This window comes from Ruegeria sp. CH5 (assembly GCF_056537025.1).
This window is the reverse complement of the sequence record NZ_JBQFQT010000001.1, coordinates 397214-452857: the sequence shown is the minus strand read 5'-3', so window position 1 is coordinate 452857 and position 55644 is coordinate 397214. Positions and strand designations below refer to the sequence as shown.

Below are 55644 nucleotides of genomic sequence, written 5' to 3'. Positions count from 1 at the left end.
GCCCCTGATGAACATGATCACCTTCACCGCCCGCTCGCGCGAGGAGATCATCCGCCTGCACAGCAAGATCGCCGACGCGCTGGAGGCGCAGGACGCCGAGACCGTCGACGCCGCGCTGGTCGAACTGGAAACCTACACCCGCCGCCTGGCCCATGATGTGGCCGAACGTCGGCGGAAACCGGCCTGAAGACACTCTGAATTCTTCTTGACGCATCACATCAACGGAAAGGACACTCGAGCAGGCAGACCATCATCCGGCGGGAAGACCGGCACTCTCAATAAAATTGATTTTCAATGACTTACGGGAGGACGTTATGAACAAAAGACCGGATCCAACATTCTATCCATCCGCCAAGATGGCCATGGAGGCCCCGCCCGAAACCTTGGCCTTCACGCTGATGCTCAGCCCCGATTTTTCGCAGCCCGATGGCTTGGCGGTAGTGAATGTCGACCCAACTTCGGGCGATTACGGAAAGATCGTTCACAAGGTGATGATGCCCAACAAGGGCGACGAGTTTCACCATTTCGGATGGAACGCCTGCTCCTCGGCCCTGTCTCCGCTGACCGGCCACGCTTTTCTTGAGCGCCGGTACCTGATCATCCCCGGTATCCGTTCCAGCCGGATCTACGTGATTGACGTGAAAGAGCCGCTGAAGGCCAAAATCCACAAGATCATCGAGCCCGAAGAAGTCTTTGCAAAGACGGGGTATTCCCGCCCCCACACGATCCATTGCGGACCCGAAGGTATCTATGTCAGCACCTTGGGCGGTGGCGGACCGGATGGCACCGATGGACCTCCGGGCATCTTCATCATGGATTGCGAGACCTTCGACATCATCGGGCGTTACGAGATCGAGCGCGGCGTGCAGGACAAGCACTATGATTTCTGGTGGAACCTGCCGCGGGACTACATGGTCAGTTCCGAATGGGGTCTGCCCCCGCAATTCGAAAACGGGATCGTAGCCGAAGATCTTCTGTCGAACAAATATGGCCACCGGATCCATTTCTGGAACCTGCGCGACCGCACCAACATCCAGACCATCGACTTGGGCGAGAACCACCAGATGGCGCTGGAAATCCGGCCGGCGCATGACCCGGTCAAGCAATACGGGTTCTGCGGCGTGGTGGTCGACACCACCAACCTTCAGGGTGCGATCTTTACCTGGTGGCGCAACAAGGATGGCAGTTTCGAGGCCAAAAAGACCATCATGATCGACCCGCAACCCGCTGATCCGGATGATCTTCCCGATCTGCTCAAAGGGTTCTCGGCGGTGCCTCCTCTGGTCACCGACATCGACCTGAGTCTGGACGACAAATACCTGTACGTCGCGTGTTGGGGCACCGGTGAAATGCACCAATACGATGTTTCGGACCCGATGAAGCCCAAGCTGGCCGGCAAGGTCGAGATCGGCGGAATCGTCAAGAAAACCAAGCATCCCAACGGCAAGGACTTTGGTTATGGCCCGCAGATGGTCGAGATCAGCCGTGACGGCAAACGCGTCTACTGGACCAATTCGCTTTATTCCACGTGGGATGACCAATTCTATCCCGGCGATCGCGGCGCTGCGATGGTCAAGGCGGATGTGGGCGAAAAAGGCGGCCTGACACTGGACAAGGATTTCTGGGTGGATTTCCCGAAAGGGTATCGCAGCCACCAGATCCGGCTTGAGGGAGGAGACTGCTCCACCGACAGTTTCTGCTACCCTTCGGTCTGAATTGGACGCCTTGATGACATCGACGGCCGGCCTCTGGCTGGCCGTTGTTCTGAGCGGCGCTTATCACGGGTTGAACCCCGGTATGGGCTGGCCGTTGGCCGTGTCGGCCGCATTGATGGAGCAACGCCAATCCGCCCTCTGGCGCGCGTTGGCAGCGCTGGCGGGCGGGCATTTCGTGGCGATGCTGGGTGTGTTGCTGCCCTTTGCGCTGATGACCATCCTTGTAGACTATCAGCGCGAAATCCGGATCGGAGCGGCCCTGATCGTGATCGCTATGGGCCTCTACATCGCGATCACCCGGCGCCACCCACGGTTTCTGGCGCGCGTACCGCCCAGTCGGTTGGCGCTGTGGTCGTTTCTGGTGGCGTTGGCGCATGGTGCGGCGCTGATGCTGGTCCCGATCTATCTGGGCCTGTGCGGGCTGGACGAGCTGGATACCGGCCACAGAGCCGTGTCAGAGATCATGGGCACCAATGGCCTGCTGGTTCTGGCTGTGGCCGCGGTCCATACGGGCGCTATGATGCTGGGCGGCGGTGCGCTGGCCTTCGCGGTCTATCGCTGGCTGGGCCTGCAGTTTCTGTCTCGCAGCTGGTTCAACCTGGAAATGGTCTGGGCGCTCAGCCTGATCCTTGTGGGGGTGCTCGGCCTCTGGGCCGCAATCTGAGGTCTTCCCCCTGCCCCGAAACAGATTAGGTTCGACGGGCAGGCATTTGAAAAGCGAGGCCCCCATGACCGGAACACTCAACATCATCGCAGCCCTTCTGACCATCGGCTTTGGCCTGTTCGGCTTTCTGGCTCCGGCCTGGACGGCGGCCTCGCTGGACCTTGCGCCCACCAACAGCACGATGGGCCTCAGCGAGATGCGGGCCTCGGTCGGCGGGCTGTTTGTCGTGACCGGCATAGCTGTATTGTGGCTGAACCACCCGATGGCCTACGCGATGTTGGGCGTGGTCTATGGCGGCGCGGCGCTGGGTCGGTTCGTGTCCGTACTGCTGGACAATCCACCGTTGGCCAAAGCGTTGACCTTCGGCGGAATCGAGCTGGTGCTGGCGATCTGGCTGATCGCAGCCAACCTCTTCAAGCCCGCGTGAAAGGTTGGAAAAATCGCCATGATCCCGCGCTTTGAGGGTTTGCATCCGCAAATATCCTCACCTATATAAATCCTGTCCTTCGGGACTATGGACATAAACGCGCTCGTAATAAGCGGATCGGACCCGGGGGCGGTACCCGGCGGCTCCACCACATATCCTTCATTTGGGGATCATGGGGCCGAAACAGGATCGACGAACGTCTAAAGGGGTTAGCTTTGTCCCGGCTGTCTGCCACCGTTACCGGCGAAAACAGTACAATTGCAAATGACAATCGTGCTCCGGTTGCAGTTGCTGCGTAAGCAGTAACCAGACCGAAACTTAAGTCCTTGCGCCTAGCCGCGTAAGGCGGGGTTCGCAGGTACCTGGCAACAGAAACCTGCATTTCCCTGGATTTTGTCTGAGTTTTTGCGCCGAATTTGGCCGCTATTCAGAAACTGTTCACTCCTGTCATTCAAAGTAGCGGAAGACAGACAGGAGAGTTGGGATGACTCATTCAGAGATACTCAGAGCCTGGTATTCCGAGGTCTGGGAAAAAGGCAATATTGACGCGATCGACCAGTATTTTGCCCCGGAAACGATGGCCGAAGGGCTGATACCCGAAATGCAGGTCGGGGCGGACGACTTTCGCGACCTGGTCATGGCCTTTCGGCACGTTCTGGGCGAAATACAGGTGGACTTGCCCAAAATTATCGAAAACGGCGATTGGGCGTCGGCCGTTCTGCATGTGCGGACCTCGCGGGCGGACAACGGCGCGCCCTTGGAGGTCACAGGCCAAGTTATGGCGCGCTTCAAAGGTGACAAGATGGTCGAAGCCTACAACCAGTTCGACTTCGTTTCCCTGTTCGAACAACTCGGCCAGTTCCCGCAGGATACCTTGCCCGTTTGCATGACAGGGCAACGGCTGGACTGGGCCTGAACCGGTTCTTGACCGCGCGTGCTGACCCCGAGTAGCAAGAGCACACGGGGTCAGCATGTGAACGCCCTGCCCGGCGGCAGCCCGGGTTCGCATGTCTCCAAATCAAAGGGGCACATGCCATGGCTGCGCAGTTTCCAATGATCGCTGGTGGTCGGATCAGCACCTATGCTCCGAATATCGGATGGAGCCGCCCGAGGACCGCCGAAACCGGCGCATGCAGGGCGGAGCCCCGTTAGTGAACCCCCCACTGTCAGAACTGGTCCGGGTGTTCGGCCGAATTGGCCTCCTCTCATTTGGTGGCCCAGCGGCACAGATCTCATTGATGCACCAGGAATTGGTCGAACGGCGGCCATGGTTGGATGAGCAGAGCTTTCTGCGCGCGCTGTCGTTGTGCATGTTGCTGCCCGGCCCCGAAGCCATGCAACTGGCCACCTATGCCGGTTGGCGGCTGCGGGGCGTGCCGGGCGGGCTGATTGCCGGCGGCCTGTTCGTTCTGCCCGGAGCGCTGGTGATAGCCGTGCTGGTCGGCCTGTATGCTGCCTACGGAGACCTTCCCCTGGTCCAGGCTGCATTTCTCGGGATCAAGGCCACGGTTATCGTGATCGTTCTCCAGGCGGTACTCAATCTTTCTCGCAAGACTCTATCTGGGACAGAGCCCGGGATTCTTGCGATACTGGCGTTCTTGGCGATCTTCGCTCTGAACCTACCTTTCCCCCTGATCATTCTGGCCGCGGCTGTCTGGGGCTTTTCACGTAAGCCTTCAGAGCAGCCTTCAGTTTCGCAGAATGTCGATACCGCGTTGGCTCGGCCCGTGCGGACCGCAGCGCTCTGGCTGTTTCTGTGGTTGGCTCCGCTGGTGTTGTTGACCCTTTCCGGCCAGACGTTGCTAAGCGATCTGGGCTGGTTCTTTGCTCGATTGGCCGTAGTCACTTTCGGCGGGGCCTATGCGGTGCTGGCCTACATGACCCAGACGGTCGTCGAGAACTATCAATGGATCTCTACCGATCAGATGATCGATGCGCTGGGACTGGCAGAAACCACCCCCGGCCCATTGATACTGGTCACGCAATTCGTCGCCATGCTCGCCGGGCAGTTGGCCGGCGGGATGTCCCTTGCGCTGGCAGCCGGGGTCGTTGCGCTGTGGGCGACCTTCGTTCCGTGCTTCCTGTGGATATTCGTTGCCGCACCTTACCTGGACGTCATAGCGCAAAGACCGAGACTGTCGGGAGCATTGCGCGCAATTACCGCGGCGGTCGTCGGTGTGATTCTCAACCTGTCGGTGTGGTTCGGACTGCATGTCCTGTTTGGAACCATCGGAGAAGTCGTGTTTGGTCCGATCTCACTGCCCATTCCGGTTTTTTCGACCTTGGACATCGCAGCCGTTGGATTGACATGCCTTGCCGGAGTCTTGATTTTCATAAGAAAAACCGGTCTGGCAACGACGCTGGGCATCATGATAGGAGCAGGCGCAATCCTGCATCTGGTTTGAACAATCAGACGCAACCCGCTCTTTCGTTTCCGATCAAATCCCTTATGCTTGGGATAACCACTTTCGAGGATGACACATGTCGCAAGGCATTGACTACGGCAACTTGATGCACACCGCTATGCGCGGGCTGATCAAGACTGTTCTGAAGCGCGTTTCCGAAACCGGATTGCCCGGCGCGCACCATTTCTTCATCACGTTCGATACCCGTGAGCCCGGCGTCGAAATCGCTGACTGGCTTCGCGAACGCTACCCTGATGAGATGACGATCGTGGTGCAGCACTGGTTCGAAAATCTCGAGGTTGGCGAGGACGGATTTGCCATCACGCTCAATTTCGGTGACGCTCCGGAGCCGTTGTATATCCCCTATTCGGCCATCCAGACCTTTGTCGATCCGTCGGTCGAATTCGGGCTGCGCTTCGAAAGCTCGGACGAAGAAGATGAGGACCCGGTGGAAATCGATGCCGAGTCGATCGAGGTCGAACCCGAAGACGAACCGCATCATGATGCGGATATCGTATCGCTGGACAGCTTCCGCAAGTAATTCGCATCCATTGGACAAGGCTTCGCTTTTTTGGCGGAGCCTATTGTTTTTTCAGGAATGTTTCGACCGAGCGCGACTTCTGTCCATCTCTAAACCGAGAAAAGGATAGGTTCAGCCCGCCCTCGGCCAGCGTCCGGTCATACTGCTGCAATTCGTACCCACCATCCTCATCTATGAACAGCGAGAAGACGGTCAGCGTTTCCCCTTCGATCCGCCCCCAGACAAAAGGCTCGCCCTTCATTGGGTCCAACGGAACCTCATGACCGAAGACATTCCGCTTCATGGCTGCGGAATAGATGTTGTTCCTATCAGAAGGTCGGAACTCGACCGAAAAGCTTTGTTCTTTCACCCGACCGTCGGCTTTGTAGGTGGTAGTCTTCCATTTGACCACGAACCCTTCGCCGGTCTCTGCAATCGAAACGCTCATGTCGCGCGGGGTCGACGACCCGTCCGCATCCACCACGTCGGCAGATCCGACATAGTCGCCGACAAACGGACCGATGTCCTGCGCCCATCCTGGAGACGCCAACAAAAGCCCAATCGCCAGTACCGACAGCCATCGGGCCATTAGCGCGAAAGATGAGGTCCGGTCTGAGCGATTCATGGTTCTTTCTCCGCGGTTGCCTTCTTTATCTTAGCTCAGCCGGGAACGGGCACAATGGTACGGCCCTGGGACCGACCAAGAAAAGTGACGCACACCGCATGGCTATACCTTTTTTGCCCTTCGGACTAAGGTGCGCGCAACTGGCCGATTGAACCATAGCTTAGCTGCGGTTAAACGGCATGCGACTGCATACCAGACGGAGTGACAGATGTCTCAGACCCGCACCGAATCCGACAGTTTTGGCCCGCTCGAGGTTCCTGCCGACAAGTATTGGGGGGCGCAGACGCAGCGCTCGATCATGAACTTCCCCATCGGATGGGAGAAGCAGCCCGTCGCCATCGTGCGCGCGCTGGGCGTGGTCAAGAAGGCCTGCGCCATGCAGAACAAGGCCACCGGCAAGCTGGATGCACGTATCGCCGACGCGATCATCCAGGCCGCCGGCGAGGTGATCGAGGGCAAGTTTGACGACAATTTCCCTCTGGTCGTCTGGCAGACCGGATCGGGCACCCAGTCGAACATGAACGCCAACGAGGTCATCGCGAACCGCGCGATCGAGATCCTGGGCGGCGTGATCGGCTCGAAGGATCCGGTGCACCCGAACGATCACTGCAACATGGGGCAATCGTCGAACGACACCTTCCCCACCGCAATGCATATCGCCACCGCGATGAGCGTGCGTGACGTGCTGCTGCCGGGGCTGGAAAAGCTGGCCGCCGGGCTCAAGCAAAAGTCGGCGGAATTCAAGGACATCATCAAGATCGGCCGCACCCACACGCAGGACGCGACCCCGCTGACCCTGGGCCAGGAATTCAGCGGCTATGCCCACCAGATCCGCCAGGGCATCGCCCGCGTGAGCGCCGCCATGCCCGGCATCTACGAGCTGGCACAGGGCGGCACCGCCGTCGGTACCGGGCTGAACACCCAGAAAGGCTGGGCAGAGGCCGTAGCCGCCAACATGGCCGAAATCACCGGCCTGCCCTTCGTCACCGCGCCCAACAAATTCGAGTCGCTGGCCGCTCATGACGCCATGGTGTTCCTCTCGGGCGCCTTGGCCACCGTCGCGGGCAGCTGCTACAAGATCGCCAACGACATACGCTTCCTCGGCTCGGGGCCGCGTTCGGGTCTGGGTGAACTGATCCTGCCGGAGAACGAGCCCGGATCGTCGATCATGCCAGGCAAGGTCAACCCGACCCAGGCCGAGGCGCTGACTCAGGTCGCCGCCCACGTCATGGGCAACGACGCTGCGATCAAATTCGCCGGCAGCCAAGGCCATTTCGAGCTGAACGTCTACAACCCGATGATGGCCTACAACCTGCTGCAGTCGATCCAGCTGCTGGGAGACGCGACCGACAGCTTTACCGAGCGTATGCTGCTGGGCACCAAGGCCAACGAGGCGCGCATCGACAAGCTGATGAAGGAATCGCTGATGCTGGTTACTGCCCTGGCCCCCACCATCGGCTATGACAACGCCACCACGGTCGCCAAGACTGCGCACAAGAACGGCACCACGCTGAAAGAAGAGGCCATCAAGCTGGGCTTCGTCGACGAGGCGACCTTTGATGCCGTCGTGCGCCCCGAGCAGATGATCGGGCCCAAGGACTGATGGGCAAGCCGGTCAATCTGAACCGGTATCGCAAGGAAAAGGCGCGGGCCGAGAAAAAGGCCCGCGCCGACCGGAACGCGGCGGCGTTCGGGCGTAGCAAAGCGGACAAACAGCTGGACCAGGCCCGCTCGGACAAAACCCGCCGCGATCTGGACAATCACGAGCTGGACGAATGAGCGGTCCGCCTGTCAAACGCTCGCTGACGCTCAAGGGGCACCGCACTTCGGTTTCGCTCGAGGATGAGTTCTGGCACGCGTTCCGAGACATCGCCAAGGCAAAAGGGTTGCCGATCAATGTTTTGGCCTCGGAAATTGATGTCGCGCGCGACCCTGAGACTGGATTAGCGTCGGCCATTCGCGTCTTTGTTCTGAACTGGTACCGGTCACCCGATCGCAACCCTTGATCTGATATCCGTCTGCGCCTAGGCTGGCGGCGAACAAAAGGGGTACATTCGATGCGCGAACTCGTGACCGGGCCGGATGGCCAACCGCGCTGCGGCTGGTGTCAGGCCGCGCCGGAGTTTTTTGACTATCACGACAATGAATGGGGTTATCCGGTAGGTGACGACCAGCGCCTGTTCGAGAAACTGTGCCTTGAAAGCTTCCAATCCGGCCTCAGCTGGCGCACCATTCTGGCCAAAAGGGAGAATTTCCGCAAAGCCTTTTCAGGTTTTGATTTCAAAGTGATGGCCGATTTTTCTGATGCGGACGTTGAACGACTGCTGCAAGATGCCGGTATCATCCGCCATCGCGGCAAGATCGAGGCGGTGATCAACAACGCTCGCCGCGCGCAGGAGCTGGTGGCCGAAACCGGTTCGCTGGCGGCCTATGTCTGGCGGTTCGAGCCCGAGACCCCTCCTGCGCCGCAGACGGCCTCGACTTCGCCCGAGTCGGTTGCCATGTCCAAGGATCTGAAAAAGCGCGGATGGAAATTTGTCGGCCCCACCACGGTTTTTGCCTTCATGCAGGCGATGGGGCTGGTGAATGACCACGCCACCGGCTGCGCCATGCGCGAAAAAGCGGCGCAGATGCGCCGCTTTTTCATCAAACCGGTCTAACCTCAGACCGAGGCGCGGTAGATCTTGTCGATATTGCTGCCAAGGGCCGCGTTGAACTCGGCATCCGACTGCTGTTTCGACAGCCCCTCGGTCAGCGCGCGCGAGAAAGAGGCGATCATCTTGCCGTTCTGCGCCAGCAGGTCACAGGCCTCGTCGGTCGAATAGCCGCCCGACAGCGCCACAACCCGCAGAACACGCGGATGATCGGCGGCCTCGTCATACAGATTGGCCTTGCTGGGCAGGGTAAGCTTCAGCATGACGTCCTGCCCCTCGCCCAACTCGTCGAGATTCTTGAGGATTTCGGCCTTCAGGATCTCTTCGGCCTCGGCCTTGGTGTCCGACTTGATGTTCACCTCGGGCTCGATTATCGGGACCATGCCGGCGGCGATCACCTCACGGGCCACGTCGAATTGCTGTTTCACCACGGCGGCAATGCCCTCGGCATTGGCCTCGTGGATGACCGAGCGTTCCTTGGTCCCGAACACACCTTCGGCCTTGGCCAACGTCTCGGCCAGACCCGGGATGGGCTTCATCAGCTGCACGCCGTTTGCGGTGTCTTCCAGCCCCTTGTCGATCTTGAGGAACGGCACGATGCCTTTGACCGACCACAGGTAATCGGCCACCTTGCGACCGTCGATTTCCTCGCTCAGCGTGCGTTCGAACAGGATCGCGCCGATCACCTTGTCGCGGGTAAAGTCGTTGGCCAAGATGATCCGGGCGCGCATCTTCTGGATCTCGGCAAACATCTCCTCGTCCGACCCATAGTCGGACGGCTGCACGCCATACAGCGCCAGCGCCTTGGGCGTCGAGCCACCGCTCTGATCGAGAGCCGCGATGAAGCCCGCACCGTTGATCATCTGTTCGCGCTGTTCAGCCTTGGACATAACACTTTCCCGTTCAGTAATGATTCCGCTTTTCCAACCGCATACAGCATGGCGCGGGGCGATGATAGTTTGTTAGCGCTCAACCACGCGCAGCCAGATTCCATCGCGCGAGCGGACCGTCAGATGTGCCACCGGGACCGGGGCGCGGCCTTCGACAGGTTCGAACCGGTACCGACGCAGCAGGGTCGACAGGATCAACGGTCCCTCGACCATCGCAAACCCCGCCCCGGTGCAGACGCGCGGCCCGGCCGAAAACGGGATGAAGGCCGCGCGCTGACAGGCTTGGCCGTTTTCAGTCGCCCAGCGGGCCGGGTCAAAGCTGTCGGGGTCCTCCCACAGCCGTTCATGTCGATGCAGGTGCCATGGGCTGAGCACGATCTGCGCGCTCTTGGGCACGTCGCGGTCGCGGAAGCGTTCGGGGCATGTGGCCTCGCGCACCATCATCGGGACCGGGGGATAGAGGCGCAGCGCCTCGCGGAACACATCGCGGCTGATGCGCAGTCTGGACATGCTGGCAAAACTGATTTCATCCTGCGCGCGAGCCTCCTCGGCCACGCGGTCCTGCCAGTCGGGATAGGCGGCCATCAGGTACATCGTCCACGCCAGGGCTGAGGCGCTGGTCTCGTGCCCGGCCAGAAAGAAGATGGCGACCTGGTCGATCATCTCATCGGTGTTGAAACACCGCCCGGTCAGTGGGTCGGGCGTGGTCATGATCTTGGTGGCCAGATCGTCGGGCGCGGTGCCGGCGGCGATCTGCGCGGCCCGCTCGCGGGTGAGGCGGGCGATCAAGGCGCGGATTTCGGCCGCTGCACGGCGGGTCTTGCGCGGGTGGAACCGAGGCACCCAGCCTGGCAACGGCACGAAAGCCGCCAGGTTCAGCAGCGGTTGCTGCCGCTGATAGGCGCGGAACTTCTCGAACACCTGCGCGGCGATTTCGTGCTCGATCGGCACCGAGAACAAGGTGCGAAAGATCACGTCGGCGGCGGCATGGCTGGTGACCTCCTCAATCTCGACCGGCACGCCTGTCCTGTCGCGCAGGCGATCGGCACAAGCCTCGGCCGAGGCCAGCATCGCGGGAAAGGTCTGTTTCAGCCGTCCGCCCTCGAAGGCCGGGTCGATGATGCGGCGCTGGCGCTCCCAGGTTGCGCCGTTGGTCAGGAATACCGATTGGCCCAGCAGGGGCCGCAGGCCTTCGCTGATCCGGCCGGATTTTGGGAAATCCTCGGGGCGGCGTTTCAGAACCCGGTCGATCAGCTCGGGCTGGTTGATCAGGTAGGACCGGAAGAACGGGGTGCGGAACTCGGCCATCCAGGCGCGGTACAGGCGTTGCGGCTGGGCCGACAGGATATCACGCCGGAACAGGCGCAGGTATTGCCACAGCGATACCTTGTCGGGTCTGGCGGGTGGCTTGGGCGGGGTCATGCGCGCACCGTCCGGTGTTTGGACACCGCCCGCTCGATCCGCGATTTCGACGGCGCCCGCCCGGCGAACCGAGCGCCCAGTGTCAGCGGGCCGGCCGTGATGCGGAAATAGTCATAGTCGCTAGGCCGGTCGAACGCGCACAGATACTGGAAATGCAGACGGAAGAACCGCCAGCGCAGCGCGGCCCAGCGTTCAGGCGACAGGGTTTGCGTGAAAGCGGCCGACAGGACCAGAGGCCAGCGTTTGCCCGGCCCGGCAACGCCACTGACCGCCACCGGATCACATAGGGCAAAGGCGCAGCCATCCCCGGGAGCCGAGACGTCGACCCATGTCAACCGCCCGGTCTGCGACAGCAACTGCAGGTCGGCCCGCAACCGGTCGGCCCGCGGCAGGAATGACACCATCGGCACCACCTGCCCCAATGTCAGGAACGACAGGACCGGGCCATCCGGCTGCACCTCGCCCCGCCGCAGCAGGTCGGCCAGAACCGAAACCCCCAGATGGGCGCCGGAACTGTGGCCCACCACCAGAACCTCATCGACGGGCGACCGTAGCGCTGCCGCAATAGTGGCACGGAATTCGTCCAGCCGGGCCTGCAGCTCGGGCGGTGTTTTCCCCCGCTGTCGCGCAGAATAGGCATAGTCGTGCATCAGGTAATAGGCGAACAGGCGGTTGTCGATCTTGCGGAACCAGCGCAAGACCCACCATCCCGCCAACATGCCAATAGCCAGGCCGAGATACATCCGCGCCGCAAAATATGGACCGAACAGCGCGGGGCCCTCTACAGCCTCAGCCAACCAATGCATCGCGGACGCGGACAACATTGCCACACCGTAAAAGACCAATCCGGCCAACGCCAACTGCCCCAGCAGCATCGCCACCGGATAGAGTGCGGCGATCACCGGCCCCTTGCGCAGGCGCATCAGCCACCAAAGCGTGCCGGTCGAGATGTAGATCGAGGCCGTGCACAGCAGTTGCCAGTAGGTCGCCGGGATCGAGCTGTCCATGCTGTCGCGCACGATGTCGGACCAGACTAGAACCTCGACATCCGTATCTACTTCGGCCCCGTCCTGCTCCGACCGGACGTGCCAGCCATAGGGGCCATCGCCCGTCTTGGCCGAGACCTCCAACCGATACCCGGAAATCGCTGACTGCGCGCGCCCCTCTTTCCGATAGAGTTCGCGATAGCGGCGGGGATGGATCGGATCATAGCCGGGGATATAGAACACCCGGCGTCGTTGTACCCCAGATTGCGGAACCTGACTGCTCATGCCTTTGCCCTTGTTGCGGGCAGGTTAGCGCAGCGATGTGGCCAAGGTAAGGCCCGATCATCGCGACCGGGCGCCGCGTCAGCCCAGAGTGGCCAATGCCGGGAACGTCTCAAGCAGCCACCAGCTGAACTCGGTGAACAGACCCGTCACCAGCATGATGCCGACGACCAGCAACAAGCCACCCATGACTTTTTCGATCGTTCCCATATGCGGTTTCAGCTTGTTCATCACCGCCATTGAACGGTTCAGGAACATCGCAGCCAGCAGGAACGGTATGCCCAGACCCGCCGCGTAGACGCCCAGCAACAGCGTGCCCCGCGCCACCGAGGCCTCGGACGCGGCCAGCGACAGAATCGCGCCAAGCTGGGGGCCGATGCAAGGGGTCCAGCCGAATGCGAAAGCCAACCCCAGGATGTAAGCCCCGAAGACCGAGCCGCCGGAGTCCCCGGTTTCGAGCCGCGCTTCGCGGTCCAGGATCGGAATTCGGAACACGTTCAGGAAATGCAGGCCGAACACGATCACCACCAGACCCGAGGCCTTGGCGAACAGTTCCTGGTTCTGCAGCACGAATGCGCCGAAGGCCGAGGCCGTGAAGCCCAGCAGCAGGAACACCGTCGACAGTCCAAGAACGAAGAACAGCGCTGACAGAGTCGCCTTGCGTCTAGCCTGCGCCTGATCTTGCATCTCGTGGATGGTCACGCCGCTCATATAGGCCAGATAGGGCGGCACGATCGGCAACACGCAGGGCGACAGAAAGCTGATCAACCCGCCGACCAGCGCGATGAACATGGCGGGCAGCAGCCCCGCGTCGATGATATCGATTCCGAACATGCCACTGCACATAGGATATCCGGTGGGGCGCGTCACGGGGCTATTCGGTCACATCCTCGTGGTTGCTGGCTGGACAGCTGTGCGCCATGCAAATATCTGAGAGCCATGACACAAGAAGCCGAAACCCTGGATGCATTGGGCCTGCTGTGCCCCCTGCCCGTCCTGAAAGCCCGCAAACGGCTCAAGGCCATGCCTGCGGGCTCCCTACTCCGGGTCCTTGCCGACGATCCGGCCGCAATCGTCGATGTACCTCATTTCTGCTCGGAGTCCGGGCACGAGCTGATCGGGATGGAAGAAGCTGCGGATCACCACGTCTATCTCATTCGGAAAAACGGCGGGGCCTGAAAGAAAAAAGGCGGACAATACTGTCCGCCTTTGTTGTCTTATTGGCCCAGAGACCACCAACCGCGCCGCTTGGGCTTGGCCGGGGACGGCTCGGGTTCTTCCGCTACCGTCTCAAGCACCGGCTCTGCTGTGTCCTCGGCTTTTTCTTCTGTTGCCGCTTCCGGCGCTTCCGCCACGGGCTCGGCATCGGGCGTTTCGACTTCTGCCGCTACCTCGGGTTCACTCGCTTCAACCGGCTCCTCAGCATGCGCTTCGGGGGCATTGTCTGCAGCAGCGGAAGCCTCATCGGCAGGCGCTTCTTTCGCCACCTCGGGTTCCGGCGCGGACGCCTCTTCGACTTCGACCGTTTTCTTGCGGCGCGGTGCCCGACGTTTTTTGGGCTTGGCCGGTTTTTCCTCGGCCTGCTCCGCTTCACCCTCGGTCACGTTTTCAGCACCAGCTTCTGCGGTCTCAGCCGGAGCGGATTCAGACTCTGCGGTCTTTTCCGTCCCGGACTCCTCGGGTTGCGCCTCGGTGGTCGCCTTGTCTTCCGCAGCTTCGTCAGAACTGGTTGCCTCGGCCTGCTCGCCGTTACCGCCGTTCTTCTTGCGGCGACGCCGGCGGCGCTTGCGCTTCGGCTTAGCTTCCTCTTCCGCCTGTTCCGGCTCGACGGCGCTGTCTTCAACCTCGTCCTCGGAATCCACCAGATCCATCAGCGATGCCGTCGCGGACACCACCGGCGCAGACGCTTCGGGAACGATCCGGCTGGCCGTCTTGAACTTTTCCATCGAGAAGTCAGGGCTGACCAGATGAATGTCGCCTTCGATCCGAACCGACAGGCCATAGCGGGCTTCGATCTGCGCGATATGCTCGCGCTTCTGGTTCATCAGGAAGTTCGCAATGCTGACCGGACACCGCACCAGCACCTCGCGCGAGCGGCGGCGTGTGCCTTCCTCTTCAATCTGACGCAGGATCGACAGAGCCATGTTGTCGTCCGAGCGGATCAGACCGGTGCCATGGCAGGACGGGCAAGGCTGTGTGGTTGCCTCAAGCATTCCTGGGCGCAGGCGCTGGCGGCTCATCTCCAGCAGGCCAAAGCCCGAGATCCGTCCGACCTGAATACGGGCCCGATCGGTCTTCAGCTTGTCCTTCAGGCGCTTTTCGACCGCCAGGTTGTTCTTGCGCTCGTCCATGTCGATGAAGTCGATGACGATCAGACCGGCCAGGTCGCGCAGGCGCAGCTGGCGTGCAACTTCCTCGGCGGCCTCAAGGTTGGTCTTCAGCGCAGTTTCCTCGATCGAACCTTCCTTGGTGGCACGGCCCGAGTTCACGTCGATGGCAACCAACGCCTCGGTCACGCCGATCACGATATACCCGCCCGATTTCAGCTGGACCGTCGGGTTGAACATCCCCGCCAGATAGCTTTCCACCTGATAGCGCGCGAACAGCGGCAGTTGGTCCTCGTACCGCTTCACGTTCTTGGCGTGCGACGGCATGATCATCTTCATAAAGTCTTTGGCGATGCGGTAGCCACCTTCGCCTTCGACCAGAACCTCGTCGATGTCCCGATTGTAAAGATCACGGATCGACCGTTTGATCAGGTCGCCTTCCTCGTAGATCTTTGCAGGAGCGATCGATTTGAGCGTCAGTTCGCGGATCTGCTCCCACAGGCGCTGCAGGTATTCGTAGTCGCGCTTGATCTCGGACTTGGTACGCTTGGCGCCGGCTGTACGGATGATCAGACCGGCGCCCGTAGGCACGTCGATCTCGGATGCGATTTCCTTGAGCTTCTTGCGGTCCGCGGCGTTGGTGATCTTGCGGCTGATGCCGCCCCCGCGTGCGGTGTTCGGCATCAACACACAATACCGGCCGGCCAGCGACAGGTAAGTGGTCAGCGCGGCACCCTTGTTGCCACGTTCTTCCTTGACGACCTGCACCAACAGAACCTGGCGCACTTTGATGACTTCCTGAATCTTGTAGCGGCGCGGGCGTGGTTTGCGCGGAGGACGGATATCCTCGCTGTCATCATCATCCGCAACCGACTCGATCGTGTCATCCTTGGCAGCCGCATCCGGCTTGGCCTCATCAGCTTCGGCGTCAGCGTCGTCCGCTGCATCCGCGTACGGCTCGTCTGTTTCGACCGGTTCAGCGGGTGCGGCGTCAGCTTCGACTTCGGCCTTTTCGTCCGCCGGTTCGTCACTCGCGTCTTCACTCGGCTCTTCGACCGGAGTTTCAGCGACCGTCTCCATCGGAGACGTGCCTTCGGGCACATCCTGATCAGCGGCCTCTTCCTCAAGCAGGTCGATGGTTTCCATGCCCGTCGGTTCGGCGGATACGTCCAGCGTTTCGACCGGATCGTCCGTCTTGACCTCTGCCGCCTTCGAGCGCGACCGCGAGCGGCGCTTCTTGGGCTTGGATTCTTCGGCCTCGTCCCGCGCCTTCATTGCCTCAGCGTAGGCGCGCTCTTCCTCCATCAGGGCTTCGCGGTCCGCGACCGGAATCTGGTAGTAGTCCGGATGGATTTCCGAGAACGCAAGGAAGCCATGCCGGTTCCCGCCGTAGTCAACAAAGGCCGCCTGCAGCGAAGGTTCGACGCGCGTTACTTTTGCCAGGTAGATGTTGCCAGCAAGCTGGCGTTTGTTTTCGGATTCAAAATCGAACTCCTCGACCTTGTTTCCGTCCACCACCACGACGCGGGTCTCCTCCGCGTGGGTGGCATCGATAAGCATTTTCTTTGCCATGTGTCCTTGGTGCACCGCGCCAAACGCGTTGTCCTAACCTGTCCAGGCGGACAGGCGCATCTGGGGTGGTGTCTTGTCTGGGCGATTACGGACGGCGCGCGGCAGGGATCGGCGCTGTGGCCCCCTGCCCGTATACTCAATCGTAGCGCGCGCGTCATCGCGGTTCTTCTCCGACAGGCGCGAACACGCCGCTGCCTGCCCATTATTCCTTTCGCCCGAAGTTCGGGCTCAGGTACTCTACTGCCCCGTAACGGGGCACAATCGGTCTGCTTGGCCGGGCGGGAAAGGTCACCACCTGCAGCAAAGCAGCGAAACTCAATGATTCGGGGCATTCAGGCACAAAAATGCGCCCGACCCGTCCCGGTACAATAAAAGCAGTCCTGTGGAAAACACAATGGGCAAACTGCAAAGGAGCCCGATCTACGGACAGGTCGGGCTTCCTCCGGCTTCAAATTTCCCGGGTGTACTTTGGCCAAAAGGCCAAAAAGGGACTGGCCTCTCGCCTACAGATAGTCCGCCCGTTGCAACCCGTACTTGGCCATTTTTTCATTCAAAGTCCGGCGCGGCAGGCAAAGTTCCTCCATCACCGAGGCGATGGACCCCTTGTGGCGCCGCATGGTGTTGTCGATCAGCATCCGTTCGAACGCCTCAACGTATTCCTTCAGCGGCTTGCCCTCGGTGGTCATCACCGGCTGCATCTCTTCGTGATCGGACATCAACAGCGACGCGATGGTGCCCGAGCCGCGCCGCGACTGCAGAACCGCGCGTTCGGCGATGTTGATCAACTGGCGCACATTGCCCGGCCATGGGGCCTGCAGCAGCTGCGCGGCCTCCTGGGCGCTGACTTGCGGTGCCTCACAGCCATATTCCTCGGCAAACTGCTCGCTCAGCCGGGTGAACAGGGTCAGGATATCCTCGCCCCGCTGCCGCAGCGGCGGCATGGTGATGCGCAGCGCTGCCAGACGATAGAACAGATCGGGCCGCAGCACGTCCTCGCTGGTCTTGCCCGCTTCCTGCAGGTTTGAGATCGCAACGATCCGGGTCTCGGCCGGCGTTCCCTGCTCGTTCATCACGCTCAGCAACCGCGCCTGCAGCGTGTCGCTCAGCGCCTCGATATCCTCCAGCACCAGAGTGCCGCCGCGGGCTTCCTCGATAGCGGGCAGTTGCGTGTCCTCGGGCATCATGGGGCCGAACAGCCGTTTGGCCAGCGCCTCCTCTTCCAGCGCGGCACAAGAGACCAGAACGAATTTCTTGCCCGCCCGGCTGCCGACTGCATGCAGCGCGTGCGCCACCAAGGTCTTGCCGGTGCCGGTTTCGCCGTCGATCAGCACATGCCCGTCGGCCTGGCCCAGGTCGAGAATATCTTCACGCAGGCGCTCCATCACCGGGCTGGCGCCGATCAGCTTGTTCATGATCTGCGTGCCGCCCGACAGCTCGCGCCGCAGGGCGCGGTTGTCCAGCGTCAGACGCCGAGCGTTGCTGGCGCGTTTGGCCAGTTCCGACATCCGATCGGGGTTGAACGGCTTTTCCAGAAAGTCGAACGCCCCCACCCGCATCGCTTCGACCGCCATTGGCACGTCGCCGTGACCGGTAATCATGATCACCGGCAAGGTGCTGTCGGCACCCATCAGCTTTTTCAAAAGCTGAATACCATCCATGCCGGGCATCTTGATGTCCGAGATCACGATCCCCGGGTAATCCGGCCCCAGAACCTTGAGCGCATCCTCGGCGCTGGCAAAGGTTTCGGTGTCATAGCCGGACAGCGCCAACCATTGGCTGATCGACTGGCGCATGTCCTGTTCATCATCCACGATGGCAATTTTCATGGCCTGTGCCATAGGTACGTCCTCGTTATTCTGCGGCCTCAAGGCCGTCATGTCCCAAAATGGGCAGTTGCATCTCGAATACCGCGCCGCCGTTCTGGCCGTTGCGCGCAGTCAGCCGTCCGCCATGGTCGTTCACGATCCCGGACGAGATGGCAAGACCCAAGCCGACCCCATCTCCGGGCCGCTTGGTGGTGTAGAACGGCTCGAACAGGTTCTCGATATCCTCGATCCCGTGGCCATTGTCGCGCACCGCCAGTACGGCGGTCTCGCCTGCGGCCAGAATGATCTCGACCTCCGGCTCTGCAACAGATTTGGTGGCGTCGAGCGCGTTTCGCAACAGGTTGACCATAACCTGTTCGATCCTCATCCGATCTCCCATCACGATCACCGGCTCTTCGGGCAGGATCTGGGTGATCTTGACCTGCCTCTGGCGCAGCTGCGGTTCCATCATCGACAGGGATGAGGCCAACGCCTCCCCAAGATTTACGGGCGAAAACGCGTCCGCGCCCTTTCGGGCATAAGACTTGAGCTGCCGCGTGATCGCGCCCATCCGCTCGATCAGACCGTCGATCCGACCAAAGCTGGCCAGCGCCTCTTCGGGGCGGTTTCGGCGCAGCAGTAGCCGCGCGCCCGCCAGATAGGTCTTCATCGCCGCCAGCGGCTGGTTCAACTCGTGACTTACGGCCGCCGACATCTCGCCCAGGGCTGCCAGCTTCGAGCTTTGGGCCAGCGTCTGTTCCGCCACTTCCAGCGTTTTTTCAACCCGTTCGCGTTCGGCGATTTCGCGCTGCAACCTTGCGTTCAATGCGCGAAGCTCCGCCGACTCGCGTTGGAACAGCGCCATGCGGAACGTGGCCCTGCGGCTCAGTGCATAGAACGTCAGCGCAAGAAGAATCGCAAACCCCATGATCTCGAGCGCCAGCACGCTGTTCACCTTTTCGCGGATCGAGGAATAGGTCGTGAACGAAGTCATCTTCCAACCGCGGAACGGGATGCGGGTCTCCATGCGCATCACGGCCTCGCCCGCGACATAGGCATCCGGCGGCAAGGCCGTCCAATCGGTAGTCGCCCGAATTGCGCGCTGGATGGCACCCTGCGGATGCTGCCGTAACAAAGCCTCAGTCTCGTTCAGGCCGCGCCACTGGGGTTCGGTCGACAGAATGATCGTTCCGGTGCTGTCGGTCACCATGACCGCGTCCGAGATCCCGGCCCAGGCGTTCTCGAACTTGCGCAGATCAACCTCGACCACGATCACGCCCAGAATTTCCGACCCGGCCTCAATCCTGCGGGAATAGAGAAAGCCATAACTTCCGGTCTCGCGCGCAATCTCGGAAAAGATCGTCGCGTTCGACCTGACGGCATTCACGAAATACGGGTCACTTCGGTGGGACTCGCCCAGTCGATTACGGTCCGTTGCCGCAACGACCCGACCATCTCGATCCAGCAGCATCAGCGACGCAGCCCCGATTTCTTCAACAAAGGACAGAAGCCGCTGCGTGGAAAGGGAAAAATCGGCTGACTGCAATGCCGAAATCAAAGTCGGGTCACGGGCCAGCAATTGTGGAACGATCGCATTTCGACGCAATTCGCTCAGCAGGTTGCCGGAATAGAGAGCCAGACGCAGTTCAGCCCTGTTGCGAGTCGATTCCGTGAACCGATTGGTCAGCAGGCTGTTGGTGACCCAGACCGTCGCCGCAGCAGCAACCAGCAACACGAACACGGCGAGCCGCAGGCGCCACCCCAAAGGGGCACCGCGGCCAAATAGATTTGTCCAGCCAGATTGCGCGTCGGAACTCATGCACCGAAGCTACGCTTCCGCGCCCACGACCTCAAGTCACGCAGGTGTCAGCACACCCGACAATGCGCGGAAGAGCGCCACTCCGTCGGTACCGCCATGGGCCTCGTCCGCCGCCCGCTCGGGGTGGGGCATCATGCCCAGCACGCGCCGGTTGTGCGACAGGATCCCGGCAATATCCCCGCGCGAGCCATTGGGGTTGTCGGTATAGCTGAAGGCGATCCGATCTTCGTCACGCAGGCGGGCAATGGTTTCGTCATCAGCGAAGTAGTTGCCATCGTGATGCGCGATCGGTATCTGAATCACGTCACCGGCGTTGTAGCCCTGAGTAAAGGCGCTGTCGCTGGTCGCAACCTTCAGCCCAACTGTTCGACAGATGTATTTCAAGCCGGCATTGCGGAGCAGCGCGCCCGGCAGGATGCCGGTCTCGGTCAGGATCTGGAACCCGTTGCAGATGCCGATGGCATAGCCGCCCCGTTCGGTGTGCTCGACCACCGCCTTGCAGATCGGAGACTGCGCGGCGATCGCACCGCAGCGCAGGTAATCGCCGTAAGAAAACCCGCCCGGCACGCCCACGATGTCCACGCCCTGCGGCAGTTGGGCATCCTTGTGCCAGACCATGTCGACCTGAAATCCGGCCTGCTCAAAGGCGACGGCAAGATCCCGGTCACAATTGGACCCCGGAAAAACGACAACCGCTGCGCGCATGGGAAACCCTCCTTGGGGATGACGGTCAGAGAATTCAGACCAGTTCGATCTCGTAACGCTCGATGACCGTGTTGGCCAACAGCTTCTCGCACATTTCGGCCACATCGGCCTTGGTCGCGCCATCGGCCAGTTCCAGGTCAATCACCTTGCCCTGCCGGACGCCCTGCACCTTGTCGAACCCCAGTGCGCCCAATGCGTGGCGCACAGCCTCGCCTTGAGGGTCCAGAACCCCGTTCTTGAGCATTACGTGCACCCGTGCCTTCATCGTCGCAACTCCACCTGTGGCCCGCCGCGCCGGGGCCTGTTCCGTTGCGCGGGGGATAGCGCGACTGACCGCGCAGAACAAGCCTTTGTGATGCGGTCGAATGACCGCAGGCGCTTCATCTTGAGGAATTCAATTGCCTGGGCTGCCCGTCAGCCCGGGATAATGTGCATCAACCGCGTTGAAGATGCCGGTCAGAACCATTTCGACGGCCACGGCAACCAGCAGGATCGCCATGATCCGGGTCAGCACATTGATCATCGTCTCACCCACAAGACGCGAGATGCTGTCAGCAAACAACAGGCCGAGCCCGACGATGAAACAGGCGATCAGGATCGCCGAGCCAAGGGTCACAAGTTCGGCCCCATCCGACAGTTGATGCGAGAACACGATCGTCACGGCAATCGTGCCCGGGCCAATCGTCAACGGGATCGCCAGCGGAACAACGGCAAAGTTCAACTTGCGCGCGTGACCATCGACCACGGCCGCCTGATCGCCTGGCGCCCGGTCTTGCGCGTTCAGCATCGACATGCCGATCCCAAAGATAATCAGCCCGCCGGCCACGCGGAACGATGGAACGTCGATCCCGAAGACAGCCAACACCTCTTCGCCGATTGCAACTGAGATCAGCGCGATCACCGTCACCGAGGCCATCACGATCATGGCTACCCTGCGCCGTTCGGCAGGTGTGCAGTCGCGCGTCATGCTCAGGAAGATCGGGATGTTGTAGAGCGGGTTGAATATGGCCAGCACGGCCGCCAGAAATTTCAGGAAAACCGCTTGATCGAACAACGCGCTCATTCAGTGTGCCACCTTGGTTAGCGGACCGGGTTGGTCGGTCAACCCGAAGATGCGTGACGGGGGCCTGACCTGTCAAACCCGCAATGAAAAATGCGCCGCTCCGAATAGGAACAGCGCATCCTTGTTAGGCCCTGCCAGTCGGCGCGATCAGTTGATCAGGGTGGGCTTGCTCACGTTGCTTTTCGGCAGAACGCCCAGGCGGCGGGCGACCTCGGAATAGGCATCGGTCAAGCTGCCCAGATCGCGACGGAATACGTCCTTGTCCAGTTTCTGACCGGTCTCGATATCCCACAGTCGGCAGCTGTCCGGGCTGATCTCATCAGCGATGATCAGGCGCTGGAAGTCACCTTCGTAGACGCGCCCGATCTCGATCTTGAAGTCGACCAGACGAATACCCACGGCCAGCATCACGCCGCTCATGAAGTCGTTCACCCGCAGCGCCAGGCTGAGGACGTCGTCCATATCCTGCTGGCTGGCCCAGCCAAAGGCGGCGATGTGCTCTTCGGTCACAAGCGGATCACCCAGCGAGTCGTCCTTGTAGCAGTATTCCACGATCGGACGCGGCAGCTGCGTACCCTCAGCGATGCCCAGCCGTTTCGATAGCGACCCGGCGGCATAGTTGCGGACGATCACCTCCAGCGGGATGATCTCGCAGCTGCGGACCAGCTGTTCGCGCATGTTCAGGCGGCGGATGAAATGGGTCGGCACGCCGATCTGGTTCAGACCGGTCATGAAGAATTCGCTCAGGCGGTTGTTCAGAACACCCTTGCCGTCGATCACGTCTTTCTTTTCCGCGTTGAACGCGGTGGCGTCATCTTTGAAATACTGCACGATCGTGCCCGGTTCCGGGCCTTCGTACAGGATCTTGGCCTTGCCTTCGTAAATCTTCTTGCGACGCGCCATGTGCGACCTTTCCAGGCTGAGGCGAGGGAATGAGTCCCATCGCGTTGGCGCTCTCATAGTGCAAGCCCCCCTTTCCCGCAAGTTCATGCATCCGAGAGGCTTTGACGCAGCGCAAATACCTTGCACCCGGCAGCGCGTATGGTCATATCATCAGGAAACACACTTTTACTTGAAGAGGCCCAACACCCATGACCACGTTCGACGAACGCGAAAACGCCTTTGAAGCAAAATTCGCCCATGACGAAGAAATGCAGTTCAAGGCGCAAGCCCGTTGCAACAAGCTGCTGGGCCTGTGGGCTGCGGAAAAAATGGGCAAAAGCGGCGACGAGGCCGCCGAGTATGCAAAATCCGTCGTAATCGCCGATTTCGAAGAGGCCGGCCACGAGGACGTGGTGCGCAAGGTCGCCGCCGATCTGGGCGATCTGTCCAGCCCCGAGGAAATCCGCGCCAAGATGGTGGAACTGCTGCCCGAGGCCAAAGCCCAGGTGATGAGCGAAGCCAACTGAGGCATGCCGCCCACCTCATGATCTTCATGAGTATTATGAATTTGATTTGACGTCCCGGTCATGCGACACGGGGCGTCTAAATTTTTGGCCTTTGGGGCCACAACTCCGGACATCTCCAATGACCAACGCGCTGACCAGATTGCTGGAAACGAAGGACGCCATTCTTGCCGATGGCGCCACCGGAACGAACCTGTTCAACATGGGGCTGCAATCGGGCGACGCGCCCGAGCTGTGGAACACCGACCAGCCCGACAAGATCCGCGCCCTGTATCAGGGGTCGGTGGATGCAGGCAGCGACCTGTTCCTGACCAATACGTTCGGCGGAACGGCAGCACGTCTGAAGCTGCACGACGCCCACACCCGCGTGGCCGAGTTGAACCGCATCGGCGCCGAACTGGCGCGCGAGGTCGCGGATGCCGCCGGACGCCCGGTGGTGGTTGCGGGCTCGGTCGGTCCGACCGGTGAAATCCTGGAACCTGTAGGCAGCCTGACCCATGCCGAGGCGGTCGAGATGTTCCACGAACAGGCCGAGGCGCTGAAAGCCGGCGGCGTCGACGTGCTGTGGGTAGAAACGATCAGCGCGCCGGAGGAATTCCGCGCCGCGGCCGAGGCTTTTGCGCTGGCCGACATGCCTTGGTGCGGTACCATGAGTTTTGACACCGCCGGGCGCACCATGATGGGCGTGACCTCGGCCGATCTGGCGCAACTGGTCGAAACCCTGCCCAATCCGCCGATCGCCTTTGGCGCCAACTGCGGCACCGGCGCGTCTGACATCCTGCGCACGGTTCTGGGTTTTGTGGCTCAGGGAACCGAACGCCCCCTGATCTCCAAGGGCAATGCGGGCATTCCGAAATATGTCGATGGCCACATCCACTATGACGGCACGCCCGAACTGATGGGCCGTTACGCAGCCATGGCGCGGGATTCAGGTGCGACCATCATCGGTGGTTGCTGCGGAACGATGCCAGCGCACCTGCGTGAGATGCGCAAGGCACTGGACACTGAACCCCGTGGCGCCCGTCCGTCGCTCGAGCAAATTACTGCAGTCCTTGGGCCTTTCTCGTCGGCCAGTGACGGAACCGGGGACGAGGCGATGCCCGAACGGCGCGCGCGTCGCCGCCGCCGGGCCTGATGGTCAGCGCCCCTCGAACCGGGGGGCGCGTTTTTCCAGAAATGCCACCACGCCTTCGGCGAAGTCACGGGTGCGCCCACATTCTCCTTGCAGGTGCGCCTCGGTCGCCAGTTGTTGCGGCAAGGTGTTTTCGTAGGTGCCTCTCATCGCCTTTTTGATCGCGGCAAAGCCCGCAGTCGGCCCTTTGGCCAGGTAATCGGCGCGCTTGCGCCAATGCGCGGCGAATTCATCGTCGGCAACCGCCTCGTAGATCATGCCCCATTGGTCGGCCTGACGCGCAGAAATCTTGTCGGCGAACAGCGCCGCACCCATGGCTTTGGCCAACCCCATCTGGCGCGGCATGAACCACGTCCCGCCGGCGTCCGGCAAAAGACCGATCCGGGCAAAGGCCTGCAGGAAATAGGCGCTTTCGGTCGCAATGACCACATCGGCACACAGGGCCAGGTTGGCCCCTGCCCCCGCCGCGGGACCGTTCACGGCCGCGATCGTCGGCACCGGACAATCATGAACGGCTTCCAGCATCGGTTCATATTCGTCGCGCAGCGCGCGTTCCAGATCGATCTTGCCGGTGCTGGACGCATCGCCCAGATCCTGGCCGGAGCAAAACGCCGGACCCGCGCCCGTCAGAACGATTGCACGCGCGTCATGAGCGGCTTTTTTCATCGCATGGGTAATCTCGGCGCGCATTTTCGTCGTAAGCGCGTTCATCTTGTCCGGCCGGTTCAGCGTGACCACAGCCAAACCGTCCGTGATGTCCAAAAGCACCGTTTCGTATTCCATGAAGTCCTCACATGCGCAGAATTTCCCGAACCCTGACGCAAATGCCGCGCAAGGGAAAGGTAAACCGCACGTCAGTCTTCAAGAATTCGGCGCAGGCGCTCTTTCTCGTCGTCACTCAATCCGTCCACGGCGGAGGTCTCCTCAACCCGCGCACGACCGCGCAAGAAGTTCCACCCCAGACCGGCCGCTATCAACAGCATGGCCGGCCCTGCCAGCCACAACAGCAGGTTCGCCCCCGTGGTCGTGGGTTTGAGTAGCACGTATTCTCCGTAGCGGTCGACAATATAGGCAACCGCTTCTTCATCGGTGTCGCCCGCGACCAGCCGTTCGCGCAGCAAAATGCGCAGGTCACGGGCTAGTTCCGCGTTGCTTTCGTCGATGCTTTCGTTTCGACATACCAGACAACGCAGGCCCGTACTGATGTCTCGCGCTCGGGCTTCGAGCGCCGGATCGTCCAGGACTTCATCCGGCTGGACCGCCATCAGCGGCGATGCCAGCAACAACAACAAAACGATCAGACGTTTCATTCGGCAGGTACCCCGCCTGCCGGGGCCTTGCGCGCGCCTGCGGCCACCCGGAAGCGGCGGTCAGACAAGCTGAACAATCCGCCCAGAGCCATCAGAATGCAGCCTCCCCAAATCCAATTCGCAAGAGGTTTGATGTAGGTGCGCATGACCCAGCCGCCATCGTCCTGCTGATCCCCGATGACCACGTAGACATCACGCAGAAAACGGTAGTCAATCGCGGCTTCGGTCGTGGGCATGGCGGCCACCGGATAGGTACGTTTTTCCGGGTTCAGCGTAGCTATCTCTCTACCATCTTTTTGAACCTGCACGTCGGCCATGGTGGAGAAATAGTTCGGCCCCTCAACCTCGCGCACACCGTCCAAAGTGAACGAGAAACCGCCCACGTCGAAGGTCTCGCCGATACGTGCAACACGGATGTCCTCGACCTCCCAGGCGGTCAGGCCGGCAATCGCAAAGATCGTGACCCCCAAACCGGTATGGGCGATCGCTTTGCCCCAATCCGCACCCGGCAGGCGCATCAGACGCCGGAAACCGCCGGTGCGGCCTGTGCGGCTCCACAGATCGACCGCGGCGCCGAAGGTGATCCATGCGCCAAGGAACAAACCAACCGGGCCAAGCGCGCTGCGGCCCGTCTGCAACACCCAAACCAGTACGGCCAGCGAAACGGCCAGCACAAACGCATAGCGCAACTGCCATGCGACGCGGCCCAGCCTGCCGCGCTTCCACGGCAGCATCGAGCCCAGAGGCAATGCGATGCCCAGCACTACCATGAACGGCGTAAAGGCCGCGTTGAAGAACGGTGCCCCGACCGAAAGCTTTCGGTCGAACATCATTTCGGCCACCATCGGCCACAGGGTCCCGAAGAACACGACAAAACTGCTGACAGCCAGCAGGATATTGTTCAGCACCAATGCGCTTTCACGGCTGACCATTCCGAACAGCCCCTTGGCCTCCATCGCCTGGGCCCTAGCGGCGAACAGGATCAACGCGCCGCCAATGAACGCCACCAGAATGAACAGGATGAACACACCGCGCTCAGGGTCGTTTGCAAATGCGTGAACCGACGTCAGAAGGCCCGAGCGCACGATGAAGGTTCCGATCAGCGAGAATCCAAAAGCGATGATCGCCAACAGAATGGTCCAGCTTTTCAAGGCTTCGCGCTTTTCGACCACAATGGCCGAGTGCAATAGGGCGGCGGCCAGAAGCCACGGCATGAAAGACGCGTTTTCCACCGGATCCCAGAACCAGAATCCGCCCCAACCCAATTCGTAATAGGCCCACCACGACCCCAACGCGATGCCGATGGTCAGGAAAATCCAGGCTGCGAGGGTCCACGGTCGAACCCACCGACCCCACGCCGCGTCCACCCGCCCCTCGATCAGGGCTGCGACGGCAAAACTAAATGCCATGCTCAGACCCACATATCCGAGGTACAGAAACGGCGGATGGAAAGCCAAACCGGGGTCCTGCAGCAAGGGGTTGAGATCGCGGCCGTCAAACGGCGCCACGGGAAGCCGGTCAAACGGGTTCGACGTAAAAAGGATGAAGGCGTAGAACGCCACCCCGATTGCGGCCTGCATCGCGAGGACACGGGCCTTGAGCGTGGGTGGCAAACCCTGGCCGAAAAGCGCAGCCGTTGCGCCAAAAAGCGCCACGATCAGTACCCACAACAGCATCGAACCTTCGTGGTTTCCCCAGGTTCCGCTGATCTTATACAGCATCGGCTTCAGGGAGTGGCTGTTTTCCACCACGATCCGCAGCGAGAAATCCGAGGTCGCAAAGGCCCACACCAGCGCAGTGAAGGCAAATCCTGTCAGCAGACACTGCGCAATAGCCGCGGGCTCGGAGAACAGCATCCATGACGGCCAGCGTTTTGCGGCGCCGATCAATGGCACGACTGTCTGAACTATGGCCACCATGAAGGCCAGGATAAGGGCGAAATGTCCAAGCTCGGTAATCATGGGCACGGGTATAATCCCGCGCCCGGGCAAGCGCCAATCACTTTCGCCGCAAACAGGCGCACATAGTGTCGCGGGTCAAGCGCGCTGCAGACGCCGCCAGTCCTCCAGCGCCGGGTTATGATCGGGGATGATCACCTGAGCCGTCAGTTCCGCATCCGGCCCCGGATCGGCGGCTCCCGGACTTTCCGCTCGCATCTCGTGTAAAGCACGCAAGTTGGCCATGACCTGTGGCGCCCGCATCATCGTGACTGAGATATCACGCTGAAGGTCCTGAACCTTCGCTTGGTGCCGCGCTCCGAAATAGAACGACACGATGACGCCCAGTAGCCACCACAGCGGCTCGGGCACCAGCGCAATTCCCTGCATCCGCGCCGCAAACCACAGTGGATCGACCATCGCGGCCACGAACAAACCCAATGTCCCCAGCGCCAATGCAGGTCTTGGCAACCGATTCAAACCGTCCATGAAACGGTCAAACCCGCCTTTGCGAGGAACCTCGAATTCCGCGCCGAACTGGTTCATCGCCTGTCCACGCAGCGCAACAGCGCGTTCCGCACCGGCCTCCGCGTTCTCGCGGAACACCTCTGCAGTTTCGCGCACCACGTTGCGCCCACCCCCGAACAGAAGATCAAAAACACCTGCGATCAGTCCCATGCGGCTATCCTTTGCTGAAACTCGGCCATGCTCAGGTGATAGGGCGGAGATAGAAACTCCTCGGCCCGGCGGATCCAACCCCCTTTCCCACCGTTGCGGCTGCGCACGTATTTGCGCAAGGCTGGACGTCGGTCAGCAAGCCGGAAATAGTAGTTCCTTCGTGCCACCCCATACGCGTCGCGCAACACCACCGGATCGGGTTTTGCGGCCTGATCGCACGCCCCAGCCGTTCGCGGCCCCAAAACGCCATCCACGGCGAGCGAAAATCCCATCTGCACCAAAAGACGCTGCAGGATGCGCACCGCCTGTCCGCCCGCATTCACGTACATATCGAACAGCGTCGGCTGCAGCACGTGGGGCACCCGTGCCAGACCGGGCTTTTGAAAGTAATGCGTGATGAAAATCGCGACGGCCTGATCCCGGCCAAGCGCCATCACGTCGCGGCGATCGACAGTGCCGTCACGCGTCAGGTCAAGGCCCAACCGTCGCATCGTGTGGATTGTGACACCGTATTTCGTGGCCCCTCCGGGGTCGTCCGGATCATCGACGAAGCCGCCCTCGCGGGTTACGATCTCGTTGGCAATCTGTTGAACCGACTGCATGCTGCACCTCTGTGTTCCTATGCGGCCCACGGTCCGGTGAAATCCTTAAATCCATGAGACGAAGAAGGGCGCTGCACGACCAGATCGCGCAACGCCCTTGAACACTCATTCAGGCAACCTACCGAAGGCTGTCCTGTTTCAGCTGTCTGCCGGCTCTTCGTAGACGCCCTGCTCCTTCAAGGCATCGATAACCTCTTTCGGCATATAGGTCTCGTCGTGTTTTGCCAGAATTTCAGTGGCTTGGAACACGCCATCAACGTAGCTTCCGGTGCCGACCATCCCCTGACCCTCAGAGAACAGATCAGGCAAGACACCGGTGAAGGCCACCTTCACACTCTCACCCCCGTCGGTGACGGTGAACCGTACGGTTTCACCCTGCCCTCGTACGATCGAGCCTTCTTCGACCAAGCCACCGATGCGGAACACCTCGTTCGGCGCCGGCGGTTCGGCGATTACCTGGCTGGGCGAGCGGAAATAGTTGATCCCGTCTCGCATGGCATAACCGATCAAGCCCGTCGCCAGGGCCAAAGCCACAAAAGCCAACAGAATGATCTGTACACGACGACGTTTCTTCAGCGTCTTCATCTCGCCCTCATGGGAACAGTGGGGCCATCATAAGCCCGGTCGTTTCGGGTTCACCTAACATCAGGTTTGCGTTCTGCAAGGCCTGCCCACTGCTACCTTTTGTCAGGTTGTCCAGCGCCGCAATCACGATGGCTCGCCGTTCGATCCTGTCAGCAACGACGCCGATATGGCAGAAGTTCGATCCGCGCACATGGTGGGTCGAAGGCGTTTCGCCAAAGGGCAGCATCTGAATGAAAGGCTCGTCTGCATAGGCTGCACACAGCGTTTCATAAACGCTCTGCGGATCACCCTTCACATACGAGGTCGCCAGAATGCCCCGGTTCGCGGGGATCAGGTGCGGCGTAAACTGGATGTGAACCGCGCGGCCCGCCAGTTTCGAGAACTCCTGATCGAACTCGCCCAGATGCCGGTGGGTGCCGCCGACGGCATAGGCGTTGGTGCCCTCGCTCAGTTCGGCGTGCAGAAGGTTCTCTTTCAGCGCGCGCCCCGCCCCGGAGACAGCGCATTTCAGATCAAGAATGATGTCATCCAGGTCGATAACACCAGCCGCGATCAACGGCCGCAGCACATACTGCCCCGTGGCAGCATTGCACCCGGTGCCAGCCACCAGCCGCGCAGCGCGGATGTCCTCACGATAGAACTCGGTCAGTCCGTAGACGGCCTCATCCTGATGCGTGAGTGCGGCATGCGGATTGCCGTACCATTTCTCGTACTCGTCGGGGTCGGCCAGCCGGTAATCCGCTGACAAATCAACGATTTTTAGGTCGGAGGGCAAATCCCGGATGACCTCCTGACTGGTCTTGTGCGGCAGCGCGCAAAAGCACAGATCGATCTGGCCAAAGTCAAGCTGCTCGATCTTGCACAGACGCGGCAAATCCAGATGGCGCAGATGCGGAAACACCTCGGCCATGGTCTGCCCGGCCTTGCGCTCGGCCGCCAGGGCGGTGATTTCCATATTCGGGTGCTCGGCGATCAGCCGCACCAACTCAGCACCGGTATAGCCCGAAGCGCCCAGGATTGCGATTTTGTGGGTCATGTCAGACCTCGTAGATTCATGTGACACGTCTGGCACCCGCCGACGTGACAGGTACCGAATAAATTCATGACAGGGGCCGGTCCTTGACCTAAGTCAGGCGGCCTTGAAGGTGATCTGTCGTCGGAGAAATTGCGTTGCCCGGTCACTGACCTTCCGCGGATTGCCTGTGGTCAGGTAACCCGCCTCACCCCCTCCCAGCATATCCGGATGCCGCTGGAGATAATCCGCAAGGCTTTCGGCCACGAGGTCGCCCTGGCTGAACACCTGCACGTCCGGTCCCAACGCCGCCTGAAAGGCTTCGGCCATCAAGGGGTAATGGGTGCAGCCCAGAATCGCAGCCTGCGGCTGCGGCATCTTGCGCTTCAACGCGTCCACATGGCTCCGCACAAGGGCTTCGGCCAGGATCATATCACCGTCCTCGATGGCATCGACCACGCCACCGCAGGCCTGCGCCTCAACATCGACGCCGATGGCGCGGAACGCCAGTTCACGCTGGAAAGCGCGGCTGGCCACGGTTGCCGGCGTGGCAAACAGAGCCACATGTTTGACCGCCACTTCGCGCGGGGGGCTGTTGTCGCCCCACTGGCGCTCGGTCAGTGCCTCGATCAGCGGCACGAACACACCCAGCACGCGCTTGCCCTGGGGCACGCCCTCTTCCTGCATCCGCCGCAGCGCCGCGGCGCTGGCCGTGTTGCAGGCCAGAATCACCAGATCGCAGCCGCGCGACCACAGGTCCTGAACCGCATTTCGGGTCAGGTTGTAGATATCCTCGGCGTCGCGCACGCCATAAGGCGCGTGCGCGCTGTCCGCGTAATACAGGAAATCCACCTCCGGCAGACGTGTCTGCGCGGCGTTCAGGACGGTCAGCCCGCCCAATCCGGAATCAAAGATGCCTACTGCCATTTGCCCCTTCAGGCGCGATGCCGTTCCTCGAATTCATAGCCATAGTCATACGACTTCAGCGGCTTCGGAGACAGCTCATACGTGGCTTTGCGCAAGAAATCCATCATCTTGCGCGTATCGCCGGCCAATGGGTCCAGAACGTCGCGGCCGATGGGCTGCCCCACGACCACATCCACTGGGGTATCGACGCGCTTTTTGAACTCTTTGATCAGCAAACCCATGCGCAGCGTCACATGCAGATGGCTGGCAATCTGGAACAGGCGCGAGGTGTGACCATCGAAAAACAAAGGCACCACGGTCGCTTTTGACTTGGCTACCATCCGAGCGGTGAATCCGCGCCAGCCCGGGTCCATCGGGTGCGCGAACGGTCGGGCCGCCGTGCTGACCGTACCGCCGGGAAAAATCCCGATTGCCCCACCCTGCCCCAGATAATCCAGGGCGGTTTTTCGGGTCTGCAGGTTCAGCCGCATCGCCTCTTTGGTCTGATCGAAGGAGATCGGCAGGATGATCCGGTTCAGATCCTCGGCCTTGTGGAATACATGGTTGGCCAGAATCCGGAAATCTCCGCGGGTCTGGGACAGCACATGCCCCATCATCAGCCCATCCAGGATACCGTAGGGGTGGTTGGCGATCAGGATCAGCGGGCCGTCCTTGGGGATGTTTGACAACGCCCCGCCCACCACGTTCAGGCTCAGCCCGTAGCGTTCGACCATGACCGACCAGAAATCACGGCCATTGGCGACCTCGCGCTCGTAACCATCCGCGCGCCGGATCAGACGCAGCCGACCGGTCGTGTTCTCCATCAGTTTGATGACCATGCGCCCACCCCGCGTTTCAGCAGAATGGGCGTAGGAAATGTCCCGAGCGACTTGGCGACGTGATTTCATCACGGGTCTCCGGTGTGGCCGTCATCGGACGGCGCGGACGGGAACCCTACCGCGCCTCCATGACACCGATATGACGTTACTCGGCCGCGGCCCGCGTCTCGGTTCCTCCCTGCCGGATCACGGCCAGAAGTTCCTCGCGCCGCTTGGCGGCCTTGGCTTCGTTGGCGGCCAATACCGGACCGAAACCGCGGATGTCCAGCGGCAACCGCGCCAGCGCGACAATCGCATCGCGGGTGTTGTCATCCAGCTTGGGCAGAACCTCTTTCATGTCCGCCTCATACTGACGGATCAAGGCCCGTTCCATTCGGCGCTCGGCGGTATAGCCGAAGATGTCCAGCGGCGTGCCACGTAGCCCCTTCAGCTTGGCCAGAACCTTCATCGGCCCCAGCAGCCATTCGCTGAATTGCCGTTTGCGCGGACGCCCGTCCGGCCCTTTGCCCCCCAGGATCGGCGGAGCAAGGTGGAAGGTCATCTTGATGTCGCCGTCGAATTCGGCGGCGGCCTTGTCGCGGCTGTCCAGCAGCAGGCGGGCCACCTCGTATTCGTCCTTGTAGGACAACAGCTTGTGATACCCGTGCGCGACGGCATCCCGGACCTTCGGGTCTTCGATCGACTCGACCAGCTTGAGATAGCGCCTCGACAACCGCTTGCCCTGATAGGCCACCAGATGATCGGCGCGGAAGGCGATGGCCTGCTCGGGCGTCTTGGGCAACTCGGTCACCGTGGGGGTCACGATGCGCGCCACGTCCTCGGGATGAAGAACCGCCCAGCGGCCGACCTCGAAGGCGCGCTTGTTGCGCTCGACCGCGGCGCCGTTCAGCTCGATCGCGGTCATGATCGCCTCGTGGCTGACAGGCAGCAGACCCCGCTGCCAGGCCGCCCCGAACACCATCATGTTGGAATAGATCGAATCGCCCATCACCGCGCGTGCCAACTCGGTCGCGTCGAACAGGGCAAGACCGTCCTTCAGTCGCGCTTCCAGCGCCAGTTCCAGCCGGTCGACCGGAATGTGGAACTCGGTGTTGCGGGTGAAATCGCCAGTTATGATCTCGTGGCTGTTGACCACCGCGCCGGTCTGACCAGTGCGCGTCAGGCCCAGCGTCTTGGCCCCGGCCGACACCACGAGGTCGCCTCCGATCAGCGCATGCGCTTCGCCGGTGGCCACGCGGATGGCGCTGATGTCTTCGGGCTTGTTGGCCAGGCGACAGTGGATATGCACCGCGCCCCCCTTCTGCGCCAGCCCGGCCATTTCCATCATGCCCGCGCCCTTGCCGTCGATCTGCGCGGCCTGCGCCAGAACCGCCCCGATGGTCACAACGCCGGTGCCGCCGACGCCGGTGATGACCACGTTATGCGTGCCCTCGATCTGCGGCAGTACCGGCTGCGGCAGATGGGGGATGTCGATTTCGGTGGTGGCTTCCTTGCGGATCTTGGCGCCTTCCAGCGTGACGAAGGACGGGCAGAACCCGTTGAGGCACGAGAAATCCTTGTTGCAGCTGGACTGGTCGATCGCCCGCTTTCGTCCCAGCTCGGTTTCCTTGGGCACGATCGAGACACAGTTCGACTGCACCCCGCAATCGCCGCAGCCTTCGCAGATGTCCGAGTTGATGAAGACGCGCTTGTCCGGGTCCGGGAAGGTGCCGCGCTTACGGCGGCGGCGTTTCTCGGCGGCGCAGGTCTGGACGTAGACGATGACCGACACGCCCTCGATCTCGCGGAACTTGTTCTGAACCGCCATCAGTTCGGCCCGTTCGTGGGTTTCCACGTCGCCGGGCAGCGCTTTGAAGTTCACGTCTTCCTTTTCGTCATAGACGACGGCCACATGCTGGACGCCCATGGCCTTGACCTCGCACACAATGCGCTCGGCGGTCAGGTGGCCCTCGTTCTCCTGCCCGCCGGTCATGGCGACCGCGTCATTGAACAGGATCTTGAAGGTGATGTTGGTATCGGCCGCCAGCGCCGCCCGGATCGCCTGAACGCCCGAGTGGTTGTAGGTGCCATCGCCCAGGTTCTGGAACACGTGTTTTGTGGTCGAGAACGGTGCCTCACCGATCCAGTTGGCGCCTTCGCCGCCCATCTGGGTAAAGCCGGTGGTCTCGCGATCCATCCACTGCACCATGTAGTGACAGCCGATGCCGGCATAGGCCCGGCTGCCCTCCGGCACTTTGGTCGAGCTATTATGCGGACAGCCCGAGCAGAAATAGGGCAGCCGCGTCGCGATCTCTTGCGCGTTGTCGTTGCGCCGCGCTTCCTGCAGGCTGGCCAGCCCTGCGCGGATTCCGTCGGTTTCGCGGCCTTCCTCAATGAGGATTTCGCCGAGCTTCTCGGCGATCATGATTGGGTCAAGCGCGCCACGGGTCGGGAACAGCTCTTCCCGGTGCAGCGTGCCTGCCCCGCCCTTGTACCAGCCGTACACGCGACGTCCGCGACGATCGTCGAAGATCGCTTCTTTGACCTGCACTTCGATCAGCTTGCGCTTTTCTTCGACGATGACGATCAGGTCCAGCCCCTCGGCCCAATCGTGGAACCCCTTCATGTCCAGTGGGAAGGTCTGACCGATCTTGTAGGTGGTGATCCCCAACCGTTCGGCCTCGGCCTCGTCGATGTTCAGCAGCGACATGGCGTGGACCAGGTCCAGCCAGTTCTTGCCCGCCGCGGCAATGCCAATCTTGGCGCCCGGCTTGCCCCAGACCCGCCGGTCCATCCGGTTGGCGTGCGAGAACACCTCGGCCGCGAACCGCTTGTAGTCGATGATCCGCGCCTCCTGCAGGTGCGGCGTGTCGCCCAGCCGAATGTTTAGCCCGCCCTCAGGCATGTCGAATTCCGGCGTCACCAGTTGCATCCGATCGGGCCGGCCATCCACGACCGAGGTCACCTCGATCGTGTCCTTCATCGTCTTGAGCCCGACCCAGACCCCGGCAAACCGGCTGAGGGCAAAGCCGTAGATTCCATAGTCGAGGATTTCCTGCACTCCGGCCGGGCTGACCACGGGCATGTACATGTCGACCAGCGACCATTCCGATTGGTGCAGCACGGTCGAGCTTTCGCCCGTGTGATCGTCGCCCATCGCCATCAGCACGCCGCCATGCTTGGCGCTGCCGGCCATGTTGGCGTGGCGCATCACGTCACCGGACCGGTCCACGCCCGGACCCTTGCCGTACCACAGGCCGAACACGCCGTCATATTTTCCATCGCCGCGCAAACCCGCCTGCTGGCTGCCCCACAGGGCTGTGGCGGCCAGGTCCTCGTTCAGACCGTATTGAAAAGTCACATCACACTCGGCCAGTTGCTTTTCGGCACGTGACATTTGCAGATCGACCGCACCCAGCGGAGACCCCCGATAACCGGTGACCAGACCGGCAGTATTCAGGCCCGCGGCGGTATCGCGGGCCTTCTGCATCATCATAAGACGAACAAGCGCCTGCGTACCATTCAAAAGCACCGGGCTTTTGGTCAAATCGAAACGGTCATTGAGCGAAATCTTTGGCTGACTCATCAGACGCCTCCCCACGTCGGAATAGTGTGCTGCATTTGACGTCATTTTAGGTCATAATTTCTGACCTGTATACAAAATTCCCCCTGTTCTGTAACGATTTCCCCGTTTGAATATGGAATTTGTTACCTCTTTCATATAGGGCTGCCAAAGGATAACGAAAGTTGCGACGATGAATTGGGACAAGCTCAGAATATTTCACGCGGTAGCTGACGCCGGCAGCCTGACGCATGCCGGAGACAAGCTGAATCTGTCCCAATCCGCCGTCAGTCGTCAGGTTCGCGCACTTGAGGAATCGCTGGGTGCCACACTGTTCCACCGCCACGCCCGCGGCCTGATTCTGACGGAACAGGGCGAGCTTCTGTTCGATGCAACAACGGCCATGTCCAAGCGTCTGGACGCAGCCGCGGCGCGAATCCGAGACAGCGAGGATGAGGTCTTTGGAGTCCTTCGGGTCACCACGACTTTTGGCTTCGGGACCCTGTGGCTGGCGCCGCGTCTGCCCAAGCTGTACGAGCAGTATCCGGACCTGAATATTGACCTGATGCTCGAAGAACGTGTGCTGGATCTTCCGATGCGCGAAGCAGATGTCGCGATCCGGATGAAGGAACCCAGTCAGGCCGATCTTGTCCGCAAGCGACTGATGACCGTTCGAATGATGTTGTATGCGACCAAGACCTACTTGGATTCGCACGGAGGCGCGCCTCAGACGCTGGAGGACATTTCGAAACACCGCCTGATCTGTCAGACCCCCGCCGCACCCCAGGTTGGCGTTGGCGCGTCGATGGTCAGTCACCTGATGACCTACGAACCCAGCTCACTGCTGACGGTGAACAACTACTTTGGTGTTCTGCAGGGTGTTCTGAATGACCTCGGAATTGGCGTCCTGCCCGACTACGTGACCGAGGATTTCCCCGACCTGGTCCCGATCCTGTCTGACATCGAGACGGCGAATGTGCCTGTATATTTGGCCTATCCTGAAGAACTGAGGCACTCAAAACGGGTCGCAGCGTTCCGAGATTTCGTTCAGGATGAAATCATTGCGCATCGCAAGCAACTGAAACATCTGGGAAAACTATAGCTATGCGTCCGCAGCATAGCGGACATGCCCTCAATGCGCCCAAAAAACCTTGATCGTTCACAGAGTGATCCCTAAATGAGCATTCGAAGGCGGTGATGCTGAAACGCTCATCATCTTCATACCTCCCTGTTGGACTACGGCCGAGCTTAGTGCTCGGCCTTTTTTTTGGCCTGCATCCGGGCGCGCGGTGCCAAATCGTTTGGAATTATTTTGCCAACGGGCCTATGATCGCGAAAAACCATAATATTTCGTGTTCGAGGACAAAGTTTATGACCAGCCTACTCCGCCTGTTTTTGATGGCGTTGGTATCCGTCACGTTCCTGGCCCGGCCAAGCATGGCCCAGAGCACCAGCGAACCCACCACCAGCAATGTGACCATCCCCGAAGATCTGACCCCCGAACAGGTCGACGATCTGGTGGCGAGAATGTCTGACGATCAAGTCCGGGCCATTTTGCTGGAACGGCTTGATGCGGTCGCGGCGAAACAGGCCGAAACGCAGACTTCCCGGAAGGGGCTGCTGCAAACGATCTCATCCTCGGCGGGCGACATGGCTGCGTCTTGGCTGGATGTCATCCGCAAGGTTCCGCTGCTGGTTTCGGCGCAGGTCGAAGCCTTCAGCAATTTCGGAAACAAGTTTGGCGCAAGCGGTCTGGCAACCCTGTTCGGGTTCACCTTCCTGGCGCTTGCAATCGGGTATGCCGCAGAAACGGCGGTTGGCCTTTGGACCCGCCGTTGGATCAAAGTCGTCGATGGGGATGCCTCGACCAACCTAAAAGGCGCCGTAGTCTTTCTGTTCAAGCGCTTCTGCGTCGAGTTTCTGGGGCTGCTTGTCTTTTATTACACGCTGGTTTTCGTCGGGCGTCGATTGCTGGACGAACAACAAATTGCCCAGGCGGCACCCTTCGTGTTCTTCCTGATCTGGTTCCCCCGCCTGGGAGCCGCGATTTCCCGCTTCATTCTGGCCCCGAAGCAGAGCAATCTGCGACTGGTCAACGTGAATGACAAATGGGCGAAATACCTGCATCGGAACCTGATCGGCCTGTTTCTGCTGATCGGGTTCACCTTGTTCATCCTGGATTTCAATGCGATGAATGGCGTGATGCCGGGTGAATCGCGCCTTGGTTTCTGGCTGAACACCGCCATCCACATCTATGTCGGTGTCATTGCTTGGACGGCCCGCAACGGTCTGACCGACATGATGCGTGGTTCCGATCCGGATCGTACGCATTTCGACGAAGAAGTCGCCCGCTACTACCCGTATTTTGCGATCGCCGTGTCGGCGGGTACCTGGCTTTTGGTCGAGTTCCTCGCCGCTCAGCGTAATCCGGCCGTGTTTGCCCTTCTGGCCGAAGGCGCGCATTTCGTCACGATGTTCTGGCTTTTGATCGCACCGGCACTCGACACGCTGATCCGAGGGCTGACCCGGCACCTCCTGCCGCCGATGATGGGCGATGGCCCGATCGCGGAACGTGCCTACAAATCGACCAAACGCAGCTACATCCGCATCGGACGCGTTCTGGCCGGCATTCTGGTCATTCTGATGATTGCGGATGCCTGGAACCTGGACCTGCAGGATATTGCGGGCGGGGACTCGGAAACCGGCAGCAAACTGGTTCAGTTCTTCATCATCATTGCAATCGGCTACATCCTGAACGAGGTGGTCTCGCTCTGGATCAACCGCCGCCTGGCCAAAGAGCAGACGGCTTCGGAGCAGAGCCCCGATGAGGAAGCCGGCGAAGGCGGCGGTGCCGGCGGCTCGCGCCTTGCCACGGTTCTGCCGTTGCTGCGCGTGACCGCGCAGGTGGCCATCGCGGTGATCTTCGCCTTGCTGGCGTTGGGCGCTCTGGGCTTGGACATCACGCCGCTTCTGGCTGGTGCCGGTATCCTGGGTCTGGCCATCGGCTTTGGTGCGCAGAAACTGGTCTCGGACATCGTGGGCGGGATTTTCTTCCTGATCGACGATGCTTTCCGAGTGGGTGAATATGTCGATGTGGGTGGCACCACCGGCACGGTCGAGAAGATCTCGATCCGCTCGATGCAACTGCGCCACCATCGCGGCCCGGTGCACACCATTCCCTATGGCGAGATCCAGAAGCTGACCAACTACAGCCGCGACTGGGTCATCATGAAGCTGAAATTCACCGTGCCCTTCGACACTGATCCGAACAAGGTCAAGAAGATCTTCAAGAAGATCGGCGCTGAGATGATGGAGGACCCGCTCCACAAGGATGGCTTCCTGCAGCCATTCAAATCGCAGGGCGTGTTCGACTTTGACGATGTCGGCATGATCATCCGCGGCAAGTTCATGGCCAAGCCCGGCAAGCAGTTCACCCTGCGCAAGGAGATCTTCAACCGGGTCAAGGCCGCGTTCAAGGAGAACGGGATCGACTTTGCCCGCCGCGAGGTACGCGTTGCCATCCCCGGATTGGAAGAGGCCGAAAACCTGAGCGAACAACAAAAAGCGGCGATCGGCGCGGCCGCGGCCGACGCCGTGAACAAGAAGGAAGAGCCGCCTCAATAACGGCGGCGGGACAGCGGCGCACGCGCTGCTGTCCCCATCAATGCGGTGGTGCGACCTGCATTTCCCGGTCGCAGGCCGCCGCATTCTGCCAGCAAATAGCCGGTTCCTGTTCGCTGCGCGCTCTTGACCCTTTCCCAAATCGCCCGGTTGCCCTAAAAGGCCCGCAATCCCGGCCACCTTGGAAACAGGACACACGATGCAAGAGCCCGCCATCACACCGGATCTGATTGCCGCACATGGGTTGAAACCCGAAGAATACGACATGATCCTCGAGATTATCGGGCGCGAGCCGACCTTTACCGAGCTGGGGATTTTCTCGGCCATGTGGAACGAGCACTGTTCTTACAAATCCTCGAAGAAATGGTTGCGCACCCTGCCCACCTCGGGCCCTCAGGTGATCTGCGGACCCGGTGAAAACGCCGGTGTGGTCGATATCGGCGACGGGCAGGCCGTGGTCTTCAAAATGGAAAGCCACAACCACCCGTCGTACATCGAACCCTATCAAGGGGCGGCAACCGGCGTGGGCGGCATCCTGCGCGACGTGTTCACCATGGGCGCGCGGCCCATCGCGGCAATGAACGCGCTGTCCTTCGGCGAACCCAACCACCCCAAGACCCGCCAGCTGGTCAATGGCGTGGTCGAAGGCATCGGAGGCTACGGAAACTGCTTCGGCGTACCGACCGTGGGCGGTGAAGTTCGGTTCCACCCGGCCTACAATGGCAACTGCCTCGTGAACGCCTTTGCCGCCGGGCTGGCCGATGCCGACAAGATCTTCTACTCGGCCGCGTCGGGCGTGGGCATGCCCGTCGTCTATCTGGGCGCCAAGACCGGCCGCGACGGTGTGGGCGGTGCCACGATGGCCTCGGCCGAATTCGACGACACGATCGAGGAAAAGCGCCCAACCGTGCAGGTTGGCGACCCCTTCACCGAAAAACGCCTGATGGAGGCGACGCTGGAACTGATGCAGACCGGCGCCGTGATCTCGATTCAGGACATGGGCGCAGCGGGCCTGACCTGCTCGGCCGTCGAGATGGGCGACAAGGGCGGGTTGGGTGTCCGGCTGGACCTGGAAAACGTGCCCCAGCGCGAAGAAAACATGACCGCCTACGAGATGATGCTGTCCGAGTCCCAGGAACGCATGCTGATGGTGCTGAAGCCCGAGCTTGAGGCCGAAGCCCGCGCCGTGTTCGAGAAATGGGATCTGGATTTCGCAATCGTCGGTGAAACCATCGCCGAAGACCGTTTCCTGATCATGCACAACGGCGAAATCAAGGCCGACCTGCCGCTGTCGAAACTGGCCTCAACGGCACCGGAATACGACCGCCCCTGGGTCCCCACCTCGGCGGCCGAAGATCTGGGCGAGGTACCGCAGATCGACCCGATCGACGGGCTGCGTGCGCTGATCTCGTCGCCTAACTACGCAAGCAAGCACTGGGTCTATGAGCAATACGACACCATGGTGATGGCTGACACGGCGCGTACGCCTGGCGTTGGTGCAGGCATGGTGCGCGTGCATGGCACCGACAAGGTGCTGGCCTTCACTTCGGACGTGACCCCGCGATACGTGCGCGCCAACCCCGAGGAAGGCGGCAAGCAGGCCGTGGCCGAAGCCTATCGCAACCTGACCGCCGTTGGTGCCAAACCGCTGGCCACCACTGACAACCTGAATTTCGGCAACCCCGAAAAGCCCGAGATCATGGGCCAGTTCGTCGGTGCCATCCAAGGCATCGGCGCCGCCGTGGCCGCGCTGGACATGCCGATCGTCTCGGGTAACGTGTCGCTCTACAACGAAACCGACGGTCAGGCGATCCTGCCCACACCGACCATCGGTGCCGTCGGCCTTTTGGATCACGCCGACGACATCATCGGCACCGAGGTTCGCGAAGGGCATGTGGCGCTGGTGATCGGTGAAACCAAGGGGCATCTGGGCCAATCCGCCCTGCTGGCCGAGGTCTTCAACCGCGAAGACGGCGACGCGCCGCATGTGGATCTGGATGCTGAAAAGCGCAACGGCGACTTCATCCGGGCCAATCGCGAGATGATCAAGGCCTGTACTGACCTGAGCGATGGCGGCATTGCACTGGCAGCCTTCGAACTGGCCGAAGCCGCGGGCGTGGGTGTGCATCTTGATGACACCCCGACCGAGTTCCTGTTCGGTGAGGATCAGGGCCGTTACCTGGTGGCCTGCAACTTCGATCAGGCCGAAGCGCTGATGATTGCGGCGGGCCAGGCGGGCGTGCCGCTGGTTTCGGTCGGGCGCTTTACCGGAGAAACCGTGCGGATCGGCGCGTCCGAAGCTCCTCTGAGTGAACTCTCAGCGATGTATCGCAGCAGTTTTGCCGAAGCCGTCGCCTGAGCACGACGACGCTGAACCATACTCGGATCCTGCGCTGTTCGATCAGCGCGGGATCTGACTTTTCCAAGGGCGCTGCACACCCTTGCGCGGGCTTCGGCATCGCTCTACATCTTTGAAAAGACCTTCAGGAGTATCCTAAATGCCAATGAGCGCCCACGAAATCGAACATCTGCTGCGCGAAGCCTTTCCGAATGCGGAAATCCAGGTCGGCGGCACCGATGGCGTACACATGTCCGCCATGGTCGTGGACGAAAGCTTTCGCGGGAAGAACCGGGTCCAGCAGCAGCGCGCGGTCTATGCGGCGCTGAAGGGCAAGATGGACGGCCCGGATGGCGAGCTGCACGCGCTGGCGTTGACCACGAAAGTACCCGAGTGATGAGGCTGGCGGCGGCCAGTGCCATTCGCACTCTGGTGATGGCACGCGCTGCCTTGTGCATTCCGATGGCATCCGACAATTCGGTCACGTGACATGATCGGTTGGGTTGTCTGGATCGGAATTTGTTTCGGCGGGCTGGTAGTTGCCGAGGCTCTGCTCGAAGCCTATCTGAGACGGAACAGAACAAGATGATTGTCGGATACGTGCCCCGACCCCAACGCTTTGAAACGCAGACCGTGGGAATCCGACGGCGTGACAAAAGTCAATGTAATCGACGAGGTTCATGCGATGAACCAGCGTACTGAACCTAGAAACTGGTGGCGCAGCCGCCAATCGAAATGACCGCCCGACAGACGGACGAACGTAAACAAGGAAACGCGAAATGACCGACGTTAAGACCCAGATCGACGAAACCGTCAAAAGCAACGACGTGGTGCTCTACATGAAGGGCACCAAAGAAATGCCGCAGTGCGGATTTTCATCTCGGGTGGCCGGTGTTCTGAACTATATGGGTGTCGAATACACCGACGTGAACGTACTGGCGGACGAGGAAATCCGCCAGGGCATCAAGGACTATTCGGACTGGCCGACCGTGCCTCAACTCTACGTCAAAGGCGAATTTGTGGGTGGTTGTGATATCATCACGGAAATGACCCTGTCAGGAGAGCTGGACACGCTCTTCGACGAAAACGGTGTCGCCTACAACAAGGAAGCCGCCGACAAAATCCGCGAGGCAAACGCCTGATCAGCCGCTCAGCGGCTGACACAGTCTTTCAAAATCTCGGTTTCGTCGGTGGCTCCGGCCGCCGCGAAACTGACCATCGCGTTCCAGCCTTTCGACCGCAGGGTATACGTACCCTGCCCGTTCACCGACTCGTAACGGATACCCGAGCCGCTCTGGACCTGACGCAAGGCAATCAACTGACCATCGACGATCATAGCCGCAGCCCCTTCGCCGTCGGAGGGGTTGAAGTATGTCACGGGCAGCTCAACGCCACTCTCGCAGGTGAAGGTCACCGATAGGATGTCAATCTGTGCCAATGCCGGGCCCGAGACCGCCCCGACCAACGCCGCCAGGCACAAACTCCGCAAATGTGTCATCTCGCGTTCTTCTCTTCGATCACCGAGGCCAGCGCCTCGGCGCGTGCCGCCATCTCTGCAAGTGTGTCGGTAACCGACGGCGGAACAACGGCCACTTCGATCCGTTCCGGCTCGGGCGCGGGCGCACTGCGCATACGCTCCAATTCGCCTTCAACCTCGGCCAGCTTCGCCTCGAGTGTCTTGATGCGATCCTCGGTGGCCGCCGCCTTGTCGGCCAGCATTAGCCCCGCCATCAACAGCATCCGCGACTCGGGCATACGGCCAATCTGGTCGGCCATCACCTGGGCCTCATCGTCCAGCATCTTCGCGGCTGCGTGCAGAAACGGTTCCTCGCCGTCCTGGCAGGAAACCTCAAATCCGCGCCCGCCAATATGAATGGTAACCTCGGGCATTACTCTACCTCTCCTTCGGCCAGGTTGGCGTGGGTCAGCAAAGGCTCAAGCCGCGCCAGAACCGCGTGAGCCTCGGCCGCGTCGGTGGCGCGGGCGGCCCGGGTGGCCTCCAGCTCGGCCACGGTTGCCTTGTTCAGAAGCTCGGCATCGGGAACGCCGTCCTCGGCAGCCTTGCGCAACTCGTCGACCGCTTCGCGCAATTGGTCATTTGCCTTGCGCAAGCGCTGCAGGTCGTCATCAAGCCGCGACATGGCTGCGCCGTGGCTGGCGCGTTCGGCCCGCAGCATTTCCAGTTCGGCATTCAATTCGGGGATACGCTCTGAATCCTCCAGCTGCCGCCGCAATTCGGAGATCTCGGCCTTCAGAGCTACAACTTCGTCCTGATTTTCCAGCGCGGCCTTGGCTTCGGACAGTTCGGCACGCGCGGCCTCGACGGTGGCCAGTTTGGCATTGGACTCGCCCAACTGGGCGCGCAATGCGTCGATTTCCTGGTCGTGCCGCTCTTTCAGAGACTTCAGGCGCTCTTCCAATTGCGCATTGGCCAGCTTTTCCTCGTCCAGAGCGGCGCGCAATTGTCCATCTTCGCTGCCCGCGACCGGACCCGCCGATTGTAACGCCTCGATCCCGGTGCCAATCCGATCCATCGCGGCCATGATGCGTCGCTGTAAGTCTTCGATCTGGCTCATTGCCCCTGTCACCTCTTTACCAAGGTTCGTTCTATTTTTCCGATGGCCGAATCAATACGGCTCGTACCGGTACTTAGTCTAACGGAATGTTCGCCAAAATACCCACTCTTTGCTTTCAAAGGCTTGAGCAACACTCTTGAAGCGATGGCAATGCGCCGCGCCGGGTTCCGCTTGCACTTTGGGGGGTGGATGGTATTCAGCCCGCAATCTGCCGTAATCCAAAGGAACAACACCCGTGGACCTGACTGCGCTGCGCAATGCCAACCCTGAACACTGGGCGAAGGCTGCGGCCATTCGCACCCTGACCCTTGATGCTGTCGCCGCCGCCAATTCCGGCCATTCCGGAATGCCGATGGGCATGGCCGACGTCGCGACCGTGTTGTTTGAAAAACACCTGAAATTCGACGCCTCGGCCCCAAACTGGCCTGACCGCGACCGGTTCATCCTGTCGGCTGGCCATGGCTCGATGCTGATCTATTCCCTGCTCTACCTGACGGGCTACAGCGCAGTTACTCTGGACGAGATCAAGAACTTCCGCCAACTGGGCGCGAAAACCGCCGGCCACCCGGAAAACTTCCTGATTGACGGTGTCGAAACCACCACTGGCCCTCTTGGGCAAGGAATTGCCAATGCCGTCGGTTTTGCGATGGCCGAAGAAATCCAGCGGGCTCATTACGGCAAAAAGGTTGTCGACCACTACACCTATGTGATCGCCGGTGACGGCTGCCTGATGGAAGGTGTCAGCCAGGAGGCCATCACCCTGGCCGGTCGGCACGAGCTCAGCAAGCTGATCGTGTTCTGGGACAACAACAACATCACCATCGACGGCACCGTGGACATTGCCGACCGTACTGATCAGGTGCGCCGGTTCGCCGCTTCGGGCTGGCATGTGATCGAGATTGACGGCCACGACCCCAAGGCCATCGATGCGGCGATTGTGCAGGCAAAAGCGTCGAAGAAACCGACCATGATCGCCTGCGAAAGCCACATCGCGCTGGGGCATGCCGCGCAGGATACCTCGAAAGGTCACGGCGCATTGACGGATGCCGAACAGCTGCAGGCCGCCAAGGATGCATATGGCTGGCCGCACGGACCGTTCGAAATTCCGACCGAGGTGAAATCCGCGTGGGAAGCAATCGGCGCGCGTGCCGCAATGGAACGGAAGGCGTGGGAAGAACGTTTTGCCCAACTGTCCGAGCGCAAGCAGGCCGAGTTCAACCGCGCCTACGCGTTCGAGGCGCCGAAGAAGCTGGCTGGCGCCATCCGTGCCTTCAAAAAGCAGGTTTCCGAGGATCAACCCAAGCTGGCCACCCGCGCCTCGTCGGAAAAGGTGCTGAACGTCGTGAACCCGATCATGACCGAGACGGTCGGCGGTTCGGCGGACCTGACCGGGTCGAACAACACCAAATCAGCCGATATGGGCGTGTTCTTGCCGGAAAACCGCAAGGGCCGCTATATCCACTACGGCATCCGTGAACACGGCATGGCCGCGGCGATGAACGGCATGGCGCTGCATGGTGGCATCCGTCCCTATGGCGGCACTTTCATGGCATTCACCGACTATGCGCGCCCGTCGATGCGTTTGGCCGCGCTGATGAAGATCCCCAGCGTTTTCGTGATGACCCATGACTCGATCGGTCTGGGCGAAGACGGCCCGACGCACCAGCCGGTCGAGCATCTGGCGATCTCGCGCGCAACGCCGAATACCTATGTGTTCCGCCCTGCCGACACCGTCGAAACCGCCGAGGCCTGGGAACTAGCGCTGACCTTCAAGGACAGCCCCTCGGTCCTGTCGCTGACCCGTCAGGGCGTTCCGACCTTGCGCACTCAGCACAAGGCCAAGAACCTGACCGCCCAGGGCGCCTATGTTCTGGCCGAGGCCGAGGGCAAGCGTCAGGCGATCCTGATCGCCACCGGGTCCGAGGTGTCGCTGGCCATGGAGGCCAAGGCGATGCTCGAGGCCGAAGGGATCGGCACCCGCGTCGTTTCGATGCCCTGCATGGAGCTGTTCGCCGAGCAGGACGAAGCCTATCGCAAGAAGGTCCTGCCCGCCGGCCCCGTCCGCGTCGGTATCGAGGCCGCCGTCCGTGCCGGCGGCTGGGACCGCTGGCTGCTGGGCGAGCGTGGCCGCGAGGCCAAGGCCGGTTTCATCGGCATGTCGAGCTTTGGCGCGTCCGCTCCCGCAGGCGAACTGTACAAGCATTTCGGCATCACCGCCGAGGCGACGGTTGCCAAGGTCAAGGAATTGCTGGGCTGATCCAGCCGATCTGAGCAATCAAAGGGCGGCCATCGTGCCGCCCTTTTCTTTTGGACCTCAATGGTCGGCTGTCTGCTCTGCCTTTTTGGGCCACAGCGGTGCGATGACCTTGGTCGCCAACGGGATCAGAACGAACCCCCAGGCCAGCCCGAACACGCCGTCCATCGCAGCCTTGCTGATCCACTCCACCGCGCCGACCCATTGATCGGACACGGCATGACCGGCCGCATAAGCCCAATCGTGGATGTGGTGGCCGAGCCAGCCAAAGCCCAGCACCTCGAGCCCATGGATCATGATCGAGCCGCCAACCCACAGCATCGCCGCCGTGCCCACGACCGACAGTGTCTTCATGACCTTTGGCATCGCCTTGACCAGCCCGCGCCCCAGCCCGCGGCCGACCGACGTCAGCGCGTTCTTGGCGAGATAAAGCCCGACATCGTCCATTTTGACGATCAAGGCGACCGAGCCATAGACGGCCACCGTGACACCGATCCCCACAACCGCCAGCGTCGCCGCCTGCATCCAGACATTCGGCGCCTCGATTGCAGAAAGAGCGATGGTCATGATTTCGGCCGACAGGATAAAATCGGTCTTGATCGCGCCCTTGATCTTCTGCTCCTCCAGATGACCCGGATCACGGACGTTCATGTCCTCTTCGATCACGTGGCTACCATGCGGGAACAGCACGTGAAAAATCTTCTCGGCGCCTTCGAAACACAGGTATGACCCACCGATCATCAGCAAGGGCGTTATCAGCCACGGCGCGAAGTTCGCCAGCAACAGCGCCACAGGCAGCAGCAGAATGACCTTGTTGAACATCGACCCGCGCGCGATGCGCCAGATGATCGGCAACTCGCGCGCCGGAGCGAACCCTTGGACGTATTTCGGCGTAACGGCCGCGTCATCGATGATCACACCGGCGGTCTTGGCCCCCGCCTTGCCGGCCGCCGCCGCCACATCGTCGACCGAGGCCGCCGCCACCTTGGCGATTCCCGCCACATCGTCCAACAGGGCCAGCAAACCGCTCATGCCGCATCCTTTCCGTTCATCTGTCGCACTTTGGACCCTAACCGATCCGACAGCTAGCGCAAGCGTTAGCGCAACCACACCAAGTTTGCGCTAACACATTGCAAATATGGTATTTTCCATCTTTTTAGATGGACCGATCATCGCTATATCGCCCGGAACACAAGCGGATTTGGAGACGTCACATGACCATCAAGGTCGGCATCAATGGTTTTGGCCGCATCGGCCGCTGTACCCTGTCGCACATCGCCGCGTCAGGCCGCAACGATATCGAAGTGATCAAGGTCAACGCCACGGGACCGCTTGAAACCTCGGCGCATCTGCTGAAATACGACAGCATCCACGGCCGCTTTCCACGCGATGTCTCGATCAGCGGCAACACGATGGACCTGGGTCGCGGGCCTATGCAGATGTTTTCGACCTACGACATGAACGAGCTGGACTGGGAAGGCTGTGACGTCGTTCTGGAATGCACCGGCAAGTTCAACGACGGGCTGAAGGCGAAAACACACCTTGAACGTGGCGCTCAAAAGGTTCTGCTGTCGGCTCCGGGCAAGAACGTGGACAAAACGATCGTGTTCGGCGTCAACCACAACAGCCTGACCGCCAACGACAGGATGGTGTCGAATGGCTCGTGCACCACGAATTGCCTTGCCCCGCTTGCCAAGGTTCTGGACGAAGGCATCGGCATCGAAAACGGCATCATGACCACGATCCACGCCTATACCGGCGACCAGCCCACGCTGGACCGCCGCCACAGCGACCTGTACCGCGCCCGCGCCGCCGCCATGTCGATGATCCCCACCAGCACCGGTGCCGCCAAGGCGCTGGGCGAGGTTCTGCCGAACCTCAAGGGGCGCCTGGACGGTTCGGCCATTCGCGTGCCCACGCCGAACGTGTCCGCCGTCGACCTGACCTTCCGCGCCGCGCGCGAAGTGACCGTCGACGAAGTCAACGCCATCGTCGCCGAGGCCGCCAAGGGGCCGATGCAGCGCGTCCTGGGCTATGAACCCGCCCCCCTGGTGTCGACCGATTTCAACCACACCGAGGAAAGCTCGATCTTCGCGCCCGACCAGACCCGCGTCGTGGACGGCCGTATGGTTCGCGTGCTGGCGTGGTACGACAACGAATGGGGCTTCTCAGTACGCATGGCCGATGTGGCCGTCGCCATGGGACGGCTTAACTGATCTCATCAAGACCGCTTGAACCGCGTCGCCCGCTCAGGTTATCTGGGCGGGCTTTTTTGTTCGGAGCAGCAATGACAAACCAAATCGCGATCTGGCTGGGAGTCCTCATCCTTGGTGGTCTGATGCTGGATTTCGCGCTGTTTGGAACCGAGCACCTCCTGTTCCTCGGCAAGAAGTTCTACGACTTTCTCGACTGGGTCGCGTTCTGGCGCTGACAGAGGTTTTGCTTGACATTTTCGCCTGACTGCCTTTGTTAGCGCTAACTGATTTCAATCGCGGCTTAGCGGCCATTCAGACGGAGCGCGACATGACACTCAAACTTGCAATCAACGGATTTGGACGGATCGGGCGCGGTGTCCTGCGCGGCCTGATGGAAAGCGGTCGTACGGATGTGCAGATCGTCGCGATCAACGACCTCGCCAAGCCTGAAATGAATGCGCATTTGTTTGAGTTCGACAGCGTGCATGGCCGCTACACCAAGCCGGTCACCCTGACCGAGGCCGGGCTGGACGTAGGCGCCGGCCCGATCCGGTTGACCAGCGAGCGCGACCCCGAGGCGCTTGATTGGTCGGACGTCGACGTGGTTCTGGAATGCACCGGCGTGTTCCGCACGCGCGAAGCTGCATCTCGCCATTTCAAGAACGGCGCGAAAAAGGTTCTGATCTCGGCGCCGGCGCGCGGGGATGGCGAGGTTAAAACCGTGGTGTTCGGCGTGAACGACCACGATCTGACCGCCGCCGACACCGTGGTTTCCAACGCATCCTGCACCACCAACTGCCTGTCGCCGGTCGCTGCCGCGCTGGATGCGGGCCTGGGTATCGTGCACGGCAATATGACCACGGTGCACGCCTATACCGCCAGCCAGCCGGTGCATGACACCGCCGGCAAAGACCCGTACCTGTCGCGCGCGGCGGCCCTATCGATGATCCCGACCACCACCGGTGCGGCCTCGGCCGTGGGGCTGGTTCTGCCGCAACTGCAGGGCAAACTGACCGGTCAGGCGATCCGGGTTCCCACCCCGAACGTCTCGGTCGTCGATCTGGTGGTCGAGGTTTCGCGCCCCACCACCGAAGACGAGGTCAACGCCCTGTTCACCGAGGCCGCGGCCAAGATCCCGACGGTTCTGGCTGCGGAAACCCGCCCGTTGATCTCGATCGACTTCAACCACGATTCCCACAGCTCGACCGTGTCGCTGGCCGAAACCAAAGTGACCGACGGCACGCTGGTTCGCGTTCTGGCCTGGTACGACAACGAGTGGGGGTTCTCGAACCGGATGCTGGACACCGCTGCCGCGATGGGCGCCCTAGCCTAACCGCTCTTTCAGCGCGATATTGACTTGGGGCGTGACGAATTTCGACACGTCCCCACCCAGCCGGGCGATTTCCTTGACCAGTTTCGAGGCAATCGCCTGGTGTCGGGCTTCAGCCATCAGGAACACGGTCTCGATCGAATCGTCGAGCGCCCGGTTCATCCCAACCATCTGAAATTCATATTCGAAATCGGCAACAGCACGCAGACCGCGTACGATGATCTGCGCCCCTACGTCCCGGGCGCAGTCTATTAGCAGGTTTTCGAACGGATGCGCAACAATTTCAGTGCCGGTCTGTTCGGTCAGGTAGGCACATTCCGCCTCAATCATCGCCACCCGCTCTTCCAGCGAGAACAACGGACCCTTGTCGCGGTTGATCGCGACGCCAATCACCAGCTTGTCGACCAGCATGGCTGCCCGGCGGATGATATCGATATGACCCATGGTGATGGGGTCAAAGGTTCCCGGATATAATCCAACCCGCATCGCGCCCTCCTGAGCAAGAAAATTTCTGCGCAAGCAAACACAAGTTTTCCGCAGCTGCAAGAGGCCGCAATGTCGTCAGATGGGGCTAGTGCCCCATGATCATGCCCTGCAGGGCATCTTTTTCCATGGCCAGTTCTGACAATTGCGCTTTTACGACGTCGCCCAGAGTGACGATCCCAATCAGTTTGCCATCTTCGACAATCGGCATGTGCCGGAACCGACCTTCGGTCATACGAGCGAGAACGTCCTGCACCTTATCTTGTTGGGTGGCGGTCACCAGTTTCTTGGTCATGTAGGCGCTTACCGGCTGTGTCAGGCACCCGCTGCCACTGGCCGCCAATTCCCGCACGATATCGCGTTCCGAGAGGATGCCGGCTGCGGTTTCGCCATCGTCTTCCGATACGATCACCGTACCAATGCGCTTATCGGCCAGAATCTTTGCGGCGTCGGACACGGTCATCGAAGGCGCCACCGTCACAACCCCGCCCGTCGACTTGGACTTCAGAATGGCCTGTACAAGCATGGGCAATACCTCCGAAATAATTTTCCCGTTTTCCAAAGCGTTGCCCGATTAGATCAACCTGTCAAGCTTGGGCTTCGGCTTCCAGCCGCGCAACTTCGTCGCGAATTCCCCGGCTGAGCGCTTCTGCAAATCGGTTCAACCGTTCGTTGCGTTGATCACCCTGATGGCGAACCAGGTGAAAGCTGCGCGTCAGACTGACTTGATCCGTCAGAATTTTTTTTAGCTGAGGATGGAATGGCAACGTGAAGTCATGCGCGATACACACCCCGGTACCCAGCGAAGCTTGCCGCAACTGCACCGAGACCGAGTTCGATGCAAGTGGGACACGATCAATACCCAGATCGTTGAGGTAATCGAGCTCGCGGTCGAAGATCATGTCCGGGATATAACCGATCATGCGGTGGCCCTTCAGGTCACCGACCGAGCGAATGGGACCATGCCGCGAAAGATAGTCGGCTGTTGCCACCATATGCAGCTTGTAGTCGCTGATCTTTTGCACCAGCAGCTTGCCGGCCGTTGGGGCGCTGACGGTGACAGCCATATCCGCCTCGCGGCGCGACAGGTTTATGATCCGCGGCAAGGCGAGGATCTGTATGTCCAGGTCGGGGTTCGAGTCGCTGATTTTGGCGCAGACTTGTGGCAGCAGATAGTTGGCGCTTCCGTCCGGAGCACCAATCCGGATTTGACCACTCAGCGACTTGGTCGCGCCCTCCATCGCGCCAGCCGCTGCGCGCATCGCCTCTTCGGCGCCTTGAGCGTGCTCGAACAGTCGCTCTCCGGCCGAGGTCAGCACGTAGCCCTGCGGCGACTTCGTGAAAAGCGGCGCTTTCAGTGCTGTTTCCAACCGGGAAACCCGCCGCCCGACTGTCGCCGGATCGATCTTTAATAACCGCCCCGCCGAAGACAGGCTTTCCTCGCGCGCAACCGCGAGGAATACGCGCATGTCATCCCAGTTCGGGTCCATCCCCACCCCTGCATTTTTGCAAAACTCTTTTGGGATATTGCCTCTGTTCATGAGATTTATGCAAGCCTATGCTGCGCGCAAATTCAGCGGAGGAGTTTGCGATGCAAGACCTGACCCATTTCATCAACGGCGAGTACACGCCCGGCACATCCGGTCGATTTGACGACGTCTACAACCCCGCCACGGGCGAGGTTCAGTACAAATGCCCGATGGCCAGCGCCGCCGAGACGACGGCAGCAATCGAACACGCCGCTGCAGCCCAGCCCGCATGGGGCGCAACCAACCCGCAAAAGCGCGCCCGCGTGATGATGCAGATGGTCCACCTGATGCATCGCGACATGGACAAGCTGGCCGAAGCGCTGAGCCGCGAGCATGGCAAGACCCTGCCCGACGCCAAGGGCGACCTGCAGCGCGGGCTTGAGGTGATCGAATACTGCATCGGCGCCCCGCAGATGCTGAAGGGTGAGTTCACCGACAGCGCCGGCCCCGGCATCGACATGTATTCCATGCGCCAGCCGCTGGGCGTTGTCGCCGCCATCATGCCGTTCAACTTCCCGGCCATGATGCCCCTGTGGCATGTCGGCCCTGCTCTGGCCTGCGGCAACGCGGTGGTGCTGAAGCCCTCGGAACGTGACCCATCGGTACCGCTGATGCTGGCCGAACTGTTCGTCGAGGCCGGTCTGCCCAAAGGTGTGTTCCAAGTCGTCAACGGCGACAAGGAAGCCGTGGATACTCTGCTGGACAGCGAGATCATTCAGGGTGTGTCCTTCGTCGGCTCGACCCCCATCGCACAATACATCTATTCGCGCGCCACGGCGAACGGCAAACGCGCCCAGTGCTTTGGTGGGGCCAAGAACCACATGATCGTCATGCCAGACGCGGACCTGGATCAGGCCGCCGACGCGCTGGTGGGCGCCGGTTTCGGCGCTGCCGGCGAACGCTGCATGGCCGTTTCGGTGGCCGTTCCGGTGGGCGAGGAAACCGCTGACGCGCTGATCGAGAAGCTGGTGCCGCGCATCGAGAAGCTGAAGGTCGGTCCCTATACCGCCGGCGACGACGTCGACATGGGGCCGGTCGTGACCGCCGCCGCCAAAGAACGCATCCTGGGCCTGATCAATTCGGGCGTGGAACAGGGCGCGAAACTGGTGGTCGATAACCGCGACTTCAAGCTGCAGGGCTATGAAGACGGTTTCTTTGTCGGCCCCCACCTGTTCGACCATGTCACCCCCGACATGGATATCTACAAGCAGGAGATCTTCGGCCCCGTTCTGTCCACCGTCCGCGCCGGATCTTACGAAGAGGCGCTGAAGCTGGCGATGGACCATGAATACGGCAACGGCACCGCGATCTTCACCCGCGACGGCGACACAGCCCGTGATTTCGCCAGCCGGGTCAATATTGGCATGGTTGGTATCAACGTCCCGATCCCGGTGCCGCTGGCCTATCACACCTTCGGCGGCTGGAAGAAATCGATGTTCGGAGACCTGAACCAGCACGGCCCCGACAGCTTCAAGTTCTACACTCGCACCAAAACCGTGACGTCGCGCTGGCCGTCGGGCATCAAAGAAGGTGGCGAGTTCAACTTCAAAGCGATGGACTAACAGACTGATTTAAGAACAAAGGCCGCCCTAAATTGGGGCGGCCTTTTTGTCCGCAGGCAAACCCAATTCGCCAACCGTTACCTTGTGCACCTTCTGCTTGGCAAAAAACTGCGCAATCCGGCACGCGTTCACGAGAATTTCAGCACCGACCTCTGGCTTCACCTCTCTGCCCGGCATAAATTGGCCGAAAATTCGAGCAGTCAGTCGCCAGGAGGCCATCGTGACAACCAGAATTTCCCGCCGCTCGGCCCTTTTGGGGGTAGCATCCGTATTGGCGTCGCCGACCTTGTTGCGGGCGCAGAGCCAGGACGCCTTCCCTCAAAGCGAGGAGGCGATCAGCACTCAGCTTCCCGTTCGCCGCAACGTATCGTCCTTTTCCAAGCAGGATTGGCAGGATCACTTCGATGAACTGGGCGTGGGCTGCTTGCTGGCAGACATCACCAGCCGGGCGGTGCATTACTGGGGTCCTGACGGTACCTACAAGCTGTACCCCAGCTCGGTTCCCATGAGCGAAGAGCTGACCAAACGCGGCTACACCGAAGTCGTGCGCAAAGCGGAAAACCCCAGCTGGACGCCGACCGCATCGATGCGCGAGCGCGATCCCAACCTGCCGGTCCGCATGGAAGGTGGAGATCCGGGCAACCCACTTGGAACCCGCGCAATGTACCTGTCCTGGCCGGCTTACCTGGTGCATGGCACACATGACACCCGAAAGATCGGACGCCAAAGTTCATCCGGGTGTATCGGGTTGTACAACCAGCATGTCGAGGAACTGTATCCTCTGGTCCAAATCGGAACAAAAGTCAGACTGCTTTGAAACGACAAAGCCCCGGCCGATCGACCGGGGCTTTGATTTTGTGGCGAGTGTCTTGATTACTCGGGGATCAGAACAGTGTCGACGACGTGGATGACGCCGTTGCTTGCCTCGATGTCGGCCTGAACGACATTCGCTCCGTCGACCTTGACGCCGTTCTTGGCATTGACGCTCAGACGTTCGCCCTGAACGGTCAGAACCTTGGCCCGCTTACCAGCGATGTCACCCGACATCACTTTAGCCGGCACAACGTGATAGGTCAGGATGGCGACCAACTGATCCTTGTTTTCGGGCATCAGCAGCGTCTCGACAGTGCCCTCGGGCAGAGCGGCGAACGCTTCATCGGTGGGCGCGAACACCGTGAAGGGGCCTTTGCCCTTCAGCGTGTCCACCAGACCGGCGGCCTGAACAGCGGCAACCAGCGTGTTGAACGACCCGGCCGAAACTGCGGTGTCCACGATGTCTGCGGCTTGGGCTTTCATCGGCAGTGCGAGTGCGACGGCGGCTGCGGCACCCATGAATGTACGACGGAACATGTTTAGTCTCCTCTCCAGCGTGATATGGAAAGGGGTACGCGCGCTTTCAAAAAGCGGATCACGAAAAAATCTGCTTTACCGCTTCTGAACCCAGATACTCTGCGCGCGGCCTTCAGTCAGAAAAGGCAACGCTTCGACGGCATCGGGGCGCGCCTGCTGAAGGTAAAAACCGGGCCAAAGCATTGAAAAAGAACCAGATTGCAGCAAAACGTGCAGCATGTACTGCTCGCCCCAACCCGGGCAGTCATAGAAAAACCGCTTGGGGTATTCATAGGGCAAAAAAACATCGTGGACATGGATCACGACGCCCGGTTTCAGGTTCGGAATGATGCGGCAGAACAGATGCGCTACGTCATTGCTCATGCGCACGACATGGCTCGAGTCGATGAACAGAACGTCTCCGGTCTCGAGCTGATCGAACACGGATGCGTCGACCTCTTCCAGTCGTTTCTGTTCGAATTGATCAACAACATGCGCGATGTCTGCGCGCGGATACGGGTCGATCGCCGTGATCCGCGTTTCCAAGCCGCCGTCTAGAACGGCTTGCCGGGTCACTCGGGTGGAGTTTCCACATCCG

At 60.9% G+C, this 55644-nt stretch carries 56 protein-coding genes and 1 other RNA gene (2 of these 57 only partly in view); 26 read left to right on the top strand and 31 right to left on the bottom strand.

Features of this window, described 5'->3' with window-relative positions:
• The 8 genes from ACR0JC_RS02180 to ACR0JC_RS02145 all read left to right on the top strand — a co-directional run.
• Positions 1-187 carry the 3' portion of a FadR/GntR family transcriptional regulator gene (locus tag ACR0JC_RS02180; RefSeq protein ID WP_170339285.1) on the top strand. Its footprint begins 545 nt before the window's first position, so the window shows 187 of its 732 coding nt (coding positions 546-732); its start codon lies beyond the left edge, outside the window; its stop codon occupies positions 185-187.
• A 127-nt stretch (positions 188-314) separates the two neighbouring features.
• On the top strand, positions 315-1715 hold the full coding sequence (locus ACR0JC_RS02175) for a selenium-binding protein SBP56-related protein (protein ID WP_170339288.1): 1401 nt from the start codon (positions 315-317) through the stop codon (positions 1713-1715).
• Between the two features lie 13 nt (positions 1716-1728).
• Positions 1729-2379, top strand: a complete 651-nt coding sequence (locus ACR0JC_RS02170; RefSeq protein WP_170339290.1) for a hypothetical protein — start codon at positions 1729-1731, stop codon at positions 2377-2379.
• 64 nt (positions 2380-2443) lie between these two features.
• Positions 2444-2806, top strand: coding sequence for a DUF4345 family protein (locus tag ACR0JC_RS02165; RefSeq protein WP_170339292.1), 363 nt, complete (start codon positions 2444-2446; stop codon positions 2804-2806).
• Between the two features lie 35 nt (positions 2807-2841).
• Positions 2842-3189, top strand: a transfer-messenger RNA (tmRNA) gene (gene ssrA, locus ACR0JC_RS02160).
• 101 nt (positions 3190-3290) lie between these two features.
• On the top strand, positions 3291-3722 hold the full coding sequence (locus tag ACR0JC_RS02155) for an ester cyclase (protein ID WP_093961996.1): 432 nt from the start codon (positions 3291-3293) through the stop codon (positions 3720-3722).
• Positions 3723-3936: 214 nt separating this feature from the next.
• Positions 3937-5211, top strand: coding sequence for a chromate efflux transporter (chrA, locus tag ACR0JC_RS02150; RefSeq protein WP_170339294.1), 1275 nt, complete (start codon positions 3937-3939; stop codon positions 5209-5211).
• Positions 5212-5287: 76 nt separating this feature from the next.
• On the top strand, positions 5288-5752 hold the full coding sequence (locus ACR0JC_RS02145; protein ID WP_170339296.1) for an SspB family protein: 465 nt from the start codon (positions 5288-5290) through the stop codon (positions 5750-5752).
• A gap of 40 nt (positions 5753-5792) precedes the next feature.
• Here the strand turns inward: ACR0JC_RS02145 and ACR0JC_RS02140 are convergent, their stop codons facing one another.
• Positions 5793-6356 carry a hypothetical protein gene (locus tag ACR0JC_RS02140; protein WP_170339298.1) on the bottom strand — a complete coding sequence of 188 codons (564 nt, stop codon included), beginning with the start codon at positions 6354-6356 and terminating at the stop codon, positions 5793-5795.
• 208 nt (positions 6357-6564) lie between these two features.
• Between ACR0JC_RS02140 and fumC the strand changes: the two genes are divergently transcribed.
• From fumC to ACR0JC_RS02120, 4 genes are read left to right on the top strand one after another with little or no spacing between them, the layout of a single operon-like run.
• The gene (fumC, locus tag ACR0JC_RS02135; protein ID WP_170339301.1) at positions 6565-7959 is read left to right on the top strand and encodes a class II fumarate hydratase; all 1395 of its coding nucleotides are present in this window, start codon (positions 6565-6567) and stop codon (positions 7957-7959) included.
• A complete protein-coding gene (locus tag ACR0JC_RS02130; protein ID WP_170339303.1) occupies positions 7959-8135 on the top strand; it encodes a DUF4169 family protein in 177 nt (58 codons plus the stop codon). The genes fumC and ACR0JC_RS02130 overlap by 1 nt, the downstream gene beginning before the upstream one ends.
• Positions 8132-8362 carry a ribbon-helix-helix domain-containing protein gene (locus tag ACR0JC_RS02125; protein WP_170339305.1) on the top strand — a complete coding sequence of 77 codons (231 nt, stop codon included), beginning with the start codon at positions 8132-8134 and terminating at the stop codon, positions 8360-8362. Before ACR0JC_RS02130 ends, ACR0JC_RS02125 begins: the two co-directional genes overlap by 4 nt.
• A 51-nt stretch (positions 8363-8413) precedes the next feature.
• Positions 8414-9016, top strand: coding sequence for a DNA-3-methyladenine glycosylase I (locus tag ACR0JC_RS02120; protein WP_170339307.1), 603 nt, complete (start codon positions 8414-8416; stop codon positions 9014-9016).
• 2 nt (positions 9017-9018) lie between these two features.
• Here ACR0JC_RS02120 and ACR0JC_RS02115 read toward each other — a convergent pair whose 3' ends face one another.
• The 4 genes from ACR0JC_RS02115 to ACR0JC_RS02100 all read right to left on the bottom strand — a co-directional run bounded on the left by ACR0JC_RS02115 (position 9019) and on the right by ACR0JC_RS02100 (position 13424).
• Positions 9019-9900, bottom strand: coding sequence for a fructose bisphosphate aldolase (locus tag ACR0JC_RS02115; RefSeq protein ID WP_170339309.1), 882 nt, complete (start codon positions 9898-9900; stop codon positions 9019-9021).
• A 72-nt stretch (positions 9901-9972) separates the two neighbouring features.
• Complete coding sequence (locus tag ACR0JC_RS02110) at positions 9973-11322, bottom strand: cytochrome P450 (protein ID WP_170339311.1); 1350 nt, start codon at positions 11320-11322, stop codon at positions 9973-9975.
• Positions 11319-12593 carry a hypothetical protein gene (locus ACR0JC_RS02105; RefSeq protein ID WP_480763102.1) on the bottom strand — a complete coding sequence of 425 codons (1275 nt, stop codon included), beginning with the start codon at positions 12591-12593 and terminating at the stop codon, positions 11319-11321. Before ACR0JC_RS02105 ends, ACR0JC_RS02110 begins: the two co-directional genes overlap by 4 nt.
• Positions 12594-12671: 78 nt before the next feature.
• Positions 12672-13424 (bottom strand): cytochrome c biogenesis CcdA family protein, encoded by a 753-nt coding sequence (locus ACR0JC_RS02100; RefSeq protein WP_170338729.1) that lies wholly within the window; start codon positions 13422-13424, stop codon positions 12672-12674.
• A 105-nt stretch (positions 13425-13529) separates the two neighbouring features.
• Here ACR0JC_RS02100 and ACR0JC_RS02095 point away from each other — a divergent pair, with 105 nt between their 5' ends.
• Positions 13530-13769, top strand: a complete 240-nt coding sequence (locus ACR0JC_RS02095) for a sulfurtransferase TusA family protein (RefSeq protein ID WP_170338731.1) — start codon at positions 13530-13532, stop codon at positions 13767-13769.
• Positions 13770-13807: 38 nt separating this feature from the next.
• Here ACR0JC_RS02095 and ACR0JC_RS02090 read toward each other — a convergent pair whose 3' ends face one another.
• The 7 genes from ACR0JC_RS02090 to purC form a co-directional block, all read right to left on the bottom strand.
• The gene (locus ACR0JC_RS02090; RefSeq protein WP_170339316.1) at positions 13808-16489 is read right to left on the bottom strand and encodes a ribonuclease E/G; all 2682 of its coding nucleotides are present in this window, start codon (positions 16487-16489) and stop codon (positions 13808-13810) included.
• 503 nt (positions 16490-16992) lie between these two features.
• Positions 16993-18327: a sigma-54-dependent transcriptional regulator gene (locus tag ACR0JC_RS02085; RefSeq protein WP_093961984.1), complete on the bottom strand. Its 1335-nt coding sequence runs from the start codon at positions 18325-18327 to the stop codon at positions 16993-16995.
• Positions 18328-18340: 13 nt separating this feature from the next.
• Positions 18341-20113 carry a sensor histidine kinase gene (locus tag ACR0JC_RS02080; protein ID WP_093961983.1) on the bottom strand — a complete coding sequence of 591 codons (1773 nt, stop codon included), beginning with the start codon at positions 20111-20113 and terminating at the stop codon, positions 18341-18343.
• 36 nt (positions 20114-20149) lie between these two features.
• A complete protein-coding gene (gene purQ / locus ACR0JC_RS02075; RefSeq protein WP_170339318.1) occupies positions 20150-20818 on the bottom strand; it encodes a phosphoribosylformylglycinamidine synthase subunit PurQ in 669 nt (222 codons plus the stop codon).
• A gap of 34 nt (positions 20819-20852) precedes the next feature.
• The gene (gene purS / locus ACR0JC_RS02070) at positions 20853-21083 is read right to left on the bottom strand and encodes a phosphoribosylformylglycinamidine synthase subunit PurS (protein WP_170339320.1); all 231 of its coding nucleotides are present in this window, start codon (positions 21081-21083) and stop codon (positions 20853-20855) included.
• Between the two features lie 129 nt (positions 21084-21212).
• The gene (locus tag ACR0JC_RS02065; protein ID WP_170339322.1) at positions 21213-21881 is read right to left on the bottom strand and encodes a MarC family protein; all 669 of its coding nucleotides are present in this window, start codon (positions 21879-21881) and stop codon (positions 21213-21215) included.
• A 147-nt stretch (positions 21882-22028) separates the two neighbouring features.
• Entirely contained in the window at positions 22029-22784 is a 756-nt protein-coding gene (gene purC, locus ACR0JC_RS02060; RefSeq protein ID WP_170338739.1) for a phosphoribosylaminoimidazolesuccinocarboxamide synthase, read from the bottom strand.
• Between the two features lie 188 nt (positions 22785-22972).
• On the opposite strand from purC, the gene ACR0JC_RS02055 reads away from it, so the two are divergent.
• Positions 22973-23290: a DUF1476 domain-containing protein gene (locus tag ACR0JC_RS02055; protein ID WP_170339324.1), complete on the top strand. Its 318-nt coding sequence runs from the start codon at positions 22973-22975 to the stop codon at positions 23288-23290.
• A gap of 118 nt (positions 23291-23408) precedes the next feature.
• Positions 23409-24422: a betaine--homocysteine S-methyltransferase gene (bmt, locus tag ACR0JC_RS02050; protein ID WP_170338743.1), complete on the top strand. Its 1014-nt coding sequence runs from the start codon at positions 23409-23411 to the stop codon at positions 24420-24422.
• A gap of 3 nt (positions 24423-24425) precedes the next feature.
• Here the strand turns inward: bmt and ACR0JC_RS02045 are convergent, their stop codons facing one another.
• The 10 genes from ACR0JC_RS02045 to ACR0JC_RS02000 form a co-directional block, all read right to left on the bottom strand.
• A complete protein-coding gene (locus ACR0JC_RS02045) occupies positions 24426-25202 on the bottom strand; it encodes an enoyl-CoA hydratase-related protein (protein WP_170339326.1) in 777 nt (258 codons plus the stop codon).
• 71 nt (positions 25203-25273) lie between these two features.
• Entirely contained in the window at positions 25274-25729 is a 456-nt protein-coding gene (locus ACR0JC_RS02040; RefSeq protein ID WP_093961975.1) for a cytochrome c-type biogenesis protein, read from the bottom strand.
• On the bottom strand, positions 25726-27690 hold the full coding sequence (locus ACR0JC_RS02035; RefSeq protein ID WP_170340057.1) for a heme lyase CcmF/NrfE family subunit: 1965 nt from the start codon (positions 27688-27690) through the stop codon (positions 25726-25728). The genes ACR0JC_RS02040 and ACR0JC_RS02035 overlap by 4 nt, the downstream gene beginning before the upstream one ends.
• A gap of 75 nt (positions 27691-27765) precedes the next feature.
• Positions 27766-28344 carry a holin family protein gene (locus tag ACR0JC_RS02030; protein ID WP_170339328.1) on the bottom strand — a complete coding sequence of 193 codons (579 nt, stop codon included), beginning with the start codon at positions 28342-28344 and terminating at the stop codon, positions 27766-27768.
• Positions 28335-28946, bottom strand: a complete 612-nt coding sequence (locus ACR0JC_RS02025; RefSeq protein ID WP_170339330.1) for a holin-associated N-acetylmuramidase — start codon at positions 28944-28946, stop codon at positions 28335-28337. The genes ACR0JC_RS02030 and ACR0JC_RS02025 overlap by 10 nt, the downstream gene beginning before the upstream one ends.
• A gap of 138 nt (positions 28947-29084) precedes the next feature.
• A complete protein-coding gene (ccmE, locus tag ACR0JC_RS02020) occupies positions 29085-29531 on the bottom strand; it encodes a cytochrome c maturation protein CcmE (protein WP_170338751.1) in 447 nt (148 codons plus the stop codon).
• A 7-nt stretch (positions 29532-29538) separates the two neighbouring features.
• Complete coding sequence (gene argC / locus ACR0JC_RS02015) at positions 29539-30567, bottom strand: N-acetyl-gamma-glutamyl-phosphate reductase (protein WP_170339333.1); 1029 nt, start codon at positions 30565-30567, stop codon at positions 29539-29541.
• A 93-nt stretch (positions 30568-30660) separates the two neighbouring features.
• A complete protein-coding gene (locus tag ACR0JC_RS02010) occupies positions 30661-31470 on the bottom strand; it encodes a glutamate racemase (protein ID WP_170339335.1) in 810 nt (269 codons plus the stop codon).
• An 8-nt stretch (positions 31471-31478) separates the two neighbouring features.
• Positions 31479-32357, bottom strand: a complete 879-nt coding sequence (locus ACR0JC_RS02005) for a lysophospholipid acyltransferase family protein (protein WP_170339337.1) — start codon at positions 32355-32357, stop codon at positions 31479-31481.
• Between the two features lie 76 nt (positions 32358-32433).
• A complete protein-coding gene (locus ACR0JC_RS02000; RefSeq protein WP_480763095.1) occupies positions 32434-35853 on the bottom strand; it encodes an indolepyruvate ferredoxin oxidoreductase family protein in 3420 nt (1139 codons plus the stop codon).
• A 169-nt stretch (positions 35854-36022) separates the two neighbouring features.
• Here ACR0JC_RS02000 and ACR0JC_RS01995 point away from each other — a divergent pair, with 169 nt between their 5' ends.
• From ACR0JC_RS01995 to grxD, 5 genes are all read left to right on the top strand, one after another.
• Complete coding sequence (locus ACR0JC_RS01995; protein ID WP_093961966.1) at positions 36023-36931, top strand: LysR family transcriptional regulator; 909 nt, start codon at positions 36023-36025, stop codon at positions 36929-36931.
• 269 nt (positions 36932-37200) lie between these two features.
• Entirely contained in the window at positions 37201-39453 is a 2253-nt protein-coding gene (locus ACR0JC_RS01990; protein WP_170339341.1) for a mechanosensitive ion channel family protein, read from the top strand.
• A 196-nt stretch (positions 39454-39649) separates the two neighbouring features.
• Positions 39650-41809: a phosphoribosylformylglycinamidine synthase subunit PurL gene (gene purL / locus ACR0JC_RS01985; RefSeq protein WP_170339343.1), complete on the top strand. Its 2160-nt coding sequence runs from the start codon at positions 39650-39652 to the stop codon at positions 41807-41809.
• A 139-nt stretch (positions 41810-41948) separates the two neighbouring features.
• Complete coding sequence (locus ACR0JC_RS01980) at positions 41949-42185, top strand: BolA/IbaG family iron-sulfur metabolism protein (RefSeq protein WP_093961963.1); 237 nt, start codon at positions 41949-41951, stop codon at positions 42183-42185.
• Positions 42186-42567: 382 nt separating this feature from the next.
• Positions 42568-42930, top strand: a complete 363-nt coding sequence (grxD, locus tag ACR0JC_RS01975; protein WP_170338767.1) for a Grx4 family monothiol glutaredoxin — start codon at positions 42568-42570, stop codon at positions 42928-42930.
• A gap of 8 nt (positions 42931-42938) precedes the next feature.
• On the opposite strand, the gene ACR0JC_RS01970 is transcribed toward grxD, so the two are convergent.
• Genes ACR0JC_RS01970 through ACR0JC_RS01960 form a run of 3 tightly spaced genes read right to left on the bottom strand, consistent with a single transcriptional unit; the run spans position 42939 to position 44364 of the window.
• The gene (locus ACR0JC_RS01970; RefSeq protein WP_170339345.1) at positions 42939-43286 is read right to left on the bottom strand and encodes an MliC family protein; all 348 of its coding nucleotides are present in this window, start codon (positions 43284-43286) and stop codon (positions 42939-42941) included.
• Positions 43283-43678, bottom strand: a complete 396-nt coding sequence (locus ACR0JC_RS01965) for a cell division protein ZapA (protein WP_170339348.1) — start codon at positions 43676-43678, stop codon at positions 43283-43285. The genes ACR0JC_RS01970 and ACR0JC_RS01965 overlap by 4 nt, the downstream gene beginning before the upstream one ends.
• Entirely contained in the window at positions 43678-44364 is a 687-nt protein-coding gene (locus ACR0JC_RS01960; protein WP_170339350.1) for a hypothetical protein, read from the bottom strand. Before ACR0JC_RS01960 ends, ACR0JC_RS01965 begins: the two co-directional genes overlap by 1 nt.
• A gap of 235 nt (positions 44365-44599) precedes the next feature.
• Between ACR0JC_RS01960 and tkt the strand changes: the two genes are divergently transcribed.
• The gene (gene tkt / locus ACR0JC_RS01955; RefSeq protein ID WP_170339352.1) at positions 44600-46621 is read left to right on the top strand and encodes a transketolase; all 2022 of its coding nucleotides are present in this window, start codon (positions 44600-44602) and stop codon (positions 46619-46621) included.
• A 57-nt stretch (positions 46622-46678) separates the two neighbouring features.
• Here tkt and ACR0JC_RS01950 read toward each other — a convergent pair whose 3' ends face one another.
• Positions 46679-47650 (bottom strand): DUF808 domain-containing protein, encoded by a 972-nt coding sequence (locus tag ACR0JC_RS01950; protein WP_170339354.1) that lies wholly within the window; start codon positions 47648-47650, stop codon positions 46679-46681.
• Between the two features lie 182 nt (positions 47651-47832).
• Here ACR0JC_RS01950 and gap (ACR0JC_RS01945) point away from each other — a divergent pair, with 182 nt between their 5' ends.
• The 3 genes from gap (ACR0JC_RS01945) to gap (ACR0JC_RS01935) all read left to right on the top strand — a co-directional run bounded on the left by gap (ACR0JC_RS01945) (position 47833) and on the right by gap (ACR0JC_RS01935) (position 50146).
• Complete coding sequence (gene gap, locus ACR0JC_RS01945) at positions 47833-48834, top strand: type I glyceraldehyde-3-phosphate dehydrogenase (protein ID WP_170339356.1); 1002 nt, start codon at positions 47833-47835, stop codon at positions 48832-48834.
• Between the two features lie 71 nt (positions 48835-48905).
• Positions 48906-49049, top strand: coding sequence for a hypothetical protein (locus tag ACR0JC_RS01940; RefSeq protein WP_170338780.1), 144 nt, complete (start codon positions 48906-48908; stop codon positions 49047-49049).
• A 92-nt stretch (positions 49050-49141) separates the two neighbouring features.
• Complete coding sequence (gap, locus tag ACR0JC_RS01935) at positions 49142-50146, top strand: type I glyceraldehyde-3-phosphate dehydrogenase (protein WP_170339359.1); 1005 nt, start codon at positions 49142-49144, stop codon at positions 50144-50146.
• Here the strand turns inward: gap (ACR0JC_RS01935) and coaD are convergent.
• The 3 genes from coaD to ACR0JC_RS01920 form a co-directional block, all read right to left on the bottom strand.
• Positions 50138-50629 (bottom strand): pantetheine-phosphate adenylyltransferase, encoded by a 492-nt coding sequence (gene coaD / locus ACR0JC_RS01930; protein WP_093961954.1) that lies wholly within the window; start codon positions 50627-50629, stop codon positions 50138-50140. The genes gap (ACR0JC_RS01935) and coaD overlap by 9 nt on opposite strands.
• An 85-nt stretch (positions 50630-50714) precedes the next feature.
• Positions 50715-51152: a CBS domain-containing protein gene (locus tag ACR0JC_RS01925; protein ID WP_170339361.1), complete on the bottom strand. Its 438-nt coding sequence runs from the start codon at positions 51150-51152 to the stop codon at positions 50715-50717.
• A gap of 61 nt (positions 51153-51213) precedes the next feature.
• Positions 51214-52116: a LysR family transcriptional regulator gene (locus ACR0JC_RS01920; RefSeq protein WP_170339363.1), complete on the bottom strand. Its 903-nt coding sequence runs from the start codon at positions 52114-52116 to the stop codon at positions 51214-51216.
• Between the two features lie 101 nt (positions 52117-52217).
• Between ACR0JC_RS01920 and ACR0JC_RS01915 the strand changes: the two genes are divergently transcribed.
• Together ACR0JC_RS01915 and ACR0JC_RS01910 are read left to right on the top strand one after the other, a co-directional pair.
• Positions 52218-53717 (top strand): CoA-acylating methylmalonate-semialdehyde dehydrogenase, encoded by a 1500-nt coding sequence (locus ACR0JC_RS01915; protein ID WP_170339365.1) that lies wholly within the window; start codon positions 52218-52220, stop codon positions 53715-53717.
• 220 nt (positions 53718-53937) lie between these two features.
• Positions 53938-54534 (top strand): L,D-transpeptidase, encoded by a 597-nt coding sequence (locus ACR0JC_RS01910; RefSeq protein WP_437342558.1) that lies wholly within the window; start codon positions 53938-53940, stop codon positions 54532-54534.
• Between the two features lie 56 nt (positions 54535-54590).
• Here the strand turns inward: ACR0JC_RS01910 and ACR0JC_RS01905 are convergent, their stop codons facing one another.
• Both ACR0JC_RS01905 and ACR0JC_RS01900 read right to left on the bottom strand, forming a co-directional pair.
• On the bottom strand, positions 54591-55067 hold the full coding sequence (locus ACR0JC_RS01905; protein WP_170339366.1) for a fasciclin domain-containing protein: 477 nt from the start codon (positions 55065-55067) through the stop codon (positions 54591-54593).
• A 75-nt stretch (positions 55068-55142) separates the two neighbouring features.
• Positions 55143-55644, bottom strand: partial view of a class I SAM-dependent methyltransferase gene (locus tag ACR0JC_RS01900; protein ID WP_170339367.1) — the 3' portion only. Its footprint extends 344 nt past the window's final position; only the last 502 of its 846 coding nucleotides appear in the window; its start codon lies off the right edge, out of view; the stop codon is at positions 55143-55145.

Bases quoted from the DNA above. Each gene is read 5' to 3' on its own strand.
- ACR0JC_RS02155 (WP_093961996.1), top strand. From the start codon at position 3,291: ATGACTCATTCAGAGATACTCAGAGCCTGGTATTCCGAGGTCTGGGAA.
- ACR0JC_RS02115 (WP_170339309.1), bottom strand. From the start codon at position 9,900: ATGTCCAAGGCTGAACAGCGCGAACAGATGATCAACGGTGCGGGCTTC.
- ACR0JC_RS02090 (WP_170339316.1), bottom strand. From the start codon at position 16,489: ATGGCAAAGAAAATGCTTATCGATGCCACCCACGCGGAGGAGACCCGC.
- ACR0JC_RS01920 (WP_170339363.1), bottom strand. From the start codon at position 52,116: ATGGACCCGAACTGGGATGACATGCGCGTATTCCTCGCGGTTGCGCGC.
- ACR0JC_RS02085 (WP_093961984.1), bottom strand. From the start codon at position 18,327: ATGGCACAGGCCATGAAAATTGCCATCGTGGATGATGAACAGGACATG.
- gap (WP_170339359.1), top strand. From the start codon at position 49,142: ATGACACTCAAACTTGCAATCAACGGATTTGGACGGATCGGGCGCGGT.
- ACR0JC_RS01995 (WP_093961966.1), top strand. From the start codon at position 36,023: ATGAATTGGGACAAGCTCAGAATATTTCACGCGGTAGCTGACGCCGGC.
- ACR0JC_RS02065 (WP_170339322.1), bottom strand. From the start codon at position 21,881: ATGAGCGCGTTGTTCGATCAAGCGGTTTTCCTGAAATTTCTGGCGGCC.
- ACR0JC_RS01940 (WP_170338780.1), top strand. From the start codon at position 48,906: ATGACAAACCAAATCGCGATCTGGCTGGGAGTCCTCATCCTTGGTGGT.
- ACR0JC_RS02100 (WP_170338729.1), bottom strand. From the start codon at position 13,424: ATGTTCGGAATCGATATCATCGACGCGGGGCTGCTGCCCGCCATGTTC.
- ACR0JC_RS02125 (WP_170339305.1), top strand. From the start codon at position 8,132: ATGAGCGGTCCGCCTGTCAAACGCTCGCTGACGCTCAAGGGGCACCGC.
- chrA (WP_170339294.1), top strand. From the start codon at position 3,937: ATGCAGGGCGGAGCCCCGTTAGTGAACCCCCCACTGTCAGAACTGGTC.
- purC (WP_170338739.1), bottom strand. From the start codon at position 22,784: ATGGCGCGTCGCAAGAAGATTTACGAAGGCAAGGCCAAGATCCTGTAC.
- ACR0JC_RS01905 (WP_170339366.1), bottom strand. From the start codon at position 55,067: ATGTTCCGTCGTACATTCATGGGTGCCGCAGCCGCCGTCGCACTCGCA.
- ACR0JC_RS02000 (WP_480763095.1), bottom strand. From the start codon at position 35,853: ATGAGTCAGCCAAAGATTTCGCTCAATGACCGTTTCGATTTGACCAAA.
- ACR0JC_RS02170 (WP_170339290.1), top strand. From the start codon at position 1,729: ATGACATCGACGGCCGGCCTCTGGCTGGCCGTTGTTCTGAGCGGCGCT.
- ACR0JC_RS01965 (WP_170339348.1), bottom strand. From the start codon at position 43,678: ATGCCCGAGGTTACCATTCATATTGGCGGGCGCGGATTTGAGGTTTCC.
- ACR0JC_RS02145 (WP_170339296.1), top strand. From the start codon at position 5,288: ATGTCGCAAGGCATTGACTACGGCAACTTGATGCACACCGCTATGCGC.
- ACR0JC_RS02095 (WP_170338731.1), top strand. From the start codon at position 13,530: ATGACACAAGAAGCCGAAACCCTGGATGCATTGGGCCTGCTGTGCCCC.
- purQ (WP_170339318.1), bottom strand. From the start codon at position 20,818: ATGCGCGCAGCGGTTGTCGTTTTTCCGGGGTCCAATTGTGACCGGGAT.
- argC (WP_170339333.1), bottom strand. From the start codon at position 30,567: ATGACCCACAAAATCGCAATCCTGGGCGCTTCGGGCTATACCGGTGCT.
- ACR0JC_RS02035 (WP_170340057.1), bottom strand. From the start codon at position 27,690: ATGATTACCGAGCTTGGACATTTCGCCCTTATCCTGGCCTTCATGGTG.
- ACR0JC_RS01950 (WP_170339354.1), bottom strand. From the start codon at position 47,650: ATGAGCGGTTTGCTGGCCCTGTTGGACGATGTGGCGGGAATCGCCAAG.
- ACR0JC_RS02045 (WP_170339326.1), bottom strand. From the start codon at position 25,202: ATGGAATACGAAACGGTGCTTTTGGACATCACGGACGGTTTGGCTGTG.
- ACR0JC_RS02040 (WP_093961975.1), bottom strand. From the start codon at position 25,729: ATGAAACGTCTGATCGTTTTGTTGTTGTTGCTGGCATCGCCGCTGATG.
- ccmE (WP_170338751.1), bottom strand. From the start codon at position 29,531: ATGAAGACGCTGAAGAAACGTCGTCGTGTACAGATCATTCTGTTGGCT.
- ACR0JC_RS02165 (WP_170339292.1), top strand. From the start codon at position 2,444: ATGACCGGAACACTCAACATCATCGCAGCCCTTCTGACCATCGGCTTT.
- purL (WP_170339343.1), top strand. From the start codon at position 39,650: ATGCAAGAGCCCGCCATCACACCGGATCTGATTGCCGCACATGGGTTG.
- gap (WP_170339356.1), top strand. From the start codon at position 47,833: ATGACCATCAAGGTCGGCATCAATGGTTTTGGCCGCATCGGCCGCTGT.
- ACR0JC_RS01960 (WP_170339350.1), bottom strand. From the start codon at position 44,364: ATGAGCCAGATCGAAGACTTACAGCGACGCATCATGGCCGCGATGGAT.
- ACR0JC_RS01990 (WP_170339341.1), top strand. From the start codon at position 37,201: ATGACCAGCCTACTCCGCCTGTTTTTGATGGCGTTGGTATCCGTCACG.
- ACR0JC_RS02080 (WP_093961983.1), bottom strand. From the start codon at position 20,113: ATGAGTTCCGACGCGCAATCTGGCTGGACAAATCTATTTGGCCGCGGT.
- ACR0JC_RS02175 (WP_170339288.1), top strand. From the start codon at position 315: ATGAACAAAAGACCGGATCCAACATTCTATCCATCCGCCAAGATGGCC.
- ACR0JC_RS02005 (WP_170339337.1), bottom strand. From the start codon at position 32,357: ATGAAATCACGTCGCCAAGTCGCTCGGGACATTTCCTACGCCCATTCT.
- ACR0JC_RS02105 (WP_480763102.1), bottom strand. From the start codon at position 12,593: ATGAGCAGTCAGGTTCCGCAATCTGGGGTACAACGACGCCGGGTGTTC.
- ACR0JC_RS02025 (WP_170339330.1), bottom strand. From the start codon at position 28,946: ATGCAGTCGGTTCAACAGATTGCCAACGAGATCGTAACCCGCGAGGGC.
- ACR0JC_RS02140 (WP_170339298.1), bottom strand. From the start codon at position 6,356: ATGAATCGCTCAGACCGGACCTCATCTTTCGCGCTAATGGCCCGATGG.
- bmt (WP_170338743.1), top strand. From the start codon at position 23,409: ATGACCAACGCGCTGACCAGATTGCTGGAAACGAAGGACGCCATTCTT.
- grxD (WP_170338767.1), top strand. From the start codon at position 42,568: ATGACCGACGTTAAGACCCAGATCGACGAAACCGTCAAAAGCAACGAC.
- ACR0JC_RS01980 (WP_093961963.1), top strand. From the start codon at position 41,949: ATGCCAATGAGCGCCCACGAAATCGAACATCTGCTGCGCGAAGCCTTT.
- fumC (WP_170339301.1), top strand. From the start codon at position 6,565: ATGTCTCAGACCCGCACCGAATCCGACAGTTTTGGCCCGCTCGAGGTT.
- ACR0JC_RS02030 (WP_170339328.1), bottom strand. From the start codon at position 28,344: ATGGGACTGATCGCAGGTGTTTTTGATCTTCTGTTCGGGGGTGGGCGC.
- ACR0JC_RS01915 (WP_170339365.1), top strand. From the start codon at position 52,218: ATGCAAGACCTGACCCATTTCATCAACGGCGAGTACACGCCCGGCACA.
- ACR0JC_RS01970 (WP_170339345.1), bottom strand. From the start codon at position 43,286: ATGACACATTTGCGGAGTTTGTGCCTGGCGGCGTTGGTCGGGGCGGTC.
- purS (WP_170339320.1), bottom strand. From the start codon at position 21,083: ATGAAGGCACGGGTGCACGTAATGCTCAAGAACGGGGTTCTGGACCCT.
- ACR0JC_RS02010 (WP_170339335.1), bottom strand. From the start codon at position 31,470: ATGGCAGTAGGCATCTTTGATTCCGGATTGGGCGGGCTGACCGTCCTG.
- ACR0JC_RS01925 (WP_170339361.1), bottom strand. From the start codon at position 51,152: ATGCTTGTACAGGCCATTCTGAAGTCCAAGTCGACGGGCGGGGTTGTG.
- ACR0JC_RS02120 (WP_170339307.1), top strand. From the start codon at position 8,414: ATGCGCGAACTCGTGACCGGGCCGGATGGCCAACCGCGCTGCGGCTGG.
- coaD (WP_093961954.1), bottom strand. From the start codon at position 50,629: ATGCGGGTTGGATTATATCCGGGAACCTTTGACCCCATCACCATGGGT.
- ACR0JC_RS02110 (WP_170339311.1), bottom strand. From the start codon at position 11,322: ATGACCCCGCCCAAGCCACCCGCCAGACCCGACAAGGTATCGCTGTGG.
- ACR0JC_RS02055 (WP_170339324.1), top strand. From the start codon at position 22,973: ATGACCACGTTCGACGAACGCGAAAACGCCTTTGAAGCAAAATTCGCC.
- ACR0JC_RS02130 (WP_170339303.1), top strand. From the start codon at position 7,959: ATGGGCAAGCCGGTCAATCTGAACCGGTATCGCAAGGAAAAGGCGCGG.